Origin of the sequence: Streptomyces sp. NPDC101237, from assembly GCF_044767465.1 — a bacterium.
Classification (GTDB): domain Bacteria; phylum Actinomycetota; class Actinomycetes; order Streptomycetales; family Streptomycetaceae; genus Streptomyces; species Streptomyces gramineus.
Genome location: NZ_JBIWNY010000028.1, coordinates 1 through 57671, shown reverse-complemented (window position 1 = coordinate 57671; position 57671 = coordinate 1). Strand labels below are relative to the sequence as shown.

Below are 57671 nucleotides of genomic sequence, written 5' to 3'. Positions count from 1 at the left end.
AGGACCGGGCGAGAGAGCAGGTCGGCCAGGAAGCCCAGCCGCACGACCCGTGCCACCAGGCAGAGGAGTCCGACCGCGACGGCGAGAGCGGCCGCCAGCGGAGCGTAGCGCCCGGGATCGCCCGCGGCGAGCGGGCCCACCACCGTGGCGGTCATCAGGGCCGTCGTGGACTCGGGCCCGACCGAGAGCAGGCGGGACGAGCCGAACAGCGCGTACAGGGCGAGGGCGGGCAGGATCGCCCACAGCCCGGCGACCGGCGACAGCCCGGCGACACCCGCGTACGCCATCACCTGTGGCACCAGGTAGGCGGCCACCGTGACGCCGGCCAGCAGGTCGCCCCGCAGCCACGCGCGCCGGTAGCCGCACAGGGCCACGATCCCGGGCACCAGGTCGCGCCACCGAGGAACACCTCTGCCCGCCTCCTCGGACATGAGCCGCCCTTCTCTCCTCGTGGACGAAGGCCGGCCGGCACCTCAACGGCTCCTGGGGACACGGCCATTCGGTTCTGCCGGTGGCGGCGGCCTCCGGCGACCGCTGGACATCATCCCGCGCGGCCGGAGCGACGGGCACGGCAGACCCACCGCAGCTCGTCACTTCTCCCCGAAGGGACCACCGCTGGGTCCCTGCCCGCGCCGCCGTCGGGGCGAAGTCGAGGGTCGGTCGGTCCCGGCCAGGGACCACCGGCCCCTTGCCCCCGGCCGTCTCCCGGGCCGCACGCTGGAACCGGCTCCTGGGGGCGGTACCGCCCGCTCGGGCTTGGCCACGGGAGGTGGAGATCATGCTCCGAACCGTCACCGTAGGTCTCGACGGCTCGGCCGAGAGCCGGGCCGCCGCGGAGTGGGCAGCCCGGGAGGCCAGACTGCGCGGCCTCTCGCTGAAGGTCGTGCACGTCCGGGAGCCGGACCCCGAGCCCGTCGCGCAGGCCCCGCTGGTCGGAGTTGAGACCTCGCAGGACTGGACGGAGAACCTCCCGTGGGAGGCCACGACGGGCATAGCCCTGCGCCACCCCGGCGTGGACGTGATCGGCGAGCTTCTCACCGGGCGCCCGGCGGTTCTGTTGGCCAAGGTCGCGGACGCCGCCGAGCTGCTCGTCCTCGGTTCCCGGGCGCTCGGCGCCGTCGGCGGCTTCCTGCTCGGCTCCGTCGGCCTGCGTGTCGTGGCGCACGCCCGGCGCCCGGTCGTGCTGGTCAGGGCGGGCGAGCAGGCCCCCGACGAGCACCTGATGGACCCGGCGGGTGTCCCCTCCGCGGCGGCGCCGTTCCGGCCCGTCGTGCTCGGAATCGACACCGAGAAACCGGACGGCACCCTGCTCGGCTTCGCGTTCGACAGCGCCGTACGCCGCACCGCGCCGCTGCGGGTGGTCCACGGCTGGAGTCTTCCCCCGACATACGACCACGCGCCCGCTGTCGGCTACGACCCCCGGGCGACGTTCGCGCGGCACATGGCGGCCGAGCTGTCCGAGGTACTGCGGCCCTGGCGGCAGAAGTACCCGGACGTGGTGGTGATCGAGGAGAGCCGCCACCGCGCTCCCGCGACGGCGATCGTCGAGGCGGCCCGTGACGCCTCGCTGGTCGTGGTGGGCCGCCGGAACCGGCACGGTTCCCTCGGCTCGCGCATCGGCCATGTCACCCACGCCGCCCTGCAGCACGCCGTCGCGCCCGTGGCCGTCGTGCCCCACGACTGATCGGGACGGCCGAACGGCGGGGTGACGCCATCGACGATGCCGGCGGGTGAGCGGGCGAGGGATGGGCCGGACAGGTGGGACCCGGGGGCCGGTCGGCCCAAGCGGCGGCAGCGCGACCGGGGACAGGGTGGATCCGCGGGGCGGATCCGGCGCCGTCCGGGCGCCCGCCGATCCCCGGCCCCGCAGCGGACCAAGGACGGTGAACGCGCCATGAAAGCCTTCGTCTTCCACGGCCCAGGGCAGGCCGCCTGGGAAGATGTCCCCGATCCCGCCGTCAAGGAGCCCACCGACGTCGTCGTCCGCGTGGACGCGGTCACGATCTGCGGAACGGACCTGCACATCCTCAAGGGCGACGTGCCCGAGGTGCGACCCGGGACGGTGCTCGGCCACGAGGCCGTCGGAGAGGTCGTGGAGGCCGGCGGCGACGTGCTGACCGTACGGCCCGGTGACCGGGTACTGGTCTCCTGCATCAGCTCCTGTGGACGGTGCCGGTACTGCCGGGACCGTATGTACGGCCAGTGCCGGGGCGGCGGGGGCTGGATCCTCGGCCATCTGATCGACGGCACCCAGGCCGAGTACGTCCGCGTTCCCTTCGCGGACCTCTCCGTGCACGCGCTGCCGAGCACGGTCGCGGACGAGGACGCCGTGCTGCTGGCCGACATCTTCCCGACCTCCTACGAGGTCGGCGTCCGCAACGGACACGTACGTCCGGGCGACACCCTCGCGGTCGTCGGCGCCGGGCCCATCGGACTCGCGGCCATCGCCACCGCCCGGATGTTCTCGCCCGAGCGGATCATCGCGGTGGACCTGACACCGGCCCGGCTGGAGGCCGCCCACCGGTTCGGCGCCGACGCCGTGGCCGACGTGCACGAGGCCCCCGCCCAGCTGGTGGCCGACCTGACGGACGGCCTGGGCGCCGACGTCGTCATCGAGGCGGTGGGCATGCCCGAGAGCTTCGAGCTGTGCACCCGCATGGTCCGGCCCGGCGGCCGTGTCGCCAACGTAGGTGTGCACGGCAGGCCGGCGACCCTCCACCTCGAAGACCTGTGGAGCAAGAACGTCACCATCACCACCGGCCTGGTCGACACCTACTCCACTCCGATGCTGCTGCGGATGGCAGCCGCCGGCCGACTGCCCGCCGCGCGGATGGTCACCCACACCTTCGCGCTGGACCGCATGGGGGAGGCCTACGACGTCTTCGGCCGGGCCGGGGAGACCGCCGCGCTCAAGGTCGTACTCGGTGGAGAACGGCACGAGGTCGCCGTACCGGCAGCGTGACCCGAGGGCGGCACCGACGCCCTGGCCCCGTGCCTCGGTACCGGCGCACGGCGACCGGACACCCCACCGCAGTGGGAGGCGGACCATGTACGCCAACGACGGATACTGGGAACTCGGTCCGCGGGAGTGTCTCAGCCGGCTCGCGACGGTGCCGGTCGACGACGTCCTCGACACCGCATGGGTCGATGACGCCGTCCTCGACCTCGGCTCCCGATGGGGCCAGTATGAACACGTCACCGATATCGGATCCGCCGCATAACAGGCCACACCAATCCACCGACCGGAAAAGTCACCCCGCGACCGGAAAGGAAAAACGTGGCCGCAGGGTGCACCGGTCGAATACATTTCCTTTCGGTCGATAAAGGAGAGCGGTCGTGGCAGAGACCACCCGGGAAACCGTAGATGGTCACTGAGAGGATCCGCCAAGATTTTGTTGTTGCTCGGTGGAGAACTGCTGGCCGCCGAGAACGGCGAGGAGTTCGAGTTTGCCGGCGGCTTCGCTTCGTGGTGGTGCGGTGAGTACGAGTAGGGCCTGGGACTGGTCCTCGGTGAAGAGGACTTGGCAGTCGACCTCGATCTCGCCGAGTTCGGCGTGGATGAGGGTTTTGTGATCCGCGAAGCGGCGGTGGACTTCTTGTCTGTTCCACAGGGATGCGAATTCCGGGCTTTTCCGGGTCAGCTCACGGACGAGTTCCGCCGCCCGGGAGTCCGGTCCCATCGCGCCGAGTGCCGCGCGGAGGGAAGCGACCTGGGCGCGGCTTTGCCGGTCGCGGTCGTGTTCTGGGTAGCGGCGGCGCTCCGTTTGGGGATGGACGAACCAGCGGTAGACCTCACTGCGCTCCAGGCCGGTGTAGCGGCCGGCGTCACCGAAGAGCGCTTTGGCCGGTTCGTTCTGGACCAGTGTCTCCCCGAGCGCCGAGATGATCAGCGCCGGGGTGTCGGCCAGCCGGTCCAGTACCCGCAGCAGCGCGGGCGCGACATAGTCGCCGCTGCTGTGACGGTCCGGTGCGCTGTGGCCCGTGACCCGGAACAGGTAGTCGCGCTCGTCGGGGGTCAGCCGGAGGGCTCGGGCGAGGGAGCCGAGGATCTGGATGCTCGGCTGGGGGCTGCGGCCCTGTTCCAGGCGGGTGTAGTAGTCGGTGGACATCCCCGCCAACTGCGCGACCTCTTCGCGGCGCAGTCCAACCGCGCGGCGGCGCGGACCGACCACTACTCCGACGTCGGAGGGCTGCAAGGTGTTTCGGTGGCGGGTGAGAAATGCGCCGAGTGCGTCGCGATCCATGCCCTCAAGTATCGGTGGGCCTGAGATGCGGAAACAGAGACTGGCTTTCCCCCGACAAGCGGACTCTGGTACGCCCTGCCCGGCGCTTGAACACTCGACTCATGAACATCAACGGAAACACCATCTTCATCCCCGGTGCGACCAGCGGCATCGGTCTTGAACTCGCTCTCGCGCTCCGCGCCAAGGGCAACACCGTCATCATCGGCGGTCGGCGCACGGAGCTGCTGGAGAAGATCACTGCCGAGCACCCCGGTATCCGCGCGGTCCGCATCGACACCACCAGCTCCGACAGCATCCGCGAAGCCGCCTCCCAGGTGATCGCGGAGTACCCGGAGCTCAACGTCCTCGTCACCATGGCGGGGATCATGCGGATCGAGGACTGGACCAAGCCGGAAGGGTTCCTCACCAGTGCGGAGGAGACCGTCACAACCAATCTGCTCGGCCCGATCCGGCTCATCGCCGCGTTCGTCGAACACCTTCGGACCCGGCCGGACGCGACGATCATGACCGTCTCCTCGGGGCTCGCGTTCACACCCTTGCGGATCACGCCGAGCTACAACGCGACCAAGGCCGCGATCCACATGCTCAGTGAGACCCTGCGCCTCCAGCTGGCCGGCACGACGGTGAAGGTTGTGGAGCTGGAGCCGCCGTCCGTGGCGACCGATCTGGTACCCGGCCAGCGGGAGAGTTCGTTCGCCATGCCGCTGGACGAGTTCATCGCCGAGGTCGTCACGCTGATCGAGACGCAGCCTGACGCGCGAGAGATCCAGGTCGAGCGGGTGAAGTTCCTCCGCTACGGCGAGGCCCGCGGCGATTACGACGAGACCGTGGCCACGGTGAACCACCTGGACCCGCACGGAAGGTGAACGAGGAATCCACCATGACTGAAATCTCCCTGCCCGCGCCGATCAAGGAGTTCGTCGACGCGACCAACCGCGGCGACTCGGCGGCTTTCGTGGACGCATTCACCAGCGACCCGGTGCTGGAGGACTGGGGCCGAGTGTTCGTCGGACGCGACGGTATCGCGGCGTGGAACCACAGCGACAACATCGGCAAGCAGTCCCGCTTCGAGGTCCTTGCTGCCGAGCCCGGCTCCGATCCGGATATCTACGTCGTCACCCTCCGGGTGACCGGCAACGGCTACAACGGCAGCAGCCCGATCACGTTCCAACTGCGCGAGGGCCGGATCGACCGGCTCACCATCGCACCCGACTGACTCAGCGCTCACGAATCGTAGGAAAGCATCATGTCCACTGTTCTGATCACCGGCGCGGCCACCGGCATAGGCCGGCTGAGCGCGATCGCGCTCGCCCGCGCGGGCCACACCGTCTACGCCACCATGCGCGATCCCCAAGGCCGCAACGCTGCCCGGGCGCAGAGCTTGCGGGCCGAGACCGCCGGTCACGACCTGCATGTCCTCGAACTGGACGTGCAGTCCCAGGAATCCGCCAACACCGCGGTACAGGCCGCCATTGACGAAGCGGGCGGTCTCGATGTGGTCGTGCACAACGCGGCCCACCTGCTCGTCGGCTACACCGAGGCATTCACCGCCGAAGACGTGGCGCACCTGTTCGACGTGAATGTGCTGGGCGCGCAGCGCGTCAACCGCGCAGTGCTGCCGCACCTGCGTGAACGCCGGGCCGGCACTCTGCTGTATGTCGGCAGCACCACCAGCGTCATCGTGCCTCCGTTCCTGGGCCCGTACGTGGCGTCCAAGTCCGCGTTCGACGCACTCGCCCAGGTCACCTCCTACGAGGCCAACCACTTCGGCATCGAGACGGTGATCGTGATGCCCGGGCCCTTCACGCACGGCACCGAGCACTTCCCGAACTCCGGCCGCGCCAGCGACCAGGCCGTGACCGCGCAGTACGCCGCACTGGACAACTACGTCGCTCGCAACGAGGACGCCACCAACGCGCTGTTCACCCCGGGGACCGACGCCGATCCGACCGCGGTCGCGGACGAGATCACCCGCATCCTCGCCCTCCCGACCGGGGCGAGGCCGGCCCGCAGCGTCGTCGACTTCTCCCGTGGCGGCGTCGAGGGAGTCAACGCCCTTGCTCTGACCGCCCAGCGAGAGTACGTCAAGCGCATGGGCTTCGCCGACCTGCTCCCCGCCGAAGCCCGCTGAGCCGTGAGCCGTGGCCCGTACCACGGCTCAGCGGAGTCAGGCTGATCCGGCGTCGGCAGGCGACGGGTTTGCGGGCTCGACGCGGCGCAGGACCGCGGCCAGGGAGGCGCGCAGATCGTTCTGCGCGCCTGGGGTCAGGCCGCCGAGAAGGTCCGCTTCCATCGCGCGAATGTCACGTCGGACGTTTCGGACCAGTTCACGGCCGCCTGCGGTCAGCCTCACGGTACGCCGGCGGCGGTCCGACTCGTCGATCTCCCGGGCGATCAGACCGCGATCACCGAGTGCGTCCAGGTGGCCGATCAGCCGTGTGGGATCTCGGCGACTGCGACGGGCAAGCTCCTTCTGCGTCAGGCCGTCCTCGCGCGACAGCCGGTCGAGGATGACGTACTCCCACATCGTCACGCCGTGGGCTTCAAGGAGCGGCGCCTCACGCTCGACGACGACGCCGAGCAGCCGACTCAACATAGCGCCGAGGTCCTCGCCTGGACCCTCTGCTTCTGCCATTGCCACCATTCATGCACCCACGTAGATTATCTACCATGACAAACAAATCATCCCGTGCGACTGACGTCGCCGCTGCCCCCATCGAACACGACACCCCCACCAACAGCGTGCGTTTCGCGATGGTCGTGCTCTACGTCCGTGACCTGCAACGCTCGATCGACTTCTACCGACTCCTGGGGCTGGACATCACCGACCCGCACCCTGAGCGCCCTGTCGCGGCGTGGAAGGAGAACGGCGCGCTCCGAATGATCATCACCACAGCCCCCGTCGCGCAGCGCTTCGACCCCAACTGGATCCGCCCCGCAGCAGGCGGCTACCAGCAGGTCGTCGAGTTCTTCGTCGACAGCGATGAAGCCGTCGACGCCGCCTGGAAGCGACTCACCTCCGCCGGCCACAAGGGCATCAGCGCCCCCGAGCACCTCCTCGAACCCTACGCGACGATGATCGAAGACCCGGACGGCAACGTGGTTCTGATCACCAGCGAACCCGCAGAAAAGGCACCGGAGGAGTCAGTAGCACCGTGACCGTCTCCCTGGACGCCAGGGTCGCGGAGGTCACGCAACCGGGCGACTGGGCCGCCGAGCCGGGCCTGATCCGGATGTGCTCGGATTGGGCGGGACGGCGGTCCCATGTACGAAGAGGTCTCATCCGGCTGTACGAAGAGGTCTCATCCGGCGAGGGAGACCACATCGGCCTGAACCACGCGCCGAACCTGCCCCTGCGCACCTTTCCCTGCCTTTCGGTGACCCCATGCCACGGCGACCGTCTCCGTCCCCCATATGCCGATTGGGGTAAATCCCGAGATGGCCATGGAATGTGTTTGACATTCCCGAAGCGGTTTGTATTTTGGGCTGTCAGTCGTCACCCAAGGTACACAATGCGCGCCGGGAACATATTCCTGCCGAGAGTCTGGAAAGGACTTCCCCCATGGCTGCTCCCGTGGTCGTCATCACCGGCGCGCTCACCGGAATCGGCCGTGCCACCGCCGTGGCCTACGGCCGCCGAGGGGCCGACGTCGTGGTCTCCGGCCGCCACCCGGACGCGGGAGAGGAACTCGTCCGGGAACTGGGGGACCTCGGGGCGCGCGCTCTCTTCGTGCGCGCCGACGTGCGCTTCGACGACCAGGTCTGCGACCTCGTCGACCAGGCCGTCGAGCGCTTCGGCAGGATCGACGTCGCCTTCAACAACGCGGGCACGGAGGGGCGGCCGGGGCCGATCACCGAGCTCACGGAAGAGGCCTACGAGGAGACCTTCGACACGAACGTCAAGGGGACCGTGCTGAGCATGAAGCACGAGTTCCGTGTCATGAAGGAACGCGGCGGCGGCAGCATCATCAACGTCAGTTCCACCTACGGGCAGATGGGGCTCCCGGAGGCCGCCCTCTACGTCGGCAGCAAGCACGCGGTCATCGGTCTGACCCGGGTCGCCGCCCTGGAAGGTGCCGCGTTCGGCATCCGTGTCAACGTCGTTGCCCCCGGATATACGCAGACCGCCATGTACGAGCGCGTCACCGGCAGCGACCAGGTGCGCAGCGCGGTCAACTCCGTCTTGCCGATGCGGCGTGCCGGGACGCCCGAGGAAGTGGCCGAGGCCGTGCTGTTCCTGGGTTCCGAAAAGTCCGCGTACATCACGGGCCAGACCCTCACCCTGGACGGCGGACTCATGGCGGGATGGCCGCTCTTCCCCTCGTCCTGACGTCCGCCACACCGGGCCACGCGGCGGGGTGACCGCGTGGCGGCCGGGTGAACGGGCCTGTTGGGCCGAAGACTTGCGCCACCACGGTGGGAGGATCGCCGAGGAGAACCACTTGCGCTCGCCCGCCCCACCGTCACCTCGCCCGCCCCGCCTGAGTCGTGAAATTCCTCGGCTGACGGTGGCTGTCGCGCACCACGAGCCGGTGGCCGCCGTTTCCGGCCGAGGTGATGATCGTGCCCTCGGGAAGGGCACGCCGACACCTGCGACGGCCGGGAAGACGGGGCTCAGGAGACCTCCGGGCCGACGCCGGCGAGAAGCGGCCTCCAGCCGGGTCGTACGGATCTGGCCGATCAGTTCTCGATGGTCAGGGACCGCCTCCGCCAGGTCTCCGCCACGTCATCCAGGACACGGAGCGCTCGGAGGACGCGCAGCACGCGCAGGACCCCGGCGCCGGCCGGGGTCCCCGTGATTCCTCGAAGCGAGCGGGGTGATCAGCCGTCGTTCTCCGAGGACGGCAAGTAGGCGCCCGGTACGTCGTCCGGCAGGTAGATCTTCTTGTCACCTGGGTAGGGCTTGTTCCAGTTGTGGGTCTGGTACCAGGTGTAGCGGTTCATCTGGGTCGGGTTGGCGTAGTCCGGCACCGCGTTCTGGCCGGTGAGCCGCTGGTGCGAGGCCCAGGTCCGCCACTGCGCCGCGACCGCCTTCTCGGCCGCAGGCACGGACACGGACGTCGGCGCGGCCGCCGCCTTCCTGTCCTGGGGAGCCGGGGTGTCCGAGCCGCAGGCGGGCTGCGGGTTCACGCCGAGGGTCAGCGAGGTGCGGTTCGGGACCGTCGTGAACGGCGTGGTGTCCGCCTTCCCGGTGAACGCCCCGTACATCGGGGTGGCGGCGCTGTCCAACTGGTTCATCGGGTGGATCCCAAGGATCTGCTCGACCGTGCGGACCATGGTGATCTGCGAGTAGTAGTGGTGGTCGACCTTGCCGTGCTGGGCGTACGGGCTGATGACCTGGACCGGGGCGCGGTGGCCGTCGACGTGGTCGAGGCCCGCCTGGGAGTCGTCCTCGACGACGAAGATCGCCGAGTCCTTCCAGTATTTGCTATGGGTGATCTCGTCGACCATCCGGCCGACCGCGAGGTCGTTGTCGGCGACCTCGGCCGCGGCGTTGGCCGGTCCGCCGGTGTGGTCGTTGGAGAACCAGAACATGTTCAGGTTCGCGGGGCCGTTCTTCTCGAAGTCCTGCTTCCAGATCTGCTCTTTGTAGATGTCCGGGACGTCCAGGTCGAACAGTGGAAATCCCTGCACGGACACGTCGTTGAGCGAGGGGATCGCCGAACCCGTCTTGATCGGGTAAGCGGTGCCGGCGCCGGTCGCGGCCATGTTCTTGCTGTCGCAGTACAGGTTCTGCCAGTTCGCCCCGGCCGGCTTGCTCTCGTACGACTGGAACTCGCCGAAGTCCTTCACGGACCGGCCGGCCGCCTGCGCGCCGCTCCAGATGAACCCGGTCTTCTGGTGACCGAGGACGTCGTTCTCGGTGTCGTAACTACGCGTGTACTCGCCGGCCGACGACTCGGTGTACTCCGGGTTGTCCGACTGCATCAGCCAGTTGTGGCCCTCGGCGGAGTTGGTGCCGATGTCGTAGAAGTTGTCGTACAGCCCGAACTGTTCCGCCAGCGCGTGCTGGTTGGGTGTGACGTTCGCGCCGAACTGGGTCAGCGAGGAGTTGCCGTTGCCCTGCGGCAGGTCGCCGAGGACCTGGTCGTAGGTACGGTTCTCCTTGACGAGCAGGAAGACGTGCTTGATCGTCGACGGATCGCCGATCCGCTTGGGGACCGGCACGGCCTTCTTGCGGCCGTTGCCCCGAGCGGTCCTGACCGAGTTGGACGTCCAGCCGTTCTGCCGGAACACCTTGGCCGTCTCGGACCTGACGACCTGGTCGCTCGGCAGGGCGAACTGGGTCAGGCTCGACGTGGTGTCGTGCGTGTTGTGGCCGGCCGCGTCCGGGCGCAGGGCATCGACACCGCGGGTGTTGGAGACCACGATCGTCCCGCCAGCGGTGGCGATCTCCGACGGGAAGTAGTCCGTGGGGATCAGGCCGACATAGCGGGCCGGCATCTGCGGCGAGGCGTAGCGGTAGACGGCGACCGCGTTGGCGCGGCCCAGCGTGACGAGCAGCCGGCCGTCGGCGGTGAGGGCGACCGCGTTGGGCTCGTAGCCGACGGATGCCTCGGGCCAGGGCTGGGTGGAGATGGTCTGGACGACCCGGTCTCTGCGGCTGTCGATGACCGAGACACTGTTGTCGGCGGTGTTGGTGACGAAGACCGCGCCCTTGCTCGCGTACACCGCGGTCGGGTGCAGGCCCACCGCGATGGTGCCGACGGCGGCGGCCGGGTCGGCGGTGTCGATGACGCTGACCGTGCCGGTGGTGCTGGCGCCGGTCTTCGGGTCGGCGACGACGTCGGTACCGTAGGAGTTGATGGTGGTGTCGCCGGCCCTGGCCGGACGGCCCCCCTCGTTGCTGACGTACAGCTTGCCGTCGGCCAGGGCGATGCCGCGCGGGGCGTTGCCGACGGCCCAGGTCTGCGTGACCGTTCCGGTCGCCGCGTCGATGGCGACCACCTTGTTCTGGCCGTTGACCGCGGAGTACACGGTGGCGCCGTCGGCGGAGAACACGGCGGCCCCCACCAGCGCCTGCTTGGCGCCGTCGGCCGCGATCGTGACGCTCTTCGGGTCGGCGAGGGTGCCGTCGGCGTCGACGGTGAACCGGGTGTAGCCGTTCGCCTGGCCCAGCCACAGCTGCTTGCCGTCGGGCGAGTACGTCGGGCCCTCCTGGCCGACCGCGGCGCTGCTGATGCGCAGGTCGTCCGCCGCGTTGGTGCCGATCTTCTGCCTGACCCGGCCGGTGGCGAGGTCCATGACGACCAGTGACGCGTCCCCGTCGGTGACCGAGGCCGCGAGGCGGGTGCCGTCCGGGCTGACCGCCGACGACATGATCTTGCCGTCATTGATGACGCTACGGCTGCCGTACGGCTTGATGTACTGGTCGGCGGAGACGACCTGGCCGTCGTCGGTGGTCTGGCCGACCTGCTGGGTGCCGAACCGGTACGTCGAGGCGACCGCGGTGCCGGTGACACCGAGGGCGACGGCGATACCGGCGGTCACCAGCAGGGCGTGCCGGCCGACACGGTGGCCGAGGAAGGTGACATGTCTCTTCTCGCTGGTCCGGCGCTGTCGGGTTACCTGCACGGAAATGTTCCCTTCAGTGGGTGTCGAGCAGTTCGACGTTGCCGTCGAACTGCCACAGGGGATTCGGGGCGTCGCCGGTCGAGGTCCGTACGAGGAAGTAGCCGTTGACTTCCTTGGGGCCGTCGCCGTCGGCCATGAACCGCCCGTCCGAGGTGATGTCGAGCTGGTAGACCGCCGTCCCCGTCACCGCCTTCACGCCGGGGAGGTGCCAGCTCACCACGCAGCGCCAGTCGTTCCCCGGGCCCTCCTGGGCGGCCTGGCCGTCGCTCTTCGTGCACATCGCCGTGGCCCCCAACTGCTCCTCGGTGACGGCGGGCCGGTGGAGTTCCCGCGTCTGCAGGCGGTAGAGGTGCGCGAAGACCGTGGCCAGGGACGTCTGCACCTTGTCCTGTGCGATGCCGGAGCCCGTCGAGGGAGCGGCCACGGCGACCGCCCCGACGGTGACGGCGGTCAGCGCGGCCAGCGGCAGCACGCCGAGGACGAGCGCGCGGCGCCCGGAACCGTCGTAGGCCGGGTTGGTGAAGTCCCGCCGTACGAACAGCGCATAGGCCAGGGCGGTCGCGAGTACCGCCCACGCGAGGCTCACCGCGACGCCGGTCAGCAGCGGGGCGAGCTGGGTGGGGCTGGTGAACAGGCCGTTCCAGGAGATGAAGGCGTAGCCCGGCAGCGCGAGGCGCACGGCGACGGGCAGCGGCAGCATCTGGGCGACCGACAGCGCGAGCGCGAACACCGGGGGCAGCAGCAGCCCCATGGGGGATCGGCCGAGGGCGACCGAGCCGAGCAGCCCGATCGCGGCGAGCGAGAGGGTCGGGGCGAGGGCGGCGGTCCAGGCGAGCAGGACCTTGAGGGCCGTGTCCCCTGGCGACAGCAGATGTCCGTCCAGTCCCACCAGCGGCTGGTTGCCGACCGCGAGCAGTCCGCCGACGGCGCTGGAGCAGGCCAGCCCGGCCACGAGCAGCAGGATCACGGTGAGGCCGGCGAGGGACTTCGCCACGAAGATCCGGGCGGGGGAGCGGACCGCGACGAGCAGGTGGCGCCAGGTGCCGAGCCGGTCCTCGGAGGCGAACACGTCACCGGCGACCACCGAGGTCAGCAGCGGCAGCGCCCAGGTGCCGGCGAAACCGAGCATCACCAGCGGGCCGGCCCAGCCGGTGGCGTGCATCCAGCGGCCGAAGAGGGTGTCGGAAGGCAGCGTGCTCTGCTGACCGACCCCGGCGACGAAGAGCGCGGGCACGATCCAGCAGGCGAGCACCAGCAGCCGGATCCGCCACTGTGAGATCAGCTTCACCAGTTCGAACCGGTAGGCGCGAGCGACGGGGACACGACGCGCGGCGGCGTGCGCGTGCCCGGCGGCGGGTGCGGTGGTCGTGGTCATCGGCCGGCCTCCTGCCGCTCGGTGAGAGCGAGGAACGCGGCCTCCAGCGGGGATACGACAGGGGCGAGTTCGCGGACCGCCACGTTCGCGCGCACCACCCGGGCGATGAGTTCGTCGAGGGCGGGCACCCGGCCACGGACGACGAGCACGTCGGCGTCCTGCCGTAGCTCGCTGTCGTCGACGGTTCGGATGCCGGAGGTGTCCTCGGCGATCCGGCGAGCGGTCCCGGAGTCGGAGGTGCGCAGCCGGTAGTCGAGTTCGCGGGTCTCTGCGGCCAGCTTGGCCAGGGGACCGGAGAACACCACGCGTCCGGTGGCGAGGATGGTGACTTCGGAGCAGAGCGCCTCCAGGTCGTCCATCCGGTGGCTGGAGAGGACCACGGCGGTGCCGTCGGCGGCGAGCCGGGTGAGGACGCCGTGCACCTGCCGCTTGGCCGACGGGTCGAGGCCGTTGGACGGCTCGTCGAGCACGAGTAGCCGGGGTCTGGTGAGCAGGGCGGCGGCGAGGCCGAGGCGCTGGCGCATGCCGAGCGAGAAGCCGCGGGTCCTGTCGTCGGCCACGTCGGTGAGTCCGACCTCGCCGAGCACGTCGTCGATGCCCGCCTGGCCGGTTTCCAGGTCACGGAGCGCCACGAGGGCCGCGAGGTTCTGCCGGGCGGTGAGCGAGGGGTAGAGGCCGGGCGCGTCCACGAAGCCGGCGACACCGTCGGGGGCGGCGAGCGCCCGCTGCACCGGCATGCCGAGGATCTCCAGCCGGCCGCTGTCGGCGACGGCCAGACCCAGCAGCAGACCCAGCAGTGTTGTCTTTCCGGCACCGTTGGGACCGACGAGACCGTGAACCTGACCTTGTGTCACATCCAGGTCGACGCCGTCGAGGGCGACGACATCGCCGAAGCACTTGGTGATCCCGCGGGCCCGGACCGCGTCGCGTGTGTCCATGAGTTCCCTGCGCCCCTTCTTCCGCAATCCGCAGGGACTTTATGGAGAACACACAGCCCGGGCGCAGGCGGGCGATTGAACGCACGGGGAACGGTTCGTCAAGGCAACGGCAAGTCGGGCGGACGACCTCTCCACTCAAGGGGCATACCAGCCCGAGTCGGTGGGGCGGGCGACGCGGTCGCAAGGCGCGCAAGGGTGGAGGCGAGAATGTCGGACACCCGGACCCGGTGCTGACGCGCCTTCCGCGGGCGGCCAAGGCACCGACGTCGAGTGGGCGCGGCGGCAGACCGTCTGCCCTCGGCGGGCGGGAACGGTGTTCCGGTGATCGCCCAGTTGGTCCAGGCCGACGAGGACACGGTGCGGGAGGTGATCCACCGGTTCAACGAGACCGGCCTGACCTGTCTGGACCCTCGGTGGGCGGGAGGCCGACCCCGCCTGCTCAGCACGGACGACGAGGACTTCGTCGTCCAGACGGCCGCCACCCGCCCCGCGAAGCTCGGCCGGCCCTTCACCCGCTGGTCGATCCGCACACTCGCCGCCTACCTGCGGAAAGTGCGCGGACGTGTCATCCGCATCGGCCGTGAAGCCTTGCGGTGCCTGCTCCGGCGCCACGGCATCACCTTTCAGCGCACCAAGACATGGAAGGAGTCGCCCGATTCCGAGCACGACGCCAAGCTCGACCGCATCGAGCACGTCCTAGAGCATTTCCCGGACCGGGTCTTCGCCTTCGATGAGTTCGGGCCACTGGGGATCCGGCCCACCGCAGGCTCCTGCTGGGCGAAGCAGGGCAAGCCCGACCGTCTGCCGGCGACCTACCGCCGCACGCACGGCGTGACCTACTTCCACGGCTGCTGCTCCGTCGGGGACGATCGGTTGTGGGGCCTCAACCGCCGCCGCAAAGGCACCGCCAACACGCTGGCCGCGCTGAAGTCGATCCGCGCCGCCCGGCCTGACGGCGCACCGGTCTGCATCATTCTGGACAACCTCTCCGCCCACACCGGAGCGGACATCCGCCGCTGGGAGAAGAAGAACAAGGTCGAGCTGTCCTTCACCCCGACCTATGCGTCCTGGGCCAACCCGATCGAGGTGCACTTCGGCCCGCTGCGGCAGTTCACCCTGACGAATTCGAACCACCGCAGCCGTACCGCGCAATCCCGGTCACTGACCGCTACCTGCGCTGGCGCAACGCCGACGCCCGGCACCCCGAAGTCCTGGCCGCACAACGCAACGAACGCGCCCGCATACGCGGCGAGAAGGGCATCCGATGGGGCGGCAGACCAGCCCTCGCGGCGTGATCAAGAACGGTCCACGCCTTCCCCGCTAGTGCTGTGACCGGGAAGGTTCGCCGGGTTGGCCGTTGTGGCGGTTGGATGTGCGGTGATGTCCGTCCGACAGCTGGATGTGTGGTGGCTGAGCCTGTCCGTGTGCGCAGACTGACCGATCAGGAGGGGCAGAAGCTGCAGCAGATCGTGCGTCGGGGCAGCACCGGCTCGGTGCGCTATCGGCGGGCGATGATGCTGCTGGCTTCGGCTGGCGGGAACCGGGTGCCGGTGATCGCCCATCTGATGCAGGCCGATGAGGACACCGTGCGCGATGTGATCCACCGGTTCAACGAGATCGGCCTGGCCTGTCTGGACCCTCAGTGGGCGGGAGGCCGTCCCCGCCTGCTCAGTCGTGACGACGAGGACTTCGTCATCCAGGCGGCCACCACACGTCCCACCAAGCTCGGCCAGCCTTTCACCCGCTGGTCACTGCGGAAACTCGTCGCCTACCTGCGTAAAGTCCACGGTCGGGTGATCCTCATCGGCTGCGAGGCGTTACGGTGCCTGCTCGCCCGCCGCGGCGTCACCTTCCAGCGCACCAAGACCTGGAAGGAATCCCCGGACCCCGAGCGCGAAGTGAAGCTGGACAGGATCGAGGAAGTCCTTGACCGCTTTCCGGACCGGGTGTTCGCCTTCGACGAGTTCGGCCCGCTCGGGATCCGGCCCACCGCCGGTTCGTGCTGGGGTGCGCGGAGACGCCCCGATCGGCTGCCTGCCACCTACCACCGCACCCACGGCGTGCGGTACTTCCACGGCTGCTACTCGGTCGGTGACAACCATCTGTGGGGCATCAACAGGCGCAAGAAGGGCGCCGCCAACACGCTGGCCGCGCTGAAGTCCATCCGCGCCGCGCGGCCCGACGGCGCACCGATCTACGTGATCCTGGACAACCTGTCCGCCCACAAGGGCACCGACATCCGCCGCTGGGCGAAGAAGAACAAGGTCGAGCTGTGCTTCACCCCGACCTACGCCTCCTGGGCGAACCCCATCGAGGCTCACTTCGGACCGCTGCGGCAGTTCACCATCGCCAACTCCCATCACCCCAACCACACGGTGCAGACCCGGGCCCTGCACGCCTACCTGCGCTGGCGCAACGCCAATGCCCGCCACCGCGACGTCCTGGCCGCCGAACGCAAGGAACGCGCCCGCATCCGCAGCGAGAAGGGCATCCGCTGGGGCGGACACCCCGCAGCCAAGACCACATGAGGATCCGGGCGCCGCAGTCAGTCAGGGCGACAGCGAGCAATGAGCTGTGCACCATCAGCGGTGAGCAACTGCGGCATGAGCCGACGCAGCGCAGCCGCATGCTGATGGACACGCTTAAGCGTGGCTCGACGGGTCGGGGCCGAGCCGGGCACGTCTTGAGCGGGACCGCATCCACTGAAGACGTACAACTCGTCCAGCCACACTCCCCTGGTCCTCACTCCGTCCGATGCAACCGGGGCGACCAGCGTCGCCACCATGGGCTCGTGCCCGTCGAGGAACCAGACCTCCACGTCGAGATCGCTGCTGTGGAAGAGCAGTCCAACGTCAGTCTGCTCCGGGCCCGAGAAGCCTGCGTCCTCGACCAGGAACGCGAACTCAACGCGCGCTTCCGCCCGGAGTGCCTCGGGCAGTCCCTCTTGATGCCCCACACTCCGATACTCCGAGGCCATCAGTACCGACGGAAGACCCTAACCCGGCCAACCTTCCCGGTCACAGCACTAGAGGCGGCGTGCCGCAACAACCGCTGAGCTGGCGAGCGTTGTGAGTACTTCGGTGGCCTCCAGGGCCGGATGAGTGAGGTAGAACAGGCGGAGCTCATCCACTTCGCCGCCGAAACGAGGCGGCCAATGGGACGATGGGGTGAAGTCGTCCAGGATGAGAAGGCCACCGGGAGCCAGCAGCTCGACGACCTGCTCGGGGTCGTCACGCTTGCCTCCGCCGTCGCAGAAGAAGACATCGAGGGGAGCGTGCTGCTCAAGCAGCCGCCAGTCCCCGGTGAGGACGCTGACGCGGTCGTCGTCCGTGAAGAGACCAGCCGCTCGACGCGCCAGCCCCTCGTCCCGTTCCACGGTGACCAGGCGGGCACCGGCGCCAAGCCCGCTGTGCAGCCAGGCGGTACCCACGCCCGAGCCGGTGCCGCTCTCCGCAATGACTCCGTGGGGCTTCGCAGCAGCGGCCAGCCTGAGCAACCTGCCCACCTCGGGGATGCAGCTCTTCTTGAAACCCGCCTCGGCGGCAACACGCTCCGCGGCCACCACGCGGGACGGAACCGCACGCTCTGCCATGATCACGAATCCCCCTCCTCCTGGACATGACGCTATCCGCCGACAGAGACGTCCGTACGGAGTTCCGCCTGCCCACACCCGGCAAACCTTCCCGATCAGAGCACTGGAGATCCAGGACGTCGGGCGGATCGGTGATGCCGACGCCGCCGTCTCGGATCCAGGTGGTGATGTCGGCGGTGGCGTCGGGGGCGTTCACGAGGTCCGCCGTTCCTGCGGCCGTCCGCCGAAGGCTGGACGACGATGACGTTGGCGCGCTCGCCGGCGTCGAGACAGTCCGTGACGCGTACGGTCGCGATGCCGTCCCGTGCCCCGCGCAGGTCGCGGAGCTGGGCGGTGTGGTCGAGTCCGGGGACCTTGGGGGTGCCGCGGCAGCCGCGGCAGACGGTGACGGTGGGCCGTGCCGCGTCCCTGGCAGGCGCGGCACGACGGGTGCGTCTGCTCATGCGGTGTTGGTCAGGCGGGGCCAGGAGGCCTCGCGCAGGAGGCGCAGGCCGTTGAGGCCGACGATGACGGTGGAGCCTTCGTGTACGGCGACACCCAGGGGCAGGGGGAGGGTACCGACCAGGCACAGGGAGAGGTGACGATCATGAACGCCATCGCGCGCAGCAGGGCCGGCCGGAACTCGTCGACGAAGGGGAGGGGCACGGTGAAGATGGCGACGATCGCGAAGACCATGCCGATCGAGCAGCGCTGTTCGATCTTCTCGATGAACAACTGGGTGGGGGCCTTGGTCTCTGAGGCCTCCTCGATCAACTTCACGATCCGGGCGATCACCGAGTGCGCCGGTTCCCGCTCGACACGCACCCGCGGGGCGCCGGTGTCGTTGACGGTGCCGGCGAACACCACGTCCCCGGCCCGCTTGACCACCGGCAAGGGCTCACCGGTGATGGTGGCCTGGTCGACGTCGGACGCTCCGTCGGCCACCCGGCCTTCGGCACCGATCCGCTCGCCGGGCCGCACCAGGATGGTGTCCCCGATGCGGAGGGAGCCGGCGGGCACTCTCTCCTCGTCGCCGCCGGGCACAAGCCTGGTCGCGGTGGCCGGAGCGAGGTCGAGAAGGCCGCGCACGGAGTCGGCGGTCCGGACGGTCGCGACCGCTTCCAGGGCCCCGGAGGTGGCAAAGATGACGACCAGCAGCGCCCCGTAGAGAACCTGGCCGATCGCAGCCGTCCCGAGCGCGGCCACCACCATCGGCAGATCCACGTCCAAGGCCTTCCCCCTGAGGGCCCTCAGCCCCTCCCTCCCCGCCCCCAGCCACCTGCGCTGTATTTTCCGGACTAAGCGGAGGCGGCCAGAATCGAGGGGACGCAGCTGCGGAGCGGCACATATCCTCCGAGCCGTGACACCGACATACGTGCTGGACGGCAGGCAGATCAGAACGCTGGAGGACTTCTGGCGAGTCATTGGCGAAGCGATCAACGGTCCGGGGGGCTACTTCGGTCGAAACCTCGACGCCTTCGCTGACTGCCTCAGCGGTGGCTTCGGAGCGCCCGACGACGATGACTACGTGGTTGAGTGGCGCGACCACCAGGTGTCTCGCGAGCATCTCGGCTATCCGGAGACAGCTCGCCAGTTGGAGATCCGGTTGTCACGCTGTCACCCCACGAACCGGCCCTCGGTCAGCGCCGATCTTGCCGCAGCGAGACAAGAGCAGGGGACCACCGTCTTCGATTGGCTGATCGAGATTTTCAACGATCGTGCTCCTGGCGTTCTGCGACTTCAGTGACTGGTATAGGGGTGCCTTGTGCAACACACGGAGCAGGAGCCGGGTCGTGTGAGAATCACGCGGTGGAGTGCGACGTGTGCGGGCGTTCGATGCTGCGGTGGCTGTTGGAGCCGAACCGGTGGGCGGAGGAGATCTGGTCCTGCTGCTGGTGCTTTGCGGCGACCCATGTGGGCGGAGAGTGGTTCGAGCTGTCGCGCCCGCCGTATGCGCCTCCGGACAGCCGCTGGGAGACTGCGATAGCGGAGGAGTTGGCTCCCGACTCTGTTCACGCCTTCGGCTCATTCGAGAAGACGCTGTGCGGAATCAAGCTCCCAGGCATGTCCCCGTCCGACTACATCTGGCTGCCGGAACGTCCAAGCGCCTGTAGTGACTGCAGGAAAGCCGCGCTCGTCATCGACGAGCGTTGGCCGCGCGAACTGCGGGACGAGCACGCACGGATCAGCGTTGTGAAGCAACTGCCCAACTAGGCAGCTTGTCTCTGCGTGGTGGCCCCGTCCCCAGTCGGGGCCACCACGTTGACTTTGCGGTGTCACATCTGGTGCTTGGGCAGTTCCGCTTCCGGCATGGGAAGCGGAGCGTGGTCGGTGAAGACCGGCATCCCAAGTTCGACCAGTTGGGGCCGCCCGTCGGCCGGCGCCCGGCTGAGGCTGTTGAGCTTGGCGGTGGCGGCATCGAGGCTGACCTGGAGCCCTTCCACTTCACCGAGCCAGCCGTTACCACGGGCTTCACGGATGCGTTCCCGGAGGTTGTGGATGATCTCGATGAGCCGTGACCGCTGGCGGGGATCAATCTGGAGGACCGGGCAGCGGATGCAGGCGTGTTCGTGCTTGCAGGGGGTTCCGTAGGGGCGGCCGCAGGTGCCGAGGGAGACCTTGCGTAGCTCGAAGTGCTGCTGGAAGTCGCGCCACTCCTGCTCGGTGGGCTCGCGGTACTCCTCCTGTGGCCGGTCGGCCCGGCGCCGGTCCAAAAAGCTGCGATAGGTCCGCACCAGGTCGTCCTGGAAGACGGCAAGGTATGCCTGGGTAGTGGTCAGCGTCTTGTGGCCGAGGATCCGGGCGGCGATGTGGACGGGCAGGCCTCCGGTGACAGCTTCGGTGGCGAACATTCGGCGGAAGTCGTGCGGGGTGTAGCGCAAAGGCTCGCCGGCGGCGTCGCGTAGGCCGGTGGCCGCGAGGGTGCGGTCGAGGAGGCGTTTGACACCGGTCTCGTTCATGACCTGCGCCTGCCAGTAGGGCCTGCGCTGGAAGAGGTGGGGGAGCTGCGGGCCGGTGACGCGTTCGTGGTGGTCGTAGCGGGCAACCAGCGGGATCTTGCCGTTGTTCGCGTCACGTAGGCGCTTGACGATGGTGGCCAGGACGCTGGCCAGCTCGGGGCTGACGAGTAGGAGACGTTCCTCGTTGCTCTTGGACGGCACGATCTGGAGCAGTGGAACGATCTCGCTGGTGTCCGGGAGCTTGTAGGAGACCAGGGCGAGATGGGTCAGCTCGGTCAGTTCCTCAGCGCGGACACCGGTGTGGCGGAGAGTCTCGATGGCTGCCCAGGCCCAGAATGCGTCGTCCTCGGCGACGCTCTGGTTGATCCGACGGCCGGTACTGCCGACCTCCTTGATGTAGACGTGCTGGGAGCCGTGGTCCAGGCGGCTGGGGATCTGGTTGACCTTGGGCAGGATGCGCAGGTAGCGGGTGCCCTCGTGCTCGAAGACCTCTTCGAAGGGGGTGGCTCGGGCGGCTTCCAGCAGCGCGGCCGTTTCGCGTCGGACGCGCTCGGCGGTCTCCACCAGAACCGGCAGGTGGGGCAGGCGTTCACGGACGCGCTGGTGCATCCGGGAGTGGACCTGGGCGATGATCTTTTGGTTGCCCGCGCCGTCGCCGCGGGTGATCGGGCTGGGGACCGCCCACTGAGCCCAGAACGGGTCGTCGTGGGCCCATTCCTGGATATCCAGGTAGAAGCCGCGGACACCCATCATCACGTCGATGCGGGAGCGGCGCTCACGCACCTGGCCGCTCTTGTCGGTGTAGGTCGTCAGCCGTTCCTTCCAGCCGTCGACCACGTCCTGGGGGAGGCGCAAGGTGTCAATGCCGGGGTGGTGGGCCTCGATATCCGCCCAGAAGACGCCCGCCAACTCGCTTACCAGCCCGCGGAAGGTTCCGTAGTCGACGCCCGGTCGGCGTTCTTCGAGATAGCGGACCAGCATGTTGCGGATGACGGTGGACTGGAGGTTGTAGGCGTCGACCAGTTCCGTGGTAGGCCGCTGGCCGTGCCGCAGCGCGTCCTTCAGGGTGTCCTTGGAGTCGATGACGCCGATGCCGCGCAACAGGTCCCAGGCGGGATGGGTGCCCACATAGGCTTCGCCCCGGTCGCGGCGGGCGACAGCCCTCAGGTGGAAGATGTCTTCGCCGGTGAGTTCTTCCAGGTCACGTCCGGTGTGCAGGATGATCGCGGAGATCACCCGAAGGCCCTCGTCGATGTGCCGAGGTGTCATGCCGAGTTCGGCCCCGTACTCGCGCATGCGGTCGAGTCGGCCGGCAGGGAACATCCGCTGGACGTCCTTGAGCAGCGTCAGAGCCTTGAAGCGGCGGAGGAACCCGTGGCGGGGCAACACGATCTTGCTGATCATCAGGCTGTTCAGGCCCAGGAGGATTTCGCTGCGACGGGACTCTTCGCAGCGTGGGTCGCCCTCGGTCAGGGCGCCGACCCACTCCTTGCCGCGGTCGGCGTCGGCGGCCCGCCAGCGCGCCTGCCAGCCCTCCCCGGGGTGGGTCAACAGCCAGTCGAGGATCTTGCCCGCCCCGGCAAGACGCCGGGCCCCGGGAGCAACTCCGCGGCTGTACGTTCTCTGCGGCCACGCCGGCAGGGTGGGCAGAAGGGCGAGGACCTCGTCCCGGCTGAGCCGGTCGTGCGGGCCGATGCGGTCCTCGTCAGCCTTCAGGTCGTGCTCGACGAACAGCGGTCGTGGTGGCGTCGGGCCGGTTCCGGCCCGACGGACGGAGTTGGCGCGACGGGGTGCCTGGCGGGTCATGCCGCACCCCCGCCGAACAGCACGTCCAGGTCGCTCGCGTCGTAGCCCACTGCGACGGGTGGGGCGGGGCGCATCGCCCGTTCCTTGAGCTCGGCCAGGTGCTCTTGAACGCGTCGGATGACCTGGGACTCCTCTTCCACCAGGTAGACGTCGGCCGTCGTGCTCAGGTGTGCGTGACCGAGGATGGTCTGCACGTCTCGCAGGGACAGGCTCTCGTCGCGGGCCATGCGCAGGGCGGCGGTGTGGCGTAGGTCGTGCATCGACCAGTTCGTGCCCAGCAGAGCGTTGACCCTGCGGAACACGGCGCGCAGGGCCTCGTAGTTCATAGGCTGGTAGGCCAGCCCCTCACCGTGGTCCCGGCGGCGCAGGGTCCACCACAGTGGGACCTGGGGATCGGCCGGCGGTCCTTCGGCGAGGTAGAGGCGGGTCCAGACGAATGCCTCCGGGCTGGCCGGCAGCCACTGCTCGGCCAAGGTGCCCTTGCGTACGACCCGCATGAGCTGGTCGCCCCAGTCGAGGTCGACTCCGCGGACACCCAACAGCTCGGACGCGCGGGCGCCGTTGCTGACCGCCAGAGCGAGGATCGCCCGGTCCCGGTTCGAGCGCAGGGCCCCGAACAACTCGTTCCACCGCTCGTCCGGCATCTGCCGGGGCTTGCGCCGGGGAACCTTAGGGTTGTAGCGCAGCCGTCCCTCGCCCCGTCGAAAAGGCTCCAACGGGTTGTGATGGGCATGCGGTCGGCGCCGGTCGGACCTCGCCAGCGGCACCGGGTTGACCAGCGGTCCGCCGCCCGACTCGATCCAGAAGTCGTAGAAGCTGCGCAGCACCGCGTTGCTGTGCCGGATCGTTCGCGGCTTGTAGCGGTCGTCCAGGTACGTCTTCTTCGTGATCGGATTCGTGGTCCCCGCGGTCGACGCGGAATTTGTACGCGCCGACCTGCGCGGCTTCGTCGCGGCCCGGAGCCACCGGACGAAGTCCCGCACCTCCGCCGAGGTCGCATGGTTCCACTCGACATCGACCAACCGCAGCCACCGCCACCAGCGCAGCAGGTCGTAGGCGTAGCTGCGCACGCTGCCGGTCCGGTTGTCCCGGGCGATGAAGTCGATCAGGAACCTGCGGACCGGCTGCACGACCTTCCCCTCCTCATCGAAGACCAGCCAGGGCACGACACCTGGGTCCGTAGCCACCCGCCCCCACTGCGGAAGCTGGATGGCGCGGACGTCACGGGATTGCTCGTTCAACTCCGTTGCGCTCCTTCGCCGTCGGGATACGCAACCTCTACCGACTAGACCAAGCGGGGGATGCGCACTCGCCCGGCGTGTCCTCGCGTAGTCCGGTCAACGACTCGGTGCCGGCGAACAGCGCACCCCACGACCACGCCGGCCCGCCCAGCAGATAAGGGGGCAGGGCGAGGAGGAACAGGACCAGCGCGGCCAGAGCCCACCGGGCCTCAGACAGCGCCACCACCCGTGTACGGCGGCGCGGGGGCGCCGTACACCGGCCGAGGGCGGGCGGAGCCGGCCGCCTTTCGAGGACGGAAGACATGACAAAACAACCCTTCACGGGCGGAGGCGCCGACAACGCCACCACGCGCGAAGGCCTCGACGCCGTGGCGACCGCCGACGTCGCCGCCACCCTCCAGGCCCTGGCCACACCCTCACGGCTTCACAACCTGGCGCGACTGCGGGAAGGCTCCTGCTCGGTCGGCGACCTGGCCGAAGCCGTCGGGATGGAGGCCTCCGCCTGCTCCCACCAGCTACGTCAGCTGCGCAATCTCGGACTCGTCACCGGCGAACGTCACGGACGCTCGATCGTCTACGCCCTGTACGACAACCACGTCGCCGAACTCCTCGACCAAGCTCTCCACCACGTCGAACACCTGCGGCTCGGCGTCCGCGACATGTCCGCCCGCGCGACCGAACCGGCTGCCGGACAGTAACGGCGCACCCCGCCTCTGCTGCTGCCGAAACGCATGCCGGGGATGCCCACAGCGGCCTGCTGAAGATGTTCGACACCATGAACACCGCCCGCGGCACCCCGTTCGAGGAGACACCAGAACGCCACTCCGCCACTCCTGCCCGGAGCACGGCTACGAGCAGGAGTGGCGGGCGGTTCGGCGAGAGCGTCCGGCGGGACCTGGGGCTGGTGGGGACGGAGCGGGAGCCGGCGTGGCCGTCGGGAGATCCTCACCCCTTCCCGCGGGAGGGTCGGCAGCGTCGAGTGATCGGCTCGGGCGCCCTCGGGGCGTGTCTCGCCTGGGGGTGCACCTGCACGAGTGCGGTCACCGAAACAGGTGGCATATGCCCTCAGCGGTGTCTATTAATGATCGTATGACCCATTCTGGGAGTGACGTGAAGTCACACCCACGAAAGGAACCACTCCGTGAGCACGACCACGCCCGACCTCATCACCTTCAAGCTCGAGCGCATCTTCGACAGCATGGACGCCAACAGCGACGGCTACCTGGACTGGACCGACTACCAGAAGCTCGCTGACCGCTACATCCAGGCCTACAAGCTCGACAAGAACGACCGCCGCGCCCGCGCTCTGCAGACCTTCTGCCAGATCTACTGGCTGGAGCTGCTGCGCCACGCGGGCGTGGACAGCGACCGGCTCACCAAGGAGCAGTTCGTCATCGCCAACCGCCTCGCCGTCATCGACACCAGCCGGCTCAACGTGACCGAGGGCGGCGGCCACGCGATCTTCGACATCATCGATGTCGACGGCGACAACGAGATCAGCAAGGACGAGTTCGCCCGCGTCCTGAAGGACGTGTGGAAGACCAACGCGCCCGACGCGATGGACCTGTTCCACAAGATGGACACCGACGGGGACGGCGCGATCTCACGCCACGAGTTCATCCGCCTGGTACGCGAGTTCTACCTCTCCAACGACCCCGACGCCCCCGGCAGCCTCTTCTTCGGACACATCTGACCCGCCCCGCCCCGACACCACAGCGCCGCTGCCTGCTCCCGTGAACTCGGGGAGTAGGCAGCGGCGTCGGATTCAGCCCCGTGCTCCGCGCCCGAACATGCCCCGTAGCCCTTGCGCAGGGTCGTCGGTCACATCGCTCCGCGAATCTCTGTGCCTCACGCAGCCCGGGATCTGGGTCGGGCGTCGTCTGGCAGGATCTCCAAGTGACCACTCCTGACGACGCTGCCCGCCAGACGCTCATCCGCCGCGGCTTCGCCCTGGAGTACGCCACCCTCGGCTGGAACGTGATCGGCATCGTGGTACTCGCCGTAGCCGCGATCTCGGCGAGGTCGGTGGCGCTGGCCGGGTTCGGTCTGGACTCCCTGATCGAGATCGGCGCCTCTGCCGTGGTGATCTGGGAGTTGTCGGGTACCGGTGAGAATCGTCAACGCCGCGCGCTGCGACTGGTCGGTGTCGCCTTCGCGCTCCTGGCGATATACCTGCTCGTGCAGTCCACCTGGGTGCTTGCCTCCGGATTCCGGCCCCATCACTCCCTGCTGGGAATCGGCTGGACCGCGGTGACGGCCGCGGTGATGTTCGCGCTCGCCGCGGGCAAGGCACGTACCGGCATTGCGCTGGACAACCCGGTGCTGAAGACCGAGGGCCGGGTCACCACGATCGACGGCCTGCTGGCCGTCGCCGTCCTGCTCGGCCTCCTGCTGAATTCTCTGGCCGGTCTCTCCTGGGCCGATCCCGCTGCCGGGTACGTGCTGGTCTACTACGCGGTGCGCGAGGCCAGGGAGATTTTCTTCGGCGAGCACTGACGGTCCGGACCGGGCGGCCCGAGTCCGGGGCAGGCTGGTCACGACCACCTCGAGAACGATCACCTCCGCCTGCCGGGTAGGGGGCGATGCGCCAGGACCAAGTTCGAGAGATGTGCTGTCAGCCGAGGCCCCGGAGAGCAGGGGGCCCGGGGCTGCCGGGCGGATGCCGGCGGCAGGCGGACGCCTATGTGATCGAGGCTGACCGCGACGGCGGTCAGAACGTGCCGGTGACTGGGGCCGGCAGCATCGCCGACCTCCTGGTGACCGAGGGACGACAACGCAACTCTGGACGAGTACAGGGCCTGCGCCCGCAAAGAACCGGACGACTGCCCTGTCCTGCCCAGCCCTGCGCCGAAGCCCCGTGACTGCACGCCCACCAGGCCATGGCGCCCTGCCCACGCCGGCCAGTTCGCCAGCGGACGCATGCCAGACGGCCCCCCCCTGGCAGCCCAGGCCGGTCGTGCCCGCACCGATGTCACCGGCGGCCGGACAGCTCGGGGAACCGAGCGCGCCCTGCGCCAGCGAACCGCGGCTGTACACCGGACCCGGCATCCCACGCTCCCGCACGGGCCCAGCGACTTCCGCTGGGCCCGTGCGAGCCTCAGGAGCAGGTGTGTCTCACCGCCGCCCTGACCGTCACTCGCACACTGTGCCCGGCCTCGCTGCGTACCGTGGGCACGAGGCAGTCCCGCCTGCGAGGGCGCCGCACAGACACGGCTGCCGGTCCGGTCCAGCGGCTCCGGCTCACCCCTGCGGCTCCTCGTCCGGCGCACCCCCGGGTGCCGTGCCGCCCCGGGGCCACTCCACGGGCAAAGCCGGGGAATCCGGTGAGGTGGCGTTCACCGCGCTGCGCGGAGCGCCGCGGTTCGTCCTCGAGTACGTGAACGAGGAGTACGCCCGCCACATCAGCCACGCCGACCTCCTGCGCGAAGCCATCGATGGCGTCACCGGCGAGTAACCGACCCGCGCGCCCCACACGGCACGCCCCGGCCCCCGCATGCGGCCCAGCGCTCCCGCACGCCCCGGCCCCCGCCGCCGAGCAAGTCGGCCCGCCCCAGCGTTCCGGGGCGGCCCGCCTCGCGAATGCCCGGCCATCCGCCACGCGTCGCAGACAGCGTGGTTGTGGGAGGGACAGGCTCCCCGGGCTTCACCTATAACCCATGAGGACGATCGTTCGGCTGAAGGCTCATGGAGCCTTCCGCCGCGTAGACGACCGTCCTTCACCACCACGTGCACGTACGGTGGCCCCGGCTACGGCCGGGGCCACGCGTGTACGCCCGCACTAGAACGGGACATCCCCACCGGCCTCAAAAGGGATGTTCCGGCTCTGTGATCTGCAGAAACGCCATGTTGGCCAGGCGTTGTGACCCACGTCTCATGAGGTGCGTGCAGCATCCGAGTCCGCTTTCCCGTCGGAGAGGGGTGACAGGAAGGGATGGGGATGTGGATCTGGCAACCGAGCGGGATGTCCGTGACGGAATCAGTGAGCCCGAAGCGGGGGAGTCGGAGCCGGAGTACGGCTTTCACGACTTCGTCGTCGCCCGGTCGGCCGTGTTGTTCCGTGGGGCCCTCATTTTGACGGGAAACCGCGAGACCGCGGAGGACTTGGTCCAGGAGACCCTGGAGCGGGCCTGCCGCAAGTGGCGCACCATCGCCGCCAAGGACTCTCCGGAGGCCTACGTACGGCGGATCATGGTGAACCTGGTCAACGACCGGTGGCGGAGGTTCCGTCGCACGGTTCCACACCAGGACGATGGCGACCGTACCGCGCCTGGGGACCAGTACGGGCAGGTGGACACGAGGGATCAGCTGGTCAGGGCCCTCCAGGGGCTGCCGATGCGCATGCGGACGGTCGTGGTGCTGCGGTATTTCCATGACCTGTCCGATGAGGAGATCGCGGCCGACCTGAAGATCTCACCGAGCACCGTGCGGTCCCAGCTCGCCCGCGGCATCGACAAGCTCAGAGGCCAGTTCCCCGCACTCTCCGGCTCTTCGCCACAGCAGCCCACGGAAGGGATCCGATGAGATCGCACGACTCGCAGCCTTCCGGCTGCACACTCTTCGAACAGGAACTGGTGAACGCCATGAACGACTTCGTGAACACTTCCGGGACGCCGCACTTCGACACGGCCGTCATCGAGCGGGGGGCGCGCCGCAAGCGGGCCACCGCCATCGCGGGCATCGCCACCGCCCTGGCCGTGGCCTGCGGCGCGGGCACGGCTCTGGCTGCTGGTGCCGTCGGCACCGGTGCGCACACCTCGGCGCGGACCGTCGGTGGCACGGCCACCGACGCCACCACCCTGCTTGTCCGCACCAGCGACGGCAGGATCGCCAAGGAGCAGCTGGCCGGTGTGAGCGCGTCCAGGGCCAGGGTGACACTCGTCCACTTCAACCTCACGCCCACCTTCACCCGGGTCCGTATGCCCGATTGCGAGAAGCAGCAGGACGCGGTCGTCGCGCTCTCTCCGCATGCCCCGACGGTCGTCCACGCGGGTGACACGGTGCTCGTGACCACCTGCTACCGCTGACCCTGGCGGAACCTGCCTGACCGCACCGCGGCCGGACAGAAATCGAGAAGTTGGTGGCCCCGTCGGAACCGGGGCCACCAACCCCCTGTATTCCAGCATGCGTCCACCCCCGGACGGCGTACGCCCGTGCAGATCACCCGCACGAGATCGTGGAGGTCCCTACACGGGCAGCCGTTACGTATCGCGCCAGAGTGCCTATCGAGTCGTGATCTAGGGTCCGTCCTAAGGGCGTGCAGATCTTTAACTCGTCTTGTTGACCTTGGTCTGGGTGGAGTCGAGAGCGAGGAACGTCGCGACGTCGGCTGGTGTCCGAAGGCGGGCGGTAGAAGTGTTGATGTCGTGGCCGTGTGCTTCCAGGAGCGGGCGGACCTCCTGTTTCGCGCGGCTGATGGTCATGGCGGTGACGCCGAAGAGTTGGCCGAGGAGGTCCATGGTCGCGAGTTTGCGCAGGTGGAGCACGGTAACCAGGACCCGGTCGGCTGGGGTGAGCTTGGCTTTGGCACCTGTGCCAGCGGCCACCAGGCGCTCGTGACCGCGACGTGTGCGAAGCACTTGCTCGCGTTGAACCTCGAGCGCTGGAGTCAACGCGTCGATGAGCTTGCTGAGCCGTTGACGGGTCATCCCGGTCAGTTCTGGGTCCTGCAGCGAACGCTTAGTCAGGCGACGATGCCTGCTTGCCGAGGCCTGGTCCGACGTGTTGTCGGTCGTCGCCGCGTCCATAGGTTGCTGGGGGTGGAGGGTGTAGTTCCAGTCGACGTGGAAGCGGTGCCGGGTGATCGGCAGGGCGTCGATCTCGTCATCGCTGACCTGGATGCCGGTGGGATACGGGTTGGTGTCGAGTTCGGCGTGCACTGTCAGGCCGGTCTTGGTGGTGGTCGCCGCGATGCTCTCGACGATGACTTCGTGGCTGGTCAGGGGCCTTCCGCGCCAGTTCATGGTGATGTGGGAGAACAGCCGGTGCTCGATCCGGTTCCACTTCGAAGTGCCAGGAGGCAGGTGGCAGACAGTGACCGTCAGTCCGGCCTCGACGGCGAACCGGGAGAGTTCGGTCTTCCAGGTGCGGGTGCGGTACCCGTTGGAGCCGCCCGCATCGGCGGTGATCAGCAGCCGGCCGGCCGTCGGGTAGGTGGTCCGGCCGGAGCCGTTCCACCAGCGGCGGATCGACTCGACGGCGAACGCGGCGGTGTCGTGGTCGGTGCCCACGTCGACCCAGCGGGTGTTCGCGGCGACGTCGTAGATGCCGTAGGGCACCACCCTGCCCAGCACGCGGTCGGGGAAGTCGTGGGTGTCGACCCGCACCGGTTCGCCTCCCGGCTCCCATTCACGGCCGTTGTTCTTGAACGGGCCGACCAGTTCCTTCTTCTTCGTGTCCACACTGATCACCGGAGCCCCGCAGTCCTGGTGGTCGCGGGCCTGTTCGTTGAGGTAATGGAACTGTGCGTCCCGGTCGGCATGCTGCTTGCCTTCCAGCGTCTTGACGTTGCTCTGCAGGCTGAAGCCCTCCTCGCGCAGGAGATCGCCCACCGTGTCCGCGCAGATCCTGTGGCCTTGCCGGGTCAGTTGCTCGGCGAGCTTGCGGGTGGATTTGGTGGTCCAGCGCAGCGGCGACATGGGATCTCCGCGGACGTCGGGCTCGACCAGCGCGAGGAGCGCCTCCCGAACGGCTGGGTTCCGGTTGACGACGTGTTTTCGGCCAGCGCCGGGCCGACGGATGCGTCCCAAAGGGGCCTCTCCGGAGCCGAGTTCCCGCACTCCGACAGACACAGTGGCCTCACGGACACCGGCGGCACGGGCGACTGCTCTGATCCCACCGTGGCCGAGGGATTGGGCCTCCGCTCCTATCAGCAGGCGACGCTGCCGCTCGTCAAGATGCGGCAGAATCACCTCGAACTTGGCTGTCAGCACCGCTCGTTGCGCATTCAACCCGCTCATGCCAGACCAACGAGCCACCGAACAGAAAGCCACGAGTTAAAGATCTGCACGCCCTTAGAACTCCTAACGAAATGAGTGGGGCGCAAGTCCGTGTCGCTGGTCAGCTGACCGGACGTGCGTCAAGATCGCTTCATGCCGATGGGACGCGACTTGGAGACAGCAGCGCAGCTGAATCTGGCTCTGTTCTGTGACGACGAGGGCAACAGCGTTCGCATCACGGTGCTCGGCGCTCTACAGGGTGTGGCTGGAGGGCTCGCCGCGGAGGTCGTCGTTGACACGCCATTCGTCGCCGGACGCGTGAATCTTTCGCTGTGGCGGTCACGGCTGACTTCGTGGGGCGATGCCCTGGATCGTCTTGAGGCCGGCGAGGACATCGCCTGGTTGCGCGTCCAGCGTGGACCGTCCATCTTCATCCATCTCAGCAGCGAGCGTGACTGTCCTGAGGTGGTGGTTGAAGACGATCTGGCCTCCATGGTGACCGTTCGGGTGCCGATTGACCTACCGGCCGACTGGATCGCGACCCACCGGCGCCTACTCGGGGCCGTACTCCGTGCTTGGGATGACCACTTGTCACCGGAGTGAGCAGAGCTTCCGCCAGCAGATGAGGGAGCATCCAAGGCTGAGGAAAGCCTCGTGAATGTCGTCGCGGATCTCCCAACGGATCCGCAGGCGGCGGAACCAGTGCAGGTGAGCGAAGGTGCGCTCGACAACCCAGCGTTGAGTTCCAAGTCCGGAACCATGTTCGGTGCCACGCCGCGCGATCCGTGGCTTCACGCCGAGCCCGCGGACGAGGTGGCGGTACTTGAACAGGCCGACGGGGCCGGCTCCCTGAACCCTCACCGTGTCCGTGGCAGCGACTCTGCCCAGCCGCTCGAAGCCGCGCATGACGGTGCGCAGCGAACAGGCTGCGGCCGAAGCCAGCGCGTCCGGTACGTCCTCGGGGACGCGGACACGGCCTGCCGTGGGATAGACGTACCCGTACTTGGAGAAGCCTCCGTGCAGGCACGGATACGAGTTCGCGCTCTCCGTCATGTAGCGGCGCCTGTTCTCACACAGGCTGGGTTCCCGGTCGATGACGCAGGCATGGCAGCGGCCGCACATGCCGTGAGTTCAGATGACCCTGTCTCCTTCGGCGAGGGGCTGGCCGACGGAGTCGGTGCGCGGGCCGCACCCGAAGGAGACGATCTGCCCGACCATCTCGCGTCCGAGGATCAGGGGCAGGGCTGTTCCTGTGGCACCGGCGGTGCCCTGCGCGACATGGACGTTCGTGCCTCACAGGGTGGCCGCCGTCATCCGCACCAACAGTGCGGAGGGTTCGATCGCGGAGGGTGTCTCGGCGTCGATGATTTCCAGCGGTCGGCCGGGTTGGACGAGGGCGGCCGCGCGGCTGGTTGCGGGTATGCCTGACATCAACGGACCACAGAACCGGTGTTGTCGCGGGAGGCAGCGACGAGCTGTGCGGCTTCGACCAGTCCGAGGGCACCGGCGATGCCGCGCTGGAGGAGCTCCTCGGGGTTCCCGCCGCGGGCGCGCACCGCGTCCGCGAAGTGGTGCATGTCCTTCTGCATGAGGATGTGGACGTGCTCGGCCAGTTCCGGCGAGATGTCATGGCCCAGGGCACGCAGTGCCGCGCTGTCGCCGCTGCTCGTGCTGACGACGTCGATGAGTGCGGGGATGTCGAGGCCCACCTGGCGGGCCAGACCGAGGACGTCTTCCACGTTCTTCATGTTGGTGATCGTCAGTGCGTTGTTGAACAGCTTGGTGAACTGGCCGGCTCCGACGGCTCCCATCAGCTTCACGGTGTCGCTGAACGTTGCAAAGACGGCGCGGGCGGACTCGAATGCGTCCGGGGCGCCGCTGGCGAAGGTGGTGAGCGTGCGGGCACGGGCACCGGGGCTGCCGCCGCTGACCGGGGCGTCGAGGTACACGCCTCCCGCTTCGGCGATGTGCGAGGCGATCCGGTCCGCTTCGACGGGGTCACCGGTGCCGTGGTTGACGATGATCGTGCCCGGCGCAATCCTCGCCAGGAGTCCCTGGTCGTCCAGGACGTCCCAGATATCGGCGTCGTCGCGCAGGCACAGTGCGAGAAGTTCCACCGATCCCGCGAGATCGGCCACGCTCTCGTGGACCTGGTGGGAAACCTTCTCCACCGCGGCGAGCGAGGCGGGGCGGCGGGCCCACACGTGGAGTTCAAAGCCGCATTCGCCGATCGCTTCCGCCATCGGTCCGCCCTGGTCGCCGAGACCGATGAAGCCGACCTTACTGATTTTCTTGTGCATGGGGCTTTCCTTCGTCGCGGGGTGGGTCAGAGGTCCTTCAGCGCAGAATGTCGGAGGCGACGTTCCACAGGCGCTCGGCGTTGACCGGGTCGACGGCGTACGCGGCCACCGCGGTCACGCCGAGCTCGGTGGGCCGGGCGTCGACCTGGGGCGCTTCGTTGACATCCTCGAAGTAGCGGCCGCCGATGCCGTCGACCAGCGGGGAAGCGGCAAGGAAGACCGAGGTCGCCGCGCCCTGCTCGATCGTCTTGCGGTACCGCTCGGGGGTCCGCAGGCCGCCGGTGTGCTTCTGCAGGCCCGTGGCGATGGCGCCGGGATTCAGCGTGTTGGCTCTGATCCCGTCACCGGCCCAGCGGCGGTCGGCCTCGACGGCGAGCAGTGCCTCGGCGGTCTTGGACTGCCCGTACGCGGTCAGGGCGTCATAGGGGCGGAAGCGGAAGTCGAGGTCGTCGAAGACGACCGGCGAGAAGAGGTGGCCACCCGAGGAGACGGACACCACACGCGCGCCCTGCGCCTCGACGAGGGCGGAGTGCAGGCCGAGGGCGAGCGCGAAGTGTCCCAGGTAGTTCGTTGCGAACTGCTGCTCGTGACCGCGGATGCCGCGCTCGAGCTCGGGCGGCATCATGATGCCGGCGTTGTTGACCAGGATGTGCAGCGCGCCACTCCACGAGGCGGTGAAGGCGTTCACCGAGTCGAGGTCCGCCACGTCGAGACGGCCAACCCGGACCGCGTCGTTCCCGGTCTGTGCCCGTAGGGCGGCCGCCACCTGCTCGCCCGCCTCCGGGCGTCGCACCGCCAGCGTCACCTCCGCACCAGCGGCCAGCAGTGCCCGCGCGGTCTCCACCCCGATACCGGAGGTGGCCCCGGTGACGATCGCGCGTTTGCCGGACAGGTCCACGCCCTTGGTCACGTCACTTGCGGTCGAGTTGCGGTCGAAGGGGCTCTGGAAAAGCTGAGACATGAAATTCTCCGATGTCAGACTCGAATGTCGCTCGTGCCCCCACCGTGCGGCGGCCGCCGCACGCTGACCAGGCTCCCCCGAGACTGGGACTGACAGGGCCACCCACACACCAGGAGGCAGGAAGCTAAATTGGACCTGTGCCGAATGTCGACGATGCCAATCCCCTGGGGCGGTACTTGCGCACCCGCAGGTCCCTCGTGCCGCCCGACGTGGTGGGACTGTCCGACATGGGAAACCGCCGTGTCCCGGGCCTACGTCGCGAGGAAGTCGCCTTCCTGGCCGGGATCAGCTCCGATTACTACGTCCGGCTGGAACAGGGCCGGGACCGCCACCCCTCCGAACAGGTGCTGCGCAGCATCGCTCGCGCACTCCAGCTTGATGAGGAAGCCACCGGGTACCTGATCAAAATTGCGAAACCCAAGGGTCCCGGGCGTAAGCGGCCCCGTAAACCCGAGAGAGTCAGTGACGGGATTCACACGCTGATCAACAGTTGGCCACTGACCGCTGCGTACGTGCACGGCAAGTACATGGATGTGCTGGCGGCCAATAGTCTCGCCATTGCCTTGTCTCCCTATAACGCACCCGGCCAGAACGGCATCCTCGCTGCATTCCTTGAACCGGAGATGCGCGAGCTTTATGCGGACTGGGACGAGATGACAGCACGTGTCGTGCCCTACCTTCGCTCCATCGTCGGTGCGGACATGGAGGAGTCCCGGCTTGTGGAACTCGTCGGGGCACTTTCCTTGCGCAGCGAACGATTCCGAAAGCTCTGGGCACGCCAGGACGTGACGCACAAGACCACCGGAACCAGCAAGCTCAACCACCCGCAAGTAGGTTCCCTCGAATTGCACTACGAAAAGCTCCTCATTCCCGGGACCGACCTGCAGGCGCTGATTACGTACCACGCAAACCCCGGAAGTGAATCCGAGGAACGCCTGCGACTGCTCGCCGCCATGGACACCCCTTTCGATCCCTCGCGTGGCGCCGACGGCAACCGAGTCGGCCCCGACTCCAACACTCCGCCTCAAGTCACATAGCGTCACGGAGATGTCATGCCACTCGCGGCGACAACGACCTCCCGGGCCGATCTCCCGCCCCTGCAAGCGGTACTAATCGATCAGCGATGACCCAATGAGCCCCTTCCAACCTGGCGGTGAGATCGAGGGGGCGCGGTGACGGGATAACGAGGCCCCAGGTAGATGGGTTGTCGGCTGACAGCAACCTCCTCCGCCTAGATCCCCGAGTCATTGCCCACCCATCCGGGGCTGCATCTGTCCCCTCCGCGCAGCGGCTGCTGCGGCGGGGGTTGGCCGCTCGGCGACGACAGATCGGCACCCGTCGGCGGCTGACCTGCAGCCGCCAGGCGCTGACGACCCTGGCCCACCTTCGCTGCGGTCACACCTTCGCCGAACTCGCAGCCGGATTCCGCGTGGGCCTGCCCCCGGCCGTACCGCCGCGCGAAGTCAAAAACCAAGCTGCGGAGGAACGTCTGATCGCGCGAGGCGGACTCGCGCGGCTGGTATGCGGCCGGGCAGGTAGACGAATCCGTTGCCGTTGTCGAGAAGCAACCCCTCATCGATGCCGTCCACGGACCAGATATCAACCGGCCCACCGGTGTTGTTGATCTGAAGGAAGAACCCTGCTTCCTCCTCGCCTCGACAGACGAAGATCCCCTCCACCTCAGGGCGGCGGCTGCCGGCGATTCCCCGTGCGGCGCCCATCCGGCTCCAGTCCAGGCCATGCCGTGCGATCGACTGCCGATTGAGCACGGACGAAACGTGGAGGAGGTTCGACGTATCAAGCACGCCAGGAGTATAAGAGGCAGCGAGGCTTCCTCCTCAGGTTGAAGCGGTCAGCTCGAGGGTGAGAATGGCCTTGCCGAGGTCGGTAGTGCGGGTGCTGCTGCAGCGGAGCTTCCGCAGCAGGCGCCAGGACTTGAGGGTGGCCATGGCCTGTTCGCCAAGTGCGCGGATCTTCGCGTGGGCGCGGCCCGGATCACGAACCTCTGCCTCTCCGGTAATGGCCGCGCGGACGGCGGCGGAGGCGAGCCCGGTGAGCAGGCGCCGTCTGCCTCCGGGGGCGGCGACGGTGGCCGCGCCGATCCCGTCGCCGGCAGGAAGGACCGCATCCCATGAACGTGACGTGCATCAGGTGCGTCGACAGGACGTGCCCTGCTCCTGCGGGCGGCGCTCACTCGGGCGCCGCCCAGAGACGCCCCCCGACGCGGAGGGCTGGGCGAGTGTGGTGGGGGGCCATCCGGTGCGTGCCAGGTCGGCCGGCAGTCGGGGATGCCTCTTGACCAGATAGCGATCTGCGATCCGGTGGCCCCGCCCAGGACACGTCCGGCCTCGCAGGTGTGCCGGCACATCGGCCGTACCGTCCCGAAGCGGCCCACTCCGGCTGACCCGGGCGTCCCCGATGAAGGAGTGGGGAGCCAGTGCCGAAGGCCACGGGGTGATCCCCAGCTGTGACGCAGCTCCTGTCGCCCCCGGGGGAGGCCGCCGTATCGTTGTCCGCACCTCCCCGCCCGGGCGCGCAATGCCCGCGACCGGATCACAAACACCGGAACACCCAGGACAGGCGGGCATACGCACAGGACGGTCCACCATGCCCACCGCGCTCTCGCCCGTGATCGCCGCCTCCGCACGCTGGCTGCTGGCGGCCTTCCCCCCGGCCACCGGCCCGCTGAACCAGGCCTTGGCCGAAGCCCAGGCAGGCCATGCGGCCACCATCGCCGCCGCCCTGTGCTACCCCACCGCGCTGGATGCCGAACTGCTGGACCTGCTCGGCCCCGGCGGCTCCGGCCGGCTGGACTTCGTCACCGGCGCCGACGCACCCCCGCTGACGGACGCCACCCACGCCTGGCGCACCCAGGTCGACGAGACCGTCGTCAGCTGGGCGGCCTGCCTGCTGGCCGACGCCGACCTCGCCGCCCTGGCCGCCGCCTGCCTGGCCGCCACCCACCACGGCCCCGACAGCGTGGGCGACGCGCGCCGGCTGACCATCCCCAGCCCGCGCGACCACCGCGCGGCCCCCCTGCTGCGCCACCCGGACTTCCTCGGTCCGATCGCGGACCTCCACCGCGAGACCCTCCTCGGCCTCCTCGGCGCCGCCCCGGCCGTCACCGCCCCCGAACCCGGGTGACCAACGAGTCCGTACGGCCACAGGCAGCCGGCCGCCGTCGGGCCGCCGCGGCCCGTCGCGCTCAGGGCGCCTTGAACAGAGCCGGGAAACGCGGAGCGAGCCAGGGCTTGCGCCCCCCGGCCAGGATGCGGCCCTGAGCGAGGGGACCCCACTGGCGCCGGCGTCCGAGCGCCATCAGGAGAAACGTGACCGGCTCGATGAGCGGATCACCATCCCGAACCAGCGGCCCTCCGGCAGCCGAAACCGCCTCCTGCGCTGGCGCTGGCCACAGACGCTCTCCTGAGGCGGAACAGACGCCGAGCGTCACGGCCCCGGCCGGCCCCGCAGCCCTTGCAGGCCCGGCCGGGGCCATGTGCTGCCTGTGGCGCGGAGGATGTCCTCTACCGCGTCATGAGACGAACGAAGGCCCACAGGGCCGTGCCGGGGCAGGGACGATGCCGGTTCGGTGCTTCGCGTGCAGACCCGCCTTGGCCAGGCGGGACCGGCGGCCGAAGCGCCCGCGGGCCCCGTACGTGAACGAAGGCTGCCTGTCTGTACGCGTCTGGTGAAGAGCTGGCCTGCGCGCTAGGAGTCTTTCGACACGATCACGCTTTGTGAGGCGGCCGAGCGCAGGCTGAGGCCTCGCATGGCGGGGATGGAGCCCAGTCCCCATGCGATGACGGTGAGGCCGGCTGCTACCGGGCGTGCGACGCCGGGGGTGCCCGACCAGACCATGAGGACGGTTGCGGTGCCCCACAGGATCCAGGTCGTCCGTGCTCCGAAGCCGCCGAACAGGAAGGCCATGGCCAGAAGCGTCGCGCCGCTGGCGATCCACAGCAGGTGCAGTGTCGTGACGGGGAGCGGGAGCCCGGCGGAGTGCGCGCTCAGGTAGGCATGGACGGGGTCGTCGATCGTTGCGGCCACGTCGTGCCAGCGCCATCCGCCTGCGGGATGCCATGTGTGGGCCCTGCGCGAGACGGTGCTGGCCAGTGTGCCGAGGAAGGCGATGCCGACCAGGAACACGGAGAACAGGACGAGGAGCTTGATCCACAGGGCGCTCTGGCGCCAGCCGCCCGTCAGGGAGTCACCGATGTCCTTGCGCCGCGCCTCCAGCCATTCGGAGTCGCTCAGGACGAGCGGCGAGGTCATGCCCATCGCGGCTGCCGGGGCGCGGTGCGAGTGCGGTGGAGTCTTGAAGTCCGCGCCCAGTTCCCCCACAACCTCCTGCACGAGGAGGACGACGCGCCGGTCGTGGCCGAACACGGCATACCCGGCACACGCGGCGGTCGCCGGCAGCAGCGGAAGAAGCCACCAAGCGCTCCACTGCACCGAGCACTCCACGCTCAGCGCGGCCCCGGCCGCGGCCAGCCCGGCGATCAGGCACCGCCCTGCCCGCACGGCCATAGCCCGCGCGCTGATGGTGATGGGCCGGGACAACGGCTCCCGGCGCCTGGAGCTGATGACCGCGCTGCACCCGCCGACCCGGGCCTCCGAGCCGGACACCGACCCTAGGCGGCACTCCGAGCACAACCCCGGCAGCCTGGGCAAGGACGCCATCGACCCGATGAACTGGCCGCCGTGTGAGGTCCCCTACGGTCACCCCGTCCTCAAGGATCTGCCTCGGTTCCACGTGCGCGGCCCCGGCGAGAAGCTGTTCGAGGAGGCGGGCGACTGGGCACGGCCGATGACCGACGCGGAGTGCACCCTGCGCCACCTGGTCGGCATCGACGTCAATATGGCCTTCGCGGCCGGCGCGCCAACGGGCTGAACGTCGGCCTCGGAGAGGCGGCGCACGTCAAGGCCCCGGTGTTCTACCCGAAGCTGCCCGGCTCGTGGCTGGTGGACCTGAGCCATGTCGACCTGTCCCGCGTGAAGGTCGGCAAGGAGTGGCTGGAGCTGGACGGCAGCCTGCTGCCCTCGCCGTTCACGCCGAAGGGCGAGCGGCCCGAGGGGCCGGCCTGGTACGCGACGCCCACCGTGGCGTACGCGGTGGAGCTCGGCTACGAGGTGCGCCCGCTGGAGGCGTGGGTGCGGCGCGAGAACGGCCGCTACCTGGACCGCTGGTACCAGCGGCTGCGCGACGCCTACCTCGCCACGATGGCCGACCTCGGTGTCGACGCCGACCTGGCCCCGGCCGACTTCCTGACGGCGATGGACGGCTACAAGGGCCTTGACCCGGAGCTGGCGACCGTCGCGTCGGCGGTCAAGGCGACGGTGAAGGGCGGCCTGGGCAAGCTGCGCGAGCGACCCCGGGCGAGGGCTGGCGGCCGGGCGAGCCGTGGCGTGCGCTGTCCCGCCCGACGTGGCGGCCGGACATCCGGGCGGCGGTCATCTCCCGCACCCGGATCAACCTGCACCGGAAGATCGTCAAGCACGCGGCGTTCACCGGGCAGTACCCCATCGCGATCCTGTCCGACTGCGTCGTCTACGCCGCGAACGGACCGAGCCCGCTGGACTTCCTGCCCTACCGGGAGGGCAAGCCGCTGCCCGGCGGCTTCAAGCTCGGCATCAACCCGGGCCTGGTCAAGCACGAGGGCACGCAGGACGTCCTGTGGGGCGAAGAGGTCCGCGAGCGGTTCAACGCCCCGGAGCTCAACCTCGCCCGGTACATCAAGGACGGCACCGTCACCGACGTCGACAACGGCGAGTAGGGGAGCACGCCGGCGATGAGCATGTTCGGGGACGGCCTGGACAAGGCGGTGCAGAAGGCGTTCACCCGCCCCGCACCCGAGTCCGCGGGCCCGCAGATGCGGTACATGGTCAAGCAGCTCGGCGGCACGAAGGCCGTCGCCGACCTGCTCGGCATGTCCCAGCGGCAGGTCGAGCGGTACGTGGCGGGCAAGTCCAAGAAGCCGCGCGCCGACCTCGCCGCCCGCCTGGAGCGCGAGGTGACCAAGCGCTGGCAGCCCCAGATCCGGGCCAAGGCCCGGCAGAAGGCCGCGACGACCGGCGGCATCGTCATCGACACCCGCGCCCGCATGGGCTACACCGCGCCGATCGGGTCGACGGACCAGGACCGCATCCGGCACCTGACCGTCGCCCTGCCGCCCCGCTACGCCGCCCGCCTCTTCGACGCCCAGGAGGCCGGTGCCACGACCAGGAGCTCCGGGAGATCGCGGCCGAAGCGCTCAAGGAGGTCTACTTCCAGGACGGCGGCCGCCGCGCCGGCTCCCTGGAGGAGGTCCGGTTCACCGACGCCGAACACCTCGAGTTCGACCTGTAGCGGCCTCTCCCGAACAGCCCACGAGCCCGGACCGATGAGCCGAGGCACGATAGTTGTCACGTTGGCAGGGGCGTTGTCACCAGTTGACTGGCACCCGCCTGGTCAGAGAATCCCAGAGCGGGCCTCGCCGCGTGCTGGAAGGACTGCTGCGCCTCAGCCCGGTGGGTCAGCGCCCCCCAGGTACGTGGCTATGCGGGCTTTCCCGCGGCAAAGGTGACGAGCGGGCCGAGCTGCTTCCAGCATCTCTCCCGGAGCATGATGGAGCTCGGTTGCAGCTGCCTCCGCGTTTGGAGGCTCAGGGCGGATCCGGCCGCGCTTTCGAGACGACGGCCAAAGCCTCGTCTGCCGTGCCCTGTTGAGACGACCGGCTCTGGCAGAGCGGCCACAATCGCTTCCGTGGGCCACTTCGATGCTCGAAGTGGCCCACGCGGCCCGAACCATGCAGATGTTCCGCTGCGGCCTTTCCCGCCAACCGTCCGCCGGGCGGCCGGGGTGGCTAGAACCGGTCCAGCAGCCAGGTGCACAGCTCCTCGGTCGGGAGGGTGTGCGGGGTCGTCGTGGACGAGCAGCGGAACTCGTCCAGGCCGCTCTGGTCGGGGTTCAGGTCATCGACCTTTGCGTACAGGTCCTCCTGGCGTGCGAAGTCCGAGATGTCGATCGCGCTGACCGAGGGGACGAAGCACACGTGCGGATACCGCAGGTCGGCCTCGCCGCCGGCCTCGGTCATCGAGTGGGCGAGGATCTCGTACGTCGCGAGCGTGCCGCCCGGTGCGCCGTCCAGTTCCGGGAAGCCGCTGGTCGGGATGGTCCGCTCGGTCGCAGGGAACGCCCGCTTCAGGTAGGCGACCGTCACGTCGTCGCCCTGCGCCTGAGCGTAGAAGGTGGTGCCGGGGTAGCGGACCTCGAGCCGCAGCGCGACCTCACCGGGCTTGACGTCGGGCAGGCCGATGCCGTCGCCGCGGCCGTTGGCGACGGCCAGCTTGCGCGGGATCCGCGGCCACTGGCCGACCCGGTCAAGCTCGTTGAGCAGCGCGGTGCGTTCGGGGGCCACCCCGATCTTCTGGGTCTTCTTGTCGTAGTGCTGCCAGAGCATCTGCCGTGCGGCCGGGCTGTTCATCTGCTGCTCGAAGGGGTGGGGCTTGAGGTCCAGGCCGTAGGGGAGCAGGTAGGCGAACGCCTGGACGCCGAGGGGGATGGAGGCACCGCGGTGCGGGGTGTCGAACGAGAAGTACACGCCCGTCTGATGCTCGTTCTCGTGGAAGTCGGTCTCCATCCGCGCGAGGGTGTAGCGCGCGATGAGGCCGCCCATGCTGAAGCCGCCGACGATCAGCCGCTCGTTGCCCGAGCGACGGTTGATCGCCTCACGGATGGTCCCCTCGACCGCCTTCGAGTTGGTCAGGATGGAGTCGGTGCGGTTGTCGAAGCCGAGCAGGATCACGTCCTTGTGGCGCCGGCGGAGTTCGCTGATGAAGGAGTAGTCCTCGCCCTCCAGGAACTCGTAGAGCTCCTTGAGCTTGCTCCTGCCGTGGTTGAAGCCATCGGCGATGATCACCGGCCGGGTCAGGGAGGTGTTGCCCTCGCCGTAGAACACCCAGGTGAATCCACCGTCGACGGTCCACTCCTCGTCGAAGTCCGGTACCTCGACCCGGCGGGAGGGAGAGTCGAGCGGGTCGCCGATGGTGAACGGCGTGACGGGGGCCTCGGTCTTTTCGGACACGGTCGTGCTCCTCGCGGGAGGGGAGGGGGGCAAAAGCATCATGTCGCACATTCCTGGCAAGTAGGCTGTGCAGCCCTTCCAGCGCCTTGTGTGCTGTTGGTGGCGTCGGGACCTTTGGAGTGCGATCCGGCGGTAGGAGGGTTGGAGCAGACGGCACATCGAGGAATCGGTCGGCGGACCGGCCCCTCCCAGTATTTGCGCAGCTCAGCGGCTCACAAGGACACGCAACACCGCAGTAGCGCCTTCGCGTACGGCCGTGTCCCGCCCGTGCCTGCCGTCAGCCGCACGTGTGCGGACAGCTCGTTCAGTTCCCCGTGCGAGACATGCGCCAGTCGGGTGATGTCTCCGGTTCATCAGGAGGTGATCTTTTCGATGTGACGCGTCACCTTCTCGGGTGGCGCCGCAGACAGCCAGAGGCTCCCGATCTTCGTTACTGGTGACAGAAAGACTGCCGAATGAGCGCAGGCGACAAGTCGGATGCCTGGGTTGTGACAACCAGGCTGCTTCGGCCGTTTCCGTTCGCCATCTCAGCCGGTCCCGTTGGTGACAACTTCTGAGCTTGTCGTTTAACGACCGGCGTCGAACGTGATTCGAACTTGATCAGCGTTTTCGCACTTCAGCGGACACGTAGGCGGCCCCCGTCTGATCCTGTGCTCCGTCACAGAGTGGATCAGCGCGAAGGCCGTGGTCGTGAGTTTGGTGCATCAGGGCGTCCTGCGGGATTCGCTCGCGGAAGTGTCACACTTCCGGTCGGAGTTGTACGCGTCTCTGACCGTGCGGGGCGACGCGTTGTTCGAGTTATGCGACGCACTGCTGTGCACGGACGGGCCGGTGCGGACGCTGGTTGATCTCGCACTCGCTCCCGAGCATCGTCGTGGGCACGGAGCGATGTACGGCGGACTCAACCAGGGCCGGATCGATGTTGCCCGGCTGCGTCGTGCCCTGGCTGGGGTGCCATTGCCACGGGCGGCGGACGGTCGGCTCGTGCTGGCGGTGGATGTCTCGCCGTGGCTGCGCCCGGACGCCAACACGTGTGCTGACCGGGCCTTTTGCCACACCTTCGGGCGGGGTGAGGGCAAGCATCAGATGGTGCCCGGCTGGCCGTATTCGGTGGTGGCCGCGCTGGAGACCGGCCGCACGTCCTGGACGGTGGTGCTGGACGCGGTCCGCCTGCAGCCTGGCGCCGACGTCGCCGCGGTGACCACAGTGCAGATCCGTCAGGTCATCGAGCGGTTGGTCGCCGCGGGCCAGTGGCGGCCGGGTGACCCGGAGGTCCTGGTCGTGCTGGACGCCGGATACGACGCCCCGCGCATCGCCCACCTGCTGGATGGCCTGCCCGTCGAGATCCTCGGCCGGCTCAGTTCAGACCGGGTGATGCGGCGTCCGACACCCTCCCGCGAAGAGTTCCACCTGGCCAACCCCAAGGGCGGCCGGCCGCCCAAGCACGGCGGCGAGTTCGTATTCGGCGATCCCGCAACCTGGGGCGCCGAGCAGGCCGTGACGGTCACGGACACCCGGCTCTACGGGAAGGCGACCGCGCAGGCGTGGGACCGGCTGCACCCGCGGCTGACCCGCCGGGCCGCATGGCTCGACCACGACGGACCGCTGCCGCTCATCGAGGGGACCGTCATCCGCCTGGTCGTTCAGAAGCTGCCCAGCGGCGGGGTCAACAAGCCGGTCTGGCTGTGGTGGTCGGGCACCGGCGCCACCACAGTGGACGTCGACCGCTGCTGGCAGTCCTTCCTTCGCCGCTTCGACATCGAGCACACATTCCGTCTGTTCAAGCAGACCCTCGGCTGGACCCAGCCCCGACTCCGCAGCTCGGAAGCGGCCGACCGGTGGACCTGGCTCGTGATCGCTGCCTATGCCCAGCTCCGACTCGCCCGACCGCTGGCCACCGACCTCCGAAGGCCCTGGGAGAAGCCGACCGAGCCGAACAGGCTCACGCCGGTCCGCGTCCGCAGAGTGTTCAGGAACCTGCACGCGAAGACCGGTTCCCCGGCTGGTGCACCGAAACCATCCCGCCCCGGACCAGGCAGGCCGCCAGCTCGAAGAACCAGCGACCGGCCACCCGCCACGACGTCGGGCGAGTGCTCGCCACCGGCGAGGCGTTCAGCCGTCCCGCCCACCACAAAGTCGGCACCAAGCCCCGCCGCGGGGCACCTGAAGTCCCGCCCGCCTGAAACGTCAGGAAGCCGACCAGGTTGGATGGCTCCATGGTGAGACGGAAGCGGGAGAAGAAGAGGCGACCTCCTTTCGGCATGCCGAAAGGCATCACCCTGCTCGTGACGCCGGAAGGCTGGCGCCACAGTGTCCTCACCGTGGACGGCGGGATGCATTGCGGGCGCCTCACCGACGTTCCGGTCAATGCCGACCCAGCTGAGGCACGGGCCGCCGCGGCGGCCATGGTGGTGGGACTCGCGCACGACTTTCACGAAGCGCGCGTCGACGTGACCTGGGATCCGCCCCGGGAACCTGGGTCCTGGACCGCCCAGGTCACCGTTGCCGCGTCCCCGCCGAATGCCTTTGGTTAAACGACAAGCTCACACCATCAGGAGAGTCGGCCCCCCAGGTCCCCGGACTGGCCCGGGCGGCCCTGTGCAGCTGGCTCGCGCCGGGGCCGGCATCGCATGCATGTGGCGTCTCGTCAGGCTAAAGAGTCAGGTCGACGCGCGTTACCGCCACGGTGGAACAAGGTCAACGTGACGGACGACACCGTTGACCATCACTCAAGATCCACACATGATCCTCACAGCTCTTGGTAAGAAAAATTTAAGGACGGGGTGGGGTCGTGTTCACGCGACAACGTCGGCATGGCTGGCGCCAGGGGATGCGAAGCGGGGCGGTAATTGCCGCGCTCCTGGGGGGTATGGTCCCGGCGGTCGGGGTTGCGGGCGCGACGCAGGCGCTCGCCGATGACGGGGTGACCGCAGCAGCAGCCGATCCCACTCCGGAGTCGAAGGCGAGCGCTCTCGCGGCGGAAACCGGTGTGCGTGTGGCCGTTGACGCGGCGACCACCGAGTCGTCCCAGACCTTTGCCAATCCGGACGGCACATTCACCCAGGAGATGAGCGCCGCTCCGGTGCGTGCGCGTGAGGATGACGGTGCCTGGGCCCCCGTCGACACCAACCTGGTACGGGACGGCGAAGGCTTGGTGCGGGCGAAGAACACGACCACCGACCTCGTCTTCTCGGGCGGCGGCAGTGGCGACGGGCTGGTCACGCTGAAGGACGACGGGCACGAGCTGAAGCTGGGCTGGCCCACCACGCTCCCTGAGCCCCGACTCGACGGTGCCACCGCCACCTATCCCGGAGTCCTCCCCGACGTTGACCTGCGGCTGACCGCGCTGAGCACTGGCTACACCTCGGTGCTGGTAGTCAAGACGGCAGAGGCGGCCAGGAATCCGGCGCTGGCGACGATCAGGATGACCGTTTCTGGCGCCGGGCTGGACATCGCTCCGACCGCCGACGGTGGCTTCGCCGCCAACGACGCCGACGGCACACCGGTCTTTGAGAGTCCGGCGGGGCGGATGTGGGACTCGGCGGGGGACAGCCCGACAGGCCCGTCCGGTGCCGGCACTCAGCTGATGCGGACCGCTTCCCAGGCTTCCGGGGCCGGGGACTCCATTCCGGTGGCCGCAGCCAAGGGCGAGCCCGCCCCTACCGAGGGCCCCGGCAGCGGCGACGCGTCGAGTGAGCTCCCCCTCAAGCTGGCCGGCTCCACCCTGGAGATCACGCCTGACCCGGTCCTGCTCCATGGCGCGGACACTGTCTTCCCGCTCTTCATCGACCCGCCGACCAAGGGCGTCGTGCTGGGGGACTGGACGGCGCTGGCTTCCAACGGCACCAAGTACTGGAAGTTCGACGGGGACAAGGGGGTGGGGCGCTGCTCCAACTACGCCGGCTATCTCTGCTCGAACACCCCGTACACCCAGCGCATGTACTTCGAGTACCCGTTGTCCTCGATTTACGGCAAGAAGGTCCTGGACGCGACGCTGGAGGTGTACCAGGTCTGGACGTTCACCTGTGATCGGCACTGGTACGACCTGAGCCATGTCACCAAGACCATCTCCTCCAGCACCACCTGGTCCAGCCGCCCCACGGCGGACGACCTGATGGGTGACCAGAACGTGGCCTACGGGCGGGGTTCTCTGTGCAGCCCGTCGCAGCCGGCGAACTGGGTGCGCTTCAGCGACAACGTGGGTGAGGAGACGAACGAGAATCTGACCCCCACGCTCGCTTCGGCCGCCGCGAACAAGGATCCTCAGATCACGTTCTCGTTGACCGCGCATGACGAGTCCAACGCGGCCTCCTGGGCACGGTTCCGCAACGACGCGACGCTGTCGGTGACGTACGTGTCCTACCCGGACAAGCCGACCCCGTACGGTGTGCAGCAGGGCAACGCGGGGCAGGCCTGCAACACCTCCGCCTCTGCCTTTGTCACCGGGGCCAAGCAGCCGAAGATGCTGGCCACGGTGCAGTCCACCGACGGCTCCAGCGCCCAGTTGCGTGCCATGTTCGAGGTGTGGAAGGCCGACGGCTCCACCCGCATCTGGTCCGCGGCCTCCCCGGACGCCACGTGGGTGGCAGACAATGCGGCGCGCAACGCGACCACCAGTTTGCTGACTCCGCAGGCGGATTACCGGATGCGGGTCAAGACGCAGGCGTACTACAAGACGGACCGGGGTGACACGGGCATCCTGGACTCGGACTGGTCTTCGTGGTGCTACTTCCGGGTCGACACCGACTCACCCCCGCCTCCCGTGGTGACGAGCACCGACTACAAACCGGCCGAGACCAACCCCGCTGCGGGCGGGGTGGGCACCCCGGGCACGTTCACCTTCAGCCCCGGGGACAGCGACCCGGTCGCGGCCGGAGTCCAGTCGGACGTCGTCAGCTACAAGTGGAAGCTGAACAGCGGGAAAATCTCCGACCCGATCCCCGTCGCCAAGGGCGGTTCCACCACCAAGTCGATCCCGCCGGACCAGGCTGGTGAGAACACGCTCCAGGTCTTCGCCTACGACGCGGCGAACCACAGCTCCCAGACCGGCTACTACAGCTTCCTGGTGAAAGGCGGGGAAAAACCTGCCGGAATCTGGCACTTGGACAACACCCTCACCGACGCCACTGAAGCCACCCAGCACCCGCTGACCAGTTCGGGCGACACATGGGACACCCTGGCACGCAGCGGTTCCGGCGCGGCCAAGTTCAACGGCACGAGCGCTTACATGACCAGCTCCGGAGCTGTGCTGGACACCACCAAGTCCTTCACCGTCTCGGCCTGGGCGCGCCTGACGAAGAAGGACGTCAACTACACGGTCCTGTCCCAGGCCGGCACAAACGCCTCCGGGTTCCAGCTGTACTACTCAACCGCCTACAACGCCTGGATCTTCAACCGGCACCAGACGGACGTCACCTCTCCGGAGATCACCCGTTCGGTCGGTACCAAGCCGCCGGTTCTCAACGCCTGGACGCACCTGACGGGCGTCTTCGACGCGGCGGCGAACACCATCCAGCTCTACGTCAACGGTGTCCCGCAGACCGCACCGGTGGCGTTCCCCGTCACTCCGTGGAAGGCGTCCGGTGCCCTCCAGGTCGGGCGGCTGTGGCATGCCGCGACCGGCAAGGAGTATTTCTCCGGAACCATCGACGAGGTCAAGGTCTGGTCCCGAGCCCTCGCGGACACCGAGGTCGCCCACGAGGCCTGGCTGGAGGACGAGGACATCAGCGACGGCACCGCCGGCGACCCGGTTCCCGCGCTCGTCGCCAAGTGGGATGCCACGGACATGGCGAACGCGACCGGCACGACGGTGAAGGACACCAGCGGTTTCGGCCGTAACCTCACTCTCAACGGGGCCGCGCTCACTCAGATCACCACGGGCGACCCGGACATCGGCGAAGAGGTCACCACCACGCAGACGATGACCCTGAACGGCACCAGCGCATACGCCACCGCGACGGGCCCGGTCGTTGACGACTCCGGTTCGTTCACCGCGACTGCCTGGGTCACGCTGGACCCCGCGAAGCTCGCCGACACCAGCAAGTCGTACGCGGTGCAGGTGTTCGGCCAGTCGGGGACCAGCCAGTCGTCCTGGGGTGTCTGGTACGAGCAGCCGGCGGGCAGTGCCCAGGGCCGGTGGACGTTCGGCCGTCCCGACAAGGACGGCACCGGTGCGGCCTGGACGAAGAGCGAGTCCACCGCGTTCAACACTGCCGCGCTCGGCGTTCCCGTCATGCTGACGGTCGTCTACGACGCTCAGGCTGCGGCCGATCCTGAGGACACCTCCAAGCTCGGCGGACTCAAGCTCTACGTCGACAGCGCGCTGATGGGCGCCGGGGACGGTATCCCGTTCTCGGCTCCCTGGCAGGGCTCCGGGGCGATCGAGATCGGCCGGGCGAAGATCAACGGCGCCGCCGCCCGCTACTTCCCCGGATCGATCGACAGCGTCCGCGTCTGGGTCGGCGCCACCTCCACCGACACCATCGCCAACCGGCGCAACGCCGAACAGCGATAACAACCAGGGGCAACGGCGGCCCTCCGTGGCCGCCCTTGCCCCCCATCGCTGCTCCGCTCACACCACTGCGCACTCCTCACCGGAGCGCTGTCGAGCCCCGGCGTCCTCGGGGGACCAGTCGTCCCCCGGACGACTCTGCCTCTATCCACGAAACAGGGAAATCATTGTCTGCATCACCCTTGCGTCCACTCCTGCCAGGAGCTGCCGTACGCCACTGGCTCAGCCGTGGCGCGCTGGTCCTTTCCCTCGCCGTCCTGCCACAGGTCGTCGTCCCCTCGGGCTACGACTTCGCTGCACAGGCCCAGCCTTCGGCGGCCCGCAAGCCGCTGGAGGATCGGCCCGACGCGAAGACCGACAAGGTGGGCGTGCTCAGACCGGGCGTGTCCAAGGCGCCGAGGGACAAGGCCGCGCCCGCCGCCCGCAAGACGCGTGAACGACTGAAGAAAGCCGCCTGGCCGAAGACTGGATCAGCCACCGTCAACGTTCCGGCGGCGGGCAGTACCTCGGTCGCCGTCGGTGGACTCGACGTGGAGCTTGCCCAGACGCCCGTTGCCAAGAAAGGGGCGAAGGTCAGATCCGGTGGGAAGGACACCGGCCCGGCCGAGAAGGTAGCGCTCCGCGTATACCCACAGTCGGCAGCGAAGAAGGCGGGCGTCAACGGCGTCCTACTCACCGTCGACCCGGGCACCGCGTCTGGAAAGTCCGCCGGCGACACCGACAGGCTCCGCGTCTCCGTCGACTATTCCTCTTTCTCCGACGCGTACGGCGGCAACTTCGGCCCCCGCCTGCACCTGGTGACACTCCCGGCGTGTGCACTGACCACCCCGGCGAAGAAGTCCTGCCGAACCCAGAAGCCCATAACCGGCGCGGACAACGACGCGCAGTCACAGACCCTGACAGGCACCATCTCCGCCAGCACCCTGAAGGCCGGGACACCCATGCTGCTCGCGGCAGCAGCTGGCAGCTCGGGCGGAGGCGGCGACTACGGCGCCACATCCCTGTCCCCGACCGCGACCTGGGAGGCTGGCGGCAGCACAGGTGACTTCACCTGGAACTACCCGCTGCGGGTCCCCCCGGCCACCGCCGGCCCGGCCCCGAACCTGTCCATCTCCTACAACTCGGGCTCCGTGGACGGGCGGACGGCCGGTGAGAACAGCCAGACCTCGGTCATCGGTGAAGGCTTCTCCCTCACCGAGTCCTACATCGAGCGCAAGTACGCCTCCTGCAAGGACGACGGCGAGACCGGCAAGGACGACCTGTGCTGGAAGTACGCCAATGCCACGCTCGTCCTCAACGGCAAGGCCGTCGAGCTGGTCAACACCTGCGCGGACAAGGCGGCCTGTGAGACCGCTGCCCTCTCCCAGGCGTCCGGCGGCAGCTGGAAGGCGAAGAACGAGGACGGCACCCGCGTCGAGCACCTGACCGGGGCCACCGGCAACGGGGACGACAACACCGAGTACTGGAAGGTCACGGACGCCTCCGGCATCCAGTACTTCTTCGGCAAGCAGCGGCTGCCCGGGTGGAGCGACAAGGGAACCACCGACACCGCCGATGACGACCCGGTCACCAACTCCGTATGGACCGTCCCCGTCTTCGGCAACAACCCCAGCGAGCCCTGCTACAAGTCCACCGGCTTCGCCGACTCCTCCTGCAACCAGGCCTGGCGCTGGAACCTGGACTACGTCGTCGACCCCCACGACAACGTGTCCTCGTACTGGTACACCAAGGAGACGAACTACTACTCCAAGAACGCCGACACCACCGTCAACGGCACCAGCTACACCCGCGGCGGCTACCTCAAGCGCATCGACTACGGCCAGCGCAACACCCTGATCTACAGCAAACCGGCATCCCAGCAGGTCCGCTTCACTTACGCCGAGCGCTGCCTGACCTCGTGCACCAGCCTGACCAAGGACACCAAAGCCAACTGGCCAGACGTGCCCTACGACATGATCTGCGCGGCCAGCACGAAGTGCACCACCCAGATCGGCCCGGCCTTCTTCACCCGCAAGCGCCTCACCGACATCACCACCTCGGTGTGGACCGGCACCGGAACCACCCAGCGCGACGTGGACACCTGGCATCTGGACCAGGACTTCCCCGACACCGGTGACGCCTCCTCGCCGAGCCTGTGGCTGAAGTCCATCCAGAACACCGGCAAGGCCTACACCACCACAGCCGCCATGCCGCCGGTCGTCTTCGGCGGCATCCAGCTGTCCAACCACGTCGAGGGCAGCGGCCCGGACACCCTGCGCTACATCAAGTGGCGAGTACGCACGATCAAGTCCGAGACCGGTTCGACCCTCACCGTCAACTACTCCGATCCGGACTGCATCTGGGGCAGGAGCATGCCGGCGGACATCGACAAGAACACCCGCCGCTGCTACCCGGTCAAGTGGTCCCAGTCCGGTGCGACCCCGGTCATCGACTGGTTCCACAAGTACGTCGTCACGTCCGTCCTCCAGGACGACCCCTACGGCCACGGCGACACCGGTGAGAAGTACTACGACTACCAAGGCGGCGCCGGCTGGGGCTACGCCGACGACGAGGGCCTGACCAAGGCCTCCAACCGCACCTGGTCGCAGTGGCGCGGCTACGGAAGGGTCGTCGAGACCTCCGGCGACTCCGAGGGCCCGCGATCGAAGAAGTCCACGCTCTACATGCGCGGACTGAACGGAGAGAAGGAACTCGACGGCACCGCCCGGGTCGAAAAGGTCACCGACTCCACCGGCACCGCGATCGACGACTCCCGCCAGTACGCCGGCTTCGTCCGCGAGACCATCGTCTACAACGGCACCGAAGAACTCAGCGGCACCATCAACACCCCCTGGTCCCACAAGACCGGCAGCCACACCTACACCTGGGGCACCACCGACGCCTGGATCGTCCAGGCCGGCGAGACCGTTACCCGCACCAAAACCTCCACCGGCACCCGCACGACCACCCAGAAGACCACGTACGACCCCACGTACGGCATGCCGATGACCGTCGAGGACAGCGGCGACGCCGGCAAGAGCGGCGACGAGACGTGCGTCAAGACCAGCTACGCCCGCAACACCACGGCCTGGCTGGTGAACACGGTCTCACGCACCGAGACCTACTCGGTTCCCTGCGCGACCACGCCGACCGTCCCCGACGACGTCATCTCTGACACCACCACGGCCTACGACAGCCAGGCGGTCGGAGCGGCGCCCACCAAGGGCGAGATCACCGCCTCCTACCGGGTCGCCAGCTACGGCAGCGTCGACAAGAAGCCCGTCTACCAGCAGGTCTCGGGTGCCACCTACGACAAACTGGGCCGCCCGCTCACCGCGACGAACGCTGTGAACCAGACGGTCAGGACCACCTACGTCCCCGACGACACCGGCTACGGCCCGATGACGTCCAAGACCACAACGGACCCCAAGCTCTTTGCCTCCACCAGCGTGGTGGACCCGGCCTGGGGCACCGCCACCAAGACCACCGACCCCAACGGCAACGTCACCGAATGGGCCTTCGACGCGCTCGGCCGTCTCAAGTCGGTCTGGATGCCGAACCGTTCGCGAGCTCTGGGTGATGCAGAGAGCATTGTCTACGCGTACAGCATCAACAACGACAAGGAAACCTGGGTCCGCACCGACGCCCTCAAGGCCGACGGGAAGACCTACAACAGCTCCTACGAGATCTTCGACGGCCTGCTGCGGTCCCGACAGAAGCAGGTCCCCGCGCCGGACGGCGGCCGGGTGATCTCCGAGACCCTCTACGACGACCATGGCCTGGCCTACATGTCCAACGCCCAGGTCCACGACAACAACGCCCCGTCAGGCACCCTGGCCAACACCTTCCCCGGCTCCGTCCCCGCCTCCACCGAGACGGTCTACGACGCCGCCGGACGCGCCACCGAATCAATCTTCCGGGTCTACGACCAGGAGAAGTGGCGCACCAAGACCGACGACCAAGGCGACCGCACCGCCGTCACCGCCGCCGCAGGCGGCACCGGCACCCTGACGATCACCGACGCCCGCGGCCGGGTCACCGAGCGCCGCGAGTACGGCGGCCCCGCCCCCACGGGCAGCGACTACACGCGCACCCTGTATGAGTACACCGCCGGCGGTCAGCTCAAGAAGCTGACCGGCCCGGACGGAGCCGTGTGGACCTACGGGTATGACCTGCGCGGCCGTAAGACCAACTCGACCGACCCGGACACGGGCCAGGTCGACACCCTCTACAACGACGCCGACCAGCCGACCACGGTCACCTCCACCCTCAAAGGCGTCTCCCAGACCCTGATCACCGACTACGACGAGCTCGGACGCAAGACCGGCACCTGGGACGGGACGAAGGACACCACCCACCAGCTGACGAAGTTCACCTACGACACCCTGGCCAAGGGACAGCCGACCGCCGCGATCCGCTACGTCGGCGGCACCACCGGCAAGATTTACTCCCAGGTGATCACCGGCTACGACGCACTCGGCCGTCCCAAGGGCACCAAGACCGTCATCGCCGCCAGCGACCCCCTGGCCACCGCCCTGACCGCCGCCGGCGCGTCGCCGACCTTCACCACCTCGACCACCTACAACATCGACGGCACGGTCCAGTCCACCTCGATGCCCGCAGCAGCCGGCCTTCCGGCCGAGACCGTCACCAACAGCTACAACAACCTCGGCATGCTCACCGGCACCGACGGCATAACCGACTACGTCCAGAACATCGGCTACTCCCCGTACGGCGAGATCCAGGAGACCCGTCTGGGCACCTCCACCGGAGCGAAGCAGCTCCAGGTCTTCAACCAGTACGAGGACGGCACTCGCCGTCTGACCAACACCCACACCGTCGACCAGACCAACACCGGGCACACCAGCGACGTCGACTACGCCTACGACGCCACCGGCAACGTCAAGTCGGTCACCGATCAGGCGAATGGCAAGGACACCCAGTGCTTCGCCTACGACGGCTACCGCCGCCTCACCGAAGCATGGACCCCGACCTCCAACGACTGCGCCACCGCCCGCTCGGCATCCGCGCTCGGCGGCCCGGCCCCGTACTGGACCAGCTGGACCTACAAGCCCGGCGGCCTGCGCGACACGCAGATCGAGCACAAGGCCGGCGGTAACACCACCACGTCCTACGGCTACCCCACCGTCAATGCCTCCGGCGCCGGCCAGCCCCACACGATGACCTCGGTCACGGTCGGCACCGCCGCGGCCAAGTCGTACGAGTACGACGAGCAGGGCAACACCACCAAGCGGTACGACCCGACAGGCACAGCGCAGAGCCTTGACTGGGACATCGAAGGAGAGCTGACCCAGCTCACCGAAGGTACCAAGACCACCGACTACCTGTACGACGCGAACGGTGACCTGCTGATCCGCCGCGGCCCGGCGGAGACAGTCCTCTACCTGGCCGGACAGGAACTCCACTACGATTCGGCCGCCAAGAAGTTCACGGCCCAGCGCTACTACGCCGCCGGCGACGCCACGGCGGTCCGTACAGAATCCGGACTGTCCTGGATGGTCGACGACCACCACGGCACCGCGTCGATGGCGGTGGACGCCACAACCCAGTCCATCACCCGCCGCTACACCAAGCCGTTCGGTGAGGCACGTGGCACGGCACCGTCCGCGTGGCCCGATGACAAGGGCTTCCTAGGCAAACCCGCCGACGCCGAAACGGGCCTGACCCACCTCGCCGCCCGCGAGTACGATCCGACCACCGGCCGCTTTCTATCGGCCGACCCGGTTCTGGCCCCGGACGACCACGAGTCGTTGAACGGCTACGCCTACGCGAACAACACCCCTGTTACCAAGTCCGACCCCACCGGTCTGCGACCGGTCACGGCCTGCGAGTACGGATGCAGTAACGGTAAGGGCGGAACCGATTACGACCACCTGGAGGCGAACGGCAAGGGCGGATGGACATACGTCTCCACCCAGATCTATAGCCAGTCGTTCCAGTATCAGAAGGCAGGTGGCGGAACCGGTAGCGGCACCATGACCGTCACCGTCCACACGGTCGGAGGCGTCAAGTCGGCGACGGTGGTCTTCAAGAAGGGGCCCGACCCGAAGCCTCAGGAGAAGGAGGGGTGGCAGTGTAAATCGTGCTGGGCCATGGGAACCAATCCCAACTACGACCCGAATGCCAACGACCTTCCTGACACAGGGAAGCTCGCAACCTGGCAGAAAATAGTACTGGGCGTCGTCTCGGTCGTGGCGGCGGCCGTGGTTGCCGCACCGGTTGCCGTCGCCCTCGGAGAAGGATGCCTGGCCACCGCGCCGGTGTGCGCCGCGGAAATCGCCGAGATGGTGACCGGCGGGGCATCCGGCGGGAGTGCGGTGGTCGGGGGCACCGGGGCACTGTCCGCCGCAGGAGCTGCCGCCCTAAAGCGGGATCTGGCTACGGCCGAACTCGCCAATGATGCGGTGGGAAGTCTCAGAAGCACTGGAAATCTCCCGGCAATCTATGTTACTAAGAAAGAGGCGATGGCTCAGGGGTGGAGGCCCGGAAAAGCGCTGGGGAATAAAATCCCTGGGGCTCAACTCGGGGGGGATGCTTTCGAGAATTCTGATGGTATACTTCCGTCTGCGAGTGGACGAAAATGGTACGAGGCTGACATTGGCATCGATTCCAGCCGGACGCGCGCCAAGCAGCCGGGCACTCGTCTCCTTTATTCGAATGATGGACTCGCCTATGTCACAAGTGACCATTACGAGTCCTTCTATCAAATAGAGAATTGGAAGTGAAGGCGATGCTGCTAGAAATCGACGGAACGCATATTCGCACCGTAAGCGAATTCCATTCTGCTATGGCTAGCGCACTTAACCTCGGATCCTACTATCGCCCGAATCTGGACGCTCTTTGGGATATCCTATCGACGGACATTGAGAGGCCGGTTCAAGTCATCTGGCGCAACTCGAGCGAAAGTAGAATCTCGATGGGGGAGCGGTCCTTTGATTCGATTCGCAATCTATTGCTGCGGGTGCAGGCGCAGGATGAAGAATTCGGGTGGGACGAGCGGTTTACTGTTCATTTCGAATAGTAGCTCTGACTGCGGTTGTCTCCGACGGTGACTAGTAGGATGTGACCGGAACTTTCCTGACGTCGCTCCACCCTGTGGCGAGGAGACGGATCCTTCGCCTCCCCGCCACAGGGGTCATGCCTACTATCTCGAAAACCTCATAGCGAACATCGCTCGCGTCGGAATATTCGGCAGGATCGCGGATCAGTTCGCCTTCGTGGAAAAATCCGACGAACTTCGTCGGCGAATGGGCGAGGCTTTTCGGGAAGACCTCGGACCATACGAAGTCCAGGAAATTCCGATCCACCATGCCGTCGGGCTGACGCGCACCGGGTTGCCCGGCCGCAGACCGATCCGGGCCACTGCCGTCGGCAGGTGATGCACCCCGAGGGCGCCGTCTGTGGGTAGTGTGGGTTCTCGTCTCATCAGAGGCGCGTGAGATCGTCTGATGTTCTCTCGGCTGTGGTCCCTATCTGGGTATGAGATTGATCTTGATAGTTAGATGTCGCCTGATGAGCTGCGTATCTAACGGAGCGTGTATGTGTGGCCTGAGGCGTTGAAGAGGTCTGAGGTGCGATCCCTCGATCTATCTGAGATTCCCTGACAGCCTTGAGAACCTCTGTAGGGTTTGCGCGGTTGCCGAAGCAGTCGTGGGTCAGGGGCTTCGGAGCCCAGTTGCGCGCTGAGCGGGGGACTTGTGCCTTACAGCGACCGCACATCGACGAACCCTGGGGCCTGGACGTCGACCGTCTGGTCCTGCTCGCCAGACCTGCCACGTCATCACGTCACTGAGCCGCCAGTCTTCGCCGGTCGGATCGGATGGGGCCGGCTGCGCGTGCGGCTCCACCAGCGCCTCTTGTGCTGCTCTAGCCAGAGGGACAGGCGGTCGCTCACCGAGACGGTGTACGGATGGTGGGCACCGAAGGCTGTCTGGCAGCCGATGAGGGATTGTTCCAGCAGGGCAGTGGCCCTCGACCTGTCGCCTCGCGACCAGTACAGGACGGCGAGATTGACGTGGCATTCCAGGGTTGCGGGGTCTTCGGGACCCAACAGCCGCGCACGGACAGCAGCGGTGTCCTCCAGCAGTGCAACGGCATGGACACGCCCATTGGCAGCTGGAGAGGGTTCCTGCCGTTCACGGGCCAGCCGCGCGTCCTGGTGGGGAAAGTCCTCCTGCAGGAGTGTGAAGGCGTCCTTGTGACGGCGGGCGAGGAAGGAGGCCCATGCGAGATCGCGTCGAGTGATGAGGGTCATGGGGTGAGTGCGGCCCAACAGTTGTTCGCTGAGGCCGGTCAGCCGCTGCCCGTCGGGGACTGCTGCGGTGGCGAGGCCGGCACTGATCAGACTGCGCAGAGTCCAGCGCAGGAGGTAGTGGCCTTCGACCGTCCACAGCAGGTCTCCGGCGCATGCATCGACGCTGTCGATGTTGGTGCGCAGTACGGCTGTCGTCTCACGGTCGAACCAGGAGGCCTCGTTGCATAGTTCTCTCAATGAGTCGACGGCGGTTTTCACGACCGCTGGCACTGTGGCATCGGGAGTGCACTCGCGTACGGCTCGCGCGGTCAGAGCGTGCAGCCGCACCGCGCGGGAACCGGCCTGAGCGTGGTCGGTGAGCAGACCGTAGCGGTGCAGTAGTCGCGGGGCGGCCCGCACCTGGTCGGGATCAACGGCGGCGGTAACTCCGTTGAGTGGTGGGGGCGTTGGGTGTTGAGGTAACGGGTGACGGCGTCCCTGGGCCTTGACCCCGGATCTTGGACACCGGAGACACTTGGATCTTGATGGTCCAGGAGAACGGAGTCCCCTGTGGGGATGAAGCATTACCCCGCCGAGTTCAAGGCGGACGCGGTCGCGTTGTACCGGTCGAGGCCGGGAGCGACGATCAAGTCGGTCGCCGGTGATCTCGGGGTGAACACCGAGACGCTGAGGAACTGGGATCCGGGCCGCTGATGGGCACCGAGCCGGCGCCCACCCCGCACCGTCGGCCGCCTCGCAGGCCGTCGGCGACGCGGTTCAGGCGGAGCTGGCCGCCGCCCGCAAGAGGATCCGTGAGCTGGAGGAAGAACGCGACATTCTCCGCAAGGCGGCCCGGTATTTCGCAACGGAGACGCGCTGGTGAACCGCTACCAGTTCGTTGACGATCACCAGCGCCGACACGGCGTGAAGCGGCTCTGCGACATCCTCGGCCTGGCCC

At 68.2% G+C, this 57671-nt stretch carries 43 protein-coding genes and 9 pseudogenes (1 of these 52 running past the window's edge); 29 read left to right on the top strand and 23 right to left on the bottom strand.

Annotated features, from left to right (window positions below):
• A protein-coding gene (locus tag ACIRQ9_RS32935; RefSeq protein ID WP_404181796.1) for a SulP family inorganic anion transporter crosses the window boundary here: on the bottom strand, positions 1–431 show its start. 1285 nt of this gene lie to the left of the window's left edge; 431 of the gene's 1716 nt are visible here — the first part of the coding sequence; the start codon lies at positions 429–431; its stop codon lies beyond the left edge, outside the window.
• A 347-nt stretch (positions 432–778) separates the two neighbouring features.
• Between ACIRQ9_RS32935 and ACIRQ9_RS32930 the strand changes: the two genes are divergently transcribed.
• From ACIRQ9_RS32930 to ACIRQ9_RS32920, 3 genes are all read left to right on the top strand, one after another.
• Positions 779–1684 carry a universal stress protein gene (locus tag ACIRQ9_RS32930; protein WP_404181793.1) on the top strand — a complete coding sequence of 302 codons (906 nt, stop codon included), beginning with the start codon at positions 779–781 and terminating at the stop codon, positions 1682–1684.
• 210 nt (positions 1685–1894) lie between these two features.
• Positions 1895–2962: a zinc-dependent alcohol dehydrogenase family protein gene (locus ACIRQ9_RS32925; protein WP_404181790.1), complete on the top strand. Its 1068-nt coding sequence runs from the start codon at positions 1895–1897 to the stop codon at positions 2960–2962.
• An 85-nt stretch (positions 2963–3047) separates the two neighbouring features.
• Positions 3048–3221 (top strand): hypothetical protein, encoded by a 174-nt coding sequence (locus ACIRQ9_RS32920; protein WP_404181787.1) that lies wholly within the window; start codon positions 3048–3050, stop codon positions 3219–3221.
• A gap of 147 nt (positions 3222–3368) precedes the next feature.
• Here the strand turns inward: ACIRQ9_RS32920 and ACIRQ9_RS32915 are convergent, their stop codons facing one another.
• The gene (locus ACIRQ9_RS32915; protein WP_404181784.1) at positions 3369–4244 is read right to left on the bottom strand and encodes a helix-turn-helix transcriptional regulator; all 876 of its coding nucleotides are present in this window, start codon (positions 4242–4244) and stop codon (positions 3369–3371) included.
• A gap of 101 nt (positions 4245–4345) precedes the next feature.
• Here ACIRQ9_RS32915 and ACIRQ9_RS32910 point away from each other — a divergent pair, with 101 nt between their 5' ends.
• Genes ACIRQ9_RS32910 through ACIRQ9_RS32900 form a run of 3 tightly spaced genes read left to right on the top strand, consistent with a single transcriptional unit; the run spans position 4346 to position 6375 of the window.
• Positions 4346–5110 (top strand): SDR family oxidoreductase, encoded by a 765-nt coding sequence (locus ACIRQ9_RS32910; protein ID WP_404181781.1) that lies wholly within the window; start codon positions 4346–4348, stop codon positions 5108–5110.
• A 14-nt stretch (positions 5111–5124) separates the two neighbouring features.
• On the top strand, positions 5125–5460 hold the full coding sequence (locus ACIRQ9_RS32905; protein ID WP_404181778.1) for a nuclear transport factor 2 family protein: 336 nt from the start codon (positions 5125–5127) through the stop codon (positions 5458–5460).
• Positions 5461–5490: 30 nt separating this feature from the next.
• The gene (locus ACIRQ9_RS32900; protein WP_404181775.1) at positions 5491–6375 is read left to right on the top strand and encodes an SDR family NAD(P)-dependent oxidoreductase; all 885 of its coding nucleotides are present in this window, start codon (positions 5491–5493) and stop codon (positions 6373–6375) included.
• 36 nt (positions 6376–6411) lie between these two features.
• Here ACIRQ9_RS32900 and ACIRQ9_RS32895 read toward each other — a convergent pair whose 3' ends face one another.
• Positions 6412–6879 (bottom strand): MarR family winged helix-turn-helix transcriptional regulator, encoded by a 468-nt coding sequence (locus tag ACIRQ9_RS32895; RefSeq protein ID WP_404181772.1) that lies wholly within the window; start codon positions 6877–6879, stop codon positions 6412–6414.
• 35 nt (positions 6880–6914) lie between these two features.
• Here ACIRQ9_RS32895 and ACIRQ9_RS32890 point away from each other — a divergent pair, with 35 nt between their 5' ends.
• Both ACIRQ9_RS32890 and ACIRQ9_RS32885 read left to right on the top strand, forming a co-directional pair.
• Positions 6915–7403 (top strand): VOC family protein, encoded by a 489-nt coding sequence (locus tag ACIRQ9_RS32890; protein ID WP_404181769.1) that lies wholly within the window; start codon positions 6915–6917, stop codon positions 7401–7403.
• Between the two features lie 403 nt (positions 7404–7806).
• Positions 7807–8574 carry an SDR family NAD(P)-dependent oxidoreductase gene (locus ACIRQ9_RS32885; protein ID WP_404181766.1) on the top strand — a complete coding sequence of 256 codons (768 nt, stop codon included), beginning with the start codon at positions 7807–7809 and terminating at the stop codon, positions 8572–8574.
• Between the two features lie 491 nt (positions 8575–9065).
• Here the strand turns inward: ACIRQ9_RS32885 and ACIRQ9_RS32880 are convergent, their stop codons facing one another.
• Genes ACIRQ9_RS32880 through ACIRQ9_RS32870 form a run of 3 tightly spaced genes read right to left on the bottom strand, consistent with a single transcriptional unit; the run spans position 9066 to position 14132 of the window.
• Positions 9066–11819: an alkaline phosphatase family protein gene (locus ACIRQ9_RS32880; protein WP_404181763.1), complete on the bottom strand. Its 2754-nt coding sequence runs from the start codon at positions 11817–11819 to the stop codon at positions 9066–9068.
• Positions 11820–11832: 13 nt separating this feature from the next.
• Positions 11833–13194 (bottom strand): ABC transporter permease, encoded by a 1362-nt coding sequence (locus ACIRQ9_RS32875; protein WP_404181760.1) that lies wholly within the window; start codon positions 13192–13194, stop codon positions 11833–11835.
• A complete protein-coding gene (locus ACIRQ9_RS32870) occupies positions 13191–14132 on the bottom strand; it encodes an ABC transporter ATP-binding protein (protein WP_404181758.1) in 942 nt (313 codons plus the stop codon). The genes ACIRQ9_RS32875 and ACIRQ9_RS32870 overlap by 4 nt, the downstream gene beginning before the upstream one ends.
• 270 nt (positions 14133–14402) lie before the next feature.
• Between ACIRQ9_RS32870 and ACIRQ9_RS32865 the strand changes: the two are divergent.
• Both ACIRQ9_RS32865 and ACIRQ9_RS32860 read left to right on the top strand, forming a co-directional pair.
• Positions 14403–15427: pseudogene (locus ACIRQ9_RS32865) on the top strand (IS630 family transposase).
• 111 nt (positions 15428–15538) lie between these two features.
• Positions 15539–16660 (top strand): IS630 family transposase, encoded by a 1122-nt coding sequence (locus tag ACIRQ9_RS32860; RefSeq protein WP_404181755.1) that lies wholly within the window; start codon positions 15539–15541, stop codon positions 16658–16660.
• 497 nt (positions 16661–17157) lie between these two features.
• On the opposite strand, the gene ACIRQ9_RS32855 is transcribed toward ACIRQ9_RS32860, so the two are convergent.
• The 3 genes and pseudogenes from ACIRQ9_RS32855 to ACIRQ9_RS32845 form a co-directional block, all read right to left on the bottom strand.
• The gene (locus ACIRQ9_RS32855; RefSeq protein WP_404181752.1) at positions 17158–17730 is read right to left on the bottom strand and encodes an O-methyltransferase; all 573 of its coding nucleotides are present in this window, start codon (positions 17728–17730) and stop codon (positions 17158–17160) included.
• A 100-nt stretch (positions 17731–17830) separates the two neighbouring features.
• Positions 17831–18167 (bottom strand): annotated as a pseudogene (locus ACIRQ9_RS32850) ((2Fe-2S) ferredoxin domain-containing protein); the annotation flags it as partial.
• A 73-nt stretch (positions 18168–18240) separates the two neighbouring features.
• Positions 18241–18992: pseudogene (locus ACIRQ9_RS32845) on the bottom strand (heavy metal translocating P-type ATPase); the annotation flags it as partial.
• A gap of 71 nt (positions 18993–19063) precedes the next feature.
• Between ACIRQ9_RS32845 and ACIRQ9_RS32840 the strand changes: the two are divergent.
• Together ACIRQ9_RS32840 and ACIRQ9_RS32835 are read left to right on the top strand one after the other, a co-directional pair.
• Positions 19064–19450, top strand: a complete 387-nt coding sequence (locus ACIRQ9_RS32840; protein WP_404181749.1) for a barstar family protein — start codon at positions 19064–19066, stop codon at positions 19448–19450.
• Between the two features lie 62 nt (positions 19451–19512).
• Entirely contained in the window at positions 19513–19917 is a 405-nt protein-coding gene (locus ACIRQ9_RS32835; RefSeq protein WP_404181746.1) for a hypothetical protein, read from the top strand.
• 62 nt (positions 19918–19979) lie between these two features.
• On the opposite strand, the gene ACIRQ9_RS32830 is transcribed toward ACIRQ9_RS32835, so the two are convergent.
• The gene (locus ACIRQ9_RS32830; protein WP_404181743.1) at positions 19980–22469 is read right to left on the bottom strand and encodes a tyrosine-type recombinase/integrase; all 2490 of its coding nucleotides are present in this window, start codon (positions 22467–22469) and stop codon (positions 19980–19982) included.
• Positions 22466–23710, bottom strand: a complete 1245-nt coding sequence (locus tag ACIRQ9_RS32825; RefSeq protein WP_404181740.1) for a tyrosine-type recombinase/integrase — start codon at positions 23708–23710, stop codon at positions 22466–22468. The genes ACIRQ9_RS32830 and ACIRQ9_RS32825 overlap by 4 nt, the downstream gene beginning before the upstream one ends.
• A 302-nt stretch (positions 23711–24012) precedes the next feature.
• On the opposite strand from ACIRQ9_RS32825, the gene ACIRQ9_RS32820 reads away from it, so the two are divergent.
• From ACIRQ9_RS32820 to ACIRQ9_RS32795, 6 genes are all read left to right on the top strand, one after another.
• Entirely contained in the window at positions 24013–24408 is a 396-nt protein-coding gene (locus ACIRQ9_RS32820) for an ArsR/SmtB family transcription factor (RefSeq protein WP_404181737.1), read from the top strand.
• 443 nt (positions 24409–24851) lie between these two features.
• Positions 24852–25403: an EF-hand domain-containing protein gene (locus tag ACIRQ9_RS32815; RefSeq protein ID WP_404181734.1), complete on the top strand. Its 552-nt coding sequence runs from the start codon at positions 24852–24854 to the stop codon at positions 25401–25403.
• 203 nt (positions 25404–25606) lie between these two features.
• A complete protein-coding gene (locus tag ACIRQ9_RS32810) occupies positions 25607–26206 on the top strand; it encodes a cation transporter (protein ID WP_404181731.1) in 600 nt (199 codons plus the stop codon).
• Positions 26207–27038: 832 nt separating this feature from the next.
• On the top strand, positions 27039–27164 hold the full coding sequence (locus ACIRQ9_RS32805; protein ID WP_404181728.1) for a hypothetical protein: 126 nt from the start codon (positions 27039–27041) through the stop codon (positions 27162–27164).
• Positions 27165–27685: 521 nt separating this feature from the next.
• On the top strand, positions 27686–28231 hold the full coding sequence (locus tag ACIRQ9_RS32800) for a SigE family RNA polymerase sigma factor (protein ID WP_404181992.1): 546 nt from the start codon (positions 27686–27688) through the stop codon (positions 28229–28231).
• A complete protein-coding gene (locus tag ACIRQ9_RS32795) occupies positions 28228–28734 on the top strand; it encodes a hypothetical protein (protein WP_404181725.1) in 507 nt (168 codons plus the stop codon). Before ACIRQ9_RS32800 ends, ACIRQ9_RS32795 begins: the two co-directional genes overlap by 4 nt.
• Before the next feature lie 240 nt (positions 28735–28974).
• On the opposite strand, the gene ACIRQ9_RS32790 is transcribed toward ACIRQ9_RS32795, so the two are convergent.
• On the bottom strand, positions 28975–30666 hold the full coding sequence (locus ACIRQ9_RS32790) for an ISAzo13 family transposase (RefSeq protein ID WP_404181722.1): 1692 nt from the start codon (positions 30664–30666) through the stop codon (positions 28975–28977).
• Between the two features lie 132 nt (positions 30667–30798).
• Between ACIRQ9_RS32790 and ACIRQ9_RS32785 the strand changes: the two genes are divergently transcribed.
• Entirely contained in the window at positions 30799–31248 is a 450-nt protein-coding gene (locus ACIRQ9_RS32785; RefSeq protein ID WP_404181719.1) for a DUF5959 family protein, read from the top strand.
• Here the strand turns inward: ACIRQ9_RS32785 and ACIRQ9_RS32780 are convergent.
• From ACIRQ9_RS32780 to ACIRQ9_RS32760, 5 genes and pseudogenes are all read right to left on the bottom strand, one after another.
• Positions 31237–31446 (bottom strand): annotated as a pseudogene (locus ACIRQ9_RS32780) (transposase); the annotation flags it as partial. The gene ACIRQ9_RS32785 and the pseudogene ACIRQ9_RS32780 sit on opposite strands and share 12 nt — an antisense overlap.
• Before the next feature lie 330 nt (positions 31447–31776).
• Positions 31777–31923, bottom strand: a pseudogene (locus tag ACIRQ9_RS32775) (hypothetical protein); the annotation flags it as partial.
• Between the two features lie 15 nt (positions 31924–31938).
• Entirely contained in the window at positions 31939–32076 is a 138-nt protein-coding gene (locus ACIRQ9_RS32770; protein WP_404181716.1) for a hypothetical protein, read from the bottom strand.
• Positions 32076–32945 carry an NAD(P)-dependent oxidoreductase gene (locus tag ACIRQ9_RS32765; protein WP_404181713.1) on the bottom strand — a complete coding sequence of 290 codons (870 nt, stop codon included), beginning with the start codon at positions 32943–32945 and terminating at the stop codon, positions 32076–32078. The genes ACIRQ9_RS32770 and ACIRQ9_RS32765 overlap by 1 nt, the downstream gene beginning before the upstream one ends.
• Positions 32946–32982: 37 nt before the next feature.
• Positions 32983–33906: an SDR family NAD(P)-dependent oxidoreductase gene (locus ACIRQ9_RS32760; RefSeq protein WP_404181710.1), complete on the bottom strand. Its 924-nt coding sequence runs from the start codon at positions 33904–33906 to the stop codon at positions 32983–32985.
• A gap of 137 nt (positions 33907–34043) precedes the next feature.
• Here ACIRQ9_RS32760 and ACIRQ9_RS32755 point away from each other — a divergent pair, with 137 nt between their 5' ends.
• Entirely contained in the window at positions 34044–34943 is a 900-nt protein-coding gene (locus ACIRQ9_RS32755) for a helix-turn-helix transcriptional regulator (protein ID WP_404181707.1), read from the top strand.
• Between the two features lie 426 nt (positions 34944–35369).
• Here ACIRQ9_RS32755 and ACIRQ9_RS32750 read toward each other — a convergent pair whose 3' ends face one another.
• Complete coding sequence (locus tag ACIRQ9_RS32750) at positions 35370–35711, bottom strand: hypothetical protein (RefSeq protein WP_404181704.1); 342 nt, start codon at positions 35709–35711, stop codon at positions 35370–35372.
• Between the two features lie 33 nt (positions 35712–35744).
• Positions 35745–35894, bottom strand: a pseudogene (locus ACIRQ9_RS32745) (IS5/IS1182 family transposase); the annotation flags it as partial.
• A gap of 619 nt (positions 35895–36513) precedes the next feature.
• Between ACIRQ9_RS32745 and ACIRQ9_RS32740 the strand changes: the two are divergent.
• On the top strand, positions 36514–37050 hold the full coding sequence (locus ACIRQ9_RS32740; RefSeq protein ID WP_404181701.1) for a hypothetical protein: 537 nt from the start codon (positions 36514–36516) through the stop codon (positions 37048–37050).
• 564 nt (positions 37051–37614) lie between these two features.
• On the opposite strand, the gene ACIRQ9_RS32735 is transcribed toward ACIRQ9_RS32740, so the two are convergent.
• Positions 37615–38433: a hypothetical protein gene (locus tag ACIRQ9_RS32735; RefSeq protein WP_404181698.1), complete on the bottom strand. Its 819-nt coding sequence runs from the start codon at positions 38431–38433 to the stop codon at positions 37615–37617.
• 46 nt (positions 38434–38479) lie between these two features.
• Here ACIRQ9_RS32735 and tap point away from each other — a divergent pair.
• A pseudogene (gene tap, locus ACIRQ9_RS32730) lies at positions 38480–39680 on the top strand (telomere-associated protein Tap); the annotation flags it as partial.
• A gap of 15 nt (positions 39681–39695) precedes the next feature.
• A pseudogene (gene tpg, locus ACIRQ9_RS32725) lies at positions 39696–40252 on the top strand (telomere-protecting terminal protein Tpg).
• Between the two features lie 496 nt (positions 40253–40748).
• On the opposite strand, the gene ACIRQ9_RS32720 reads toward tpg, so the two are convergent.
• Positions 40749–41969 (bottom strand): esterase/lipase family protein, encoded by a 1221-nt coding sequence (locus tag ACIRQ9_RS32720; RefSeq protein ID WP_404181695.1) that lies wholly within the window; start codon positions 41967–41969, stop codon positions 40749–40751.
• A 690-nt stretch (positions 41970–42659) separates the two neighbouring features.
• Between ACIRQ9_RS32720 and ACIRQ9_RS32715 the strand changes: the two are divergent.
• From ACIRQ9_RS32715 to ACIRQ9_RS32695, 5 genes and pseudogenes are all read left to right on the top strand, one after another.
• Positions 42660–44152, top strand: a pseudogene (locus ACIRQ9_RS32715) (NF041680 family putative transposase).
• Positions 44153–44230: 78 nt separating this feature from the next.
• Positions 44231–44503, top strand: a complete 273-nt coding sequence (locus ACIRQ9_RS32710; protein WP_404181692.1) for a hypothetical protein — start codon at positions 44231–44233, stop codon at positions 44501–44503.
• Positions 44504–44838: 335 nt separating this feature from the next.
• Positions 44839–48483 (top strand): LamG-like jellyroll fold domain-containing protein, encoded by a 3645-nt coding sequence (locus ACIRQ9_RS32705; protein WP_404181689.1) that lies wholly within the window; start codon positions 44839–44841, stop codon positions 48481–48483.
• Between the two features lie 1100 nt (positions 48484–49583).
• Positions 49584–55205 (top strand): RHS repeat-associated core domain-containing protein, encoded by a 5622-nt coding sequence (locus ACIRQ9_RS32700; protein ID WP_404181989.1) that lies wholly within the window; start codon positions 49584–49586, stop codon positions 55203–55205.
• 5 nt (positions 55206–55210) lie between these two features.
• On the top strand, positions 55211–55501 hold the full coding sequence (locus ACIRQ9_RS32695; protein ID WP_404181985.1) for a barstar family protein: 291 nt from the start codon (positions 55211–55213) through the stop codon (positions 55499–55501).
• 759 nt (positions 55502–56260) lie between these two features.
• On the opposite strand, the gene ACIRQ9_RS32690 is transcribed toward ACIRQ9_RS32695, so the two are convergent.
• Entirely contained in the window at positions 56261–56992 is a 732-nt protein-coding gene (locus tag ACIRQ9_RS32690; RefSeq protein WP_404181686.1) for a tetratricopeptide repeat protein, read from the bottom strand.
• A gap of 297 nt (positions 56993–57289) precedes the next feature.
• Here ACIRQ9_RS32690 and ACIRQ9_RS32685 point away from each other — a divergent pair, with 297 nt between their 5' ends.
• The gene (locus tag ACIRQ9_RS32685; RefSeq protein WP_404181683.1) at positions 57290–57427 is read left to right on the top strand and encodes a transposase; all 138 of its coding nucleotides are present in this window, start codon (positions 57290–57292) and stop codon (positions 57425–57427) included.
• Positions 57428–57490: 63 nt separating this feature from the next.
• On the opposite strand, the gene ACIRQ9_RS32680 is transcribed toward ACIRQ9_RS32685, so the two are convergent.
• Positions 57491–57671 (bottom strand): hypothetical protein (locus ACIRQ9_RS32680; RefSeq protein WP_404181680.1); only part of this gene is annotated, 181 nt, incomplete at its 5' end.

What these genes read in the sequence shown, in the direction of transcription:
- ACIRQ9_RS32705 (WP_404181689.1), top strand. Translation starts at nt 44,839, where the DNA reads ATGGTCCCGGCGGTCGGGGTTGCGGGCGCGACGCAGGCGCTCGCCGAT.
- ACIRQ9_RS32870 (WP_404181758.1), bottom strand. Translation starts at nt 14,132, where the DNA reads ATGGACACACGCGACGCGGTCCGGGCCCGCGGGATCACCAAGTGCTTC.
- ACIRQ9_RS32685 (WP_404181683.1), top strand. Translation starts at nt 57,290, where the DNA reads ATGAAGCATTACCCCGCCGAGTTCAAGGCGGACGCGGTCGCGTTGTAC.
- ACIRQ9_RS32900 (WP_404181775.1), top strand. Translation starts at nt 5,491, where the DNA reads ATGTCCACTGTTCTGATCACCGGCGCGGCCACCGGCATAGGCCGGCTG.
- ACIRQ9_RS32930 (WP_404181793.1), top strand. Translation starts at nt 779, where the DNA reads ATGCTCCGAACCGTCACCGTAGGTCTCGACGGCTCGGCCGAGAGCCGG.
- ACIRQ9_RS32925 (WP_404181790.1), top strand. Translation starts at nt 1,895, where the DNA reads ATGAAAGCCTTCGTCTTCCACGGCCCAGGGCAGGCCGCCTGGGAAGAT.
- ACIRQ9_RS32710 (WP_404181692.1), top strand. Translation starts at nt 44,231, where the DNA reads ATGCCGAAAGGCATCACCCTGCTCGTGACGCCGGAAGGCTGGCGCCAC.
- ACIRQ9_RS32790 (WP_404181722.1), bottom strand. Translation starts at nt 30,666, where the DNA reads ATGAGCGGGTTGAATGCGCAACGAGCGGTGCTGACAGCCAAGTTCGAG.
- ACIRQ9_RS32695 (WP_404181985.1), top strand. Translation starts at nt 55,211, where the DNA reads ATGCTGCTAGAAATCGACGGAACGCATATTCGCACCGTAAGCGAATTC.
- ACIRQ9_RS32910 (WP_404181781.1), top strand. Translation starts at nt 4,346, where the DNA reads ATGAACATCAACGGAAACACCATCTTCATCCCCGGTGCGACCAGCGGC.
- ACIRQ9_RS32740 (WP_404181701.1), top strand. Translation starts at nt 36,514, where the DNA reads ATGCCCACCGCGCTCTCGCCCGTGATCGCCGCCTCCGCACGCTGGCTG.
- ACIRQ9_RS32785 (WP_404181719.1), top strand. Translation starts at nt 30,799, where the DNA reads ATGCCGATGGGACGCGACTTGGAGACAGCAGCGCAGCTGAATCTGGCT.
- ACIRQ9_RS32795 (WP_404181725.1), top strand. Translation starts at nt 28,228, where the DNA reads ATGAGATCGCACGACTCGCAGCCTTCCGGCTGCACACTCTTCGAACAG.
- ACIRQ9_RS32905 (WP_404181778.1), top strand. Translation starts at nt 5,125, where the DNA reads ATGACTGAAATCTCCCTGCCCGCGCCGATCAAGGAGTTCGTCGACGCG.
- ACIRQ9_RS32885 (WP_404181766.1), top strand. Translation starts at nt 7,807, where the DNA reads ATGGCTGCTCCCGTGGTCGTCATCACCGGCGCGCTCACCGGAATCGGC.
- ACIRQ9_RS32890 (WP_404181769.1), top strand. Translation starts at nt 6,915, where the DNA reads ATGACAAACAAATCATCCCGTGCGACTGACGTCGCCGCTGCCCCCATC.
- ACIRQ9_RS32765 (WP_404181713.1), bottom strand. Translation starts at nt 32,945, where the DNA reads ATGCACAAGAAAATCAGTAAGGTCGGCTTCATCGGTCTCGGCGACCAG.
- ACIRQ9_RS32920 (WP_404181787.1), top strand. Translation starts at nt 3,048, where the DNA reads ATGTACGCCAACGACGGATACTGGGAACTCGGTCCGCGGGAGTGTCTC.
- ACIRQ9_RS32760 (WP_404181710.1), bottom strand. Translation starts at nt 33,906, where the DNA reads ATGTCTCAGCTTTTCCAGAGCCCCTTCGACCGCAACTCGACCGCAAGT.
- ACIRQ9_RS32830 (WP_404181743.1), bottom strand. Translation starts at nt 22,469, where the DNA reads ATGACCCGCCAGGCACCCCGTCGCGCCAACTCCGTCCGTCGGGCCGGA.
- ACIRQ9_RS32770 (WP_404181716.1), bottom strand. Translation starts at nt 32,076, where the DNA reads ATGTCAGGCATACCCGCAACCAGCCGCGCGGCCGCCCTCGTCCAACCC.
- ACIRQ9_RS32875 (WP_404181760.1), bottom strand. Translation starts at nt 13,194, where the DNA reads ATGACCACGACCACCGCACCCGCCGCCGGGCACGCGCACGCCGCCGCG.
- ACIRQ9_RS32895 (WP_404181772.1), bottom strand. Translation starts at nt 6,879, where the DNA reads ATGGCAGAAGCAGAGGGTCCAGGCGAGGACCTCGGCGCTATGTTGAGT.
- ACIRQ9_RS32735 (WP_404181698.1), bottom strand. Translation starts at nt 38,433, where the DNA reads ATGGCCGTGCGGGCAGGGCGGTGCCTGATCGCCGGGCTGGCCGCGGCC.
- ACIRQ9_RS32820 (WP_404181737.1), top strand. Translation starts at nt 24,013, where the DNA reads ATGACAAAACAACCCTTCACGGGCGGAGGCGCCGACAACGCCACCACG.
- ACIRQ9_RS32915 (WP_404181784.1), bottom strand. Translation starts at nt 4,244, where the DNA reads ATGGATCGCGACGCACTCGGCGCATTTCTCACCCGCCACCGAAACACC.